The sequence below is a fragment of the Providencia sp. genome, assembly GCF_003533305.1.
Lineage (GTDB): Bacteria > Pseudomonadota > Gammaproteobacteria > Enterobacterales > Enterobacteriaceae > Providencia.
Genome location: NZ_DOEH01000015.1, coordinates 1 through 57,671, shown reverse-complemented (window position 1 = coordinate 57,671; position 57,671 = coordinate 1). Strand labels below are relative to the sequence as shown.

General features: G+C 37.6%; 51 protein-coding genes (1 of these 51 running past the window's edge). 23 read left to right on the top strand and 28 right to left on the bottom strand.

Annotated features, from left to right (window positions below; genetic code table 11):
• The 3 genes in view from DD649_RS07645 to DD649_RS07635 are tightly spaced (at most 2 nt apart) and all read right to left on the bottom strand, a layout consistent with a single transcriptional unit that may run on beyond the window.
• Positions 1 to 750: the 5' portion of a DmsC/YnfH family molybdoenzyme membrane anchor subunit gene (locus DD649_RS07645; protein WP_294105359.1), read on the bottom strand. 72 nt of this gene lie to the left of the window's left edge; 750 of the gene's 822 nt are visible here — the first part of the coding sequence; its start codon is at positions 748 to 750; the stop codon falls past the left edge of the window.
• Positions 750 to 1,298 (bottom strand): 4Fe-4S dicluster domain-containing protein, encoded by a 549-nt coding sequence (locus tag DD649_RS07640; RefSeq protein WP_294105356.1) that lies wholly within the window; start codon positions 1,296 to 1,298, stop codon positions 750 to 752. The genes DD649_RS07645 and DD649_RS07640 overlap by 1 nt, the downstream gene beginning before the upstream one ends.
• 2 nt (positions 1,299 to 1,300) lie before the next feature.
• Positions 1,301 to 3,631 (bottom strand): molybdopterin-dependent oxidoreductase, encoded by a 2,331-nt coding sequence (locus DD649_RS07635; protein ID WP_294105354.1) that lies wholly within the window; start codon positions 3,629 to 3,631, stop codon positions 1,301 to 1,303.
• 206 nt (positions 3,632 to 3,837) lie between these two features.
• On the opposite strand from DD649_RS07635, the gene DD649_RS07630 reads away from it, so the two are divergent.
• Positions 3,838 to 4,527: a helix-turn-helix domain-containing protein gene (locus tag DD649_RS07630; RefSeq protein ID WP_294105351.1), complete on the top strand. Its 690-nt coding sequence runs from the start codon at positions 3,838 to 3,840 to the stop codon at positions 4,525 to 4,527.
• Positions 4,528 to 4,617: 90 nt separating this feature from the next.
• Here DD649_RS07630 and tmaR read toward each other — a convergent pair whose 3' ends face one another.
• Both tmaR and DD649_RS07620 read right to left on the bottom strand, forming a co-directional pair.
• Complete coding sequence (gene tmaR / locus DD649_RS07625) at positions 4,618 to 4,950, bottom strand: PTS system regulator TmaR (protein ID WP_294105349.1); 333 nt, start codon at positions 4,948 to 4,950, stop codon at positions 4,618 to 4,620.
• 179 nt (positions 4,951 to 5,129) lie between these two features.
• Positions 5,130 to 6,407: an MFS transporter gene (locus DD649_RS07620; protein WP_294105346.1), complete on the bottom strand. Its 1,278-nt coding sequence runs from the start codon at positions 6,405 to 6,407 to the stop codon at positions 5,130 to 5,132.
• A gap of 430 nt (positions 6,408 to 6,837) precedes the next feature.
• Here DD649_RS07620 and sbcB point away from each other — a divergent pair, with 430 nt between their 5' ends.
• Positions 6,838 to 8,265: an exodeoxyribonuclease I gene (gene sbcB / locus DD649_RS07615; protein ID WP_294105344.1), complete on the top strand. Its 1,428-nt coding sequence runs from the start codon at positions 6,838 to 6,840 to the stop codon at positions 8,263 to 8,265.
• Positions 8,266 to 8,331: 66 nt separating this feature from the next.
• On the opposite strand, the gene dld is transcribed toward sbcB, so the two are convergent.
• The 10 genes from dld to yieE all read right to left on the bottom strand — a co-directional run bounded on the left by dld (position 8,332) and on the right by yieE (position 23,016).
• Positions 8,332 to 10,074 carry a D-lactate dehydrogenase gene (dld, locus tag DD649_RS07610; RefSeq protein ID WP_294105342.1) on the bottom strand — a complete coding sequence of 581 codons (1,743 nt, stop codon included), beginning with the start codon at positions 10,072 to 10,074 and terminating at the stop codon, positions 8,332 to 8,334.
• 281 nt (positions 10,075 to 10,355) lie between these two features.
• Positions 10,356 to 12,392: a DUF4034 domain-containing protein gene (locus tag DD649_RS07605; protein ID WP_294105340.1), complete on the bottom strand. Its 2,037-nt coding sequence runs from the start codon at positions 12,390 to 12,392 to the stop codon at positions 10,356 to 10,358.
• 447 nt (positions 12,393 to 12,839) lie between these two features.
• Positions 12,840 to 14,222: an APC family permease gene (locus tag DD649_RS07600; RefSeq protein ID WP_294105339.1), complete on the bottom strand. Its 1,383-nt coding sequence runs from the start codon at positions 14,220 to 14,222 to the stop codon at positions 12,840 to 12,842.
• Positions 14,212 to 14,427: a hypothetical protein gene (locus tag DD649_RS07595; protein WP_294105338.1), complete on the bottom strand. Its 216-nt coding sequence runs from the start codon at positions 14,425 to 14,427 to the stop codon at positions 14,212 to 14,214. The genes DD649_RS07600 and DD649_RS07595 overlap by 11 nt, the downstream gene beginning before the upstream one ends.
• 382 nt (positions 14,428 to 14,809) lie before the next feature.
• A complete protein-coding gene (locus tag DD649_RS07590) occupies positions 14,810 to 16,789 on the bottom strand; it encodes a ligand-gated channel protein (RefSeq protein WP_294106177.1) in 1,980 nt (659 codons plus the stop codon).
• A gap of 281 nt (positions 16,790 to 17,070) precedes the next feature.
• Entirely contained in the window at positions 17,071 to 17,859 is a 789-nt protein-coding gene (locus tag DD649_RS07585) for an ABC transporter ATP-binding protein (protein WP_294106174.1), read from the bottom strand.
• Complete coding sequence (locus tag DD649_RS07580) at positions 17,853 to 18,947, bottom strand: iron ABC transporter permease (RefSeq protein WP_336429795.1); 1,095 nt, start codon at positions 18,945 to 18,947, stop codon at positions 17,853 to 17,855. The genes DD649_RS07585 and DD649_RS07580 overlap by 7 nt, the downstream gene beginning before the upstream one ends.
• A gap of 13 nt (positions 18,948 to 18,960) precedes the next feature.
• On the bottom strand, positions 18,961 to 20,103 hold the full coding sequence (locus DD649_RS07575) for an ABC transporter substrate-binding protein (RefSeq protein WP_294106171.1): 1,143 nt from the start codon (positions 20,101 to 20,103) through the stop codon (positions 18,961 to 18,963).
• 275 nt (positions 20,104 to 20,378) lie between these two features.
• Positions 20,379 to 21,869: an amino acid permease gene (locus DD649_RS07570; RefSeq protein WP_294105334.1), complete on the bottom strand. Its 1,491-nt coding sequence runs from the start codon at positions 21,867 to 21,869 to the stop codon at positions 20,379 to 20,381.
• A gap of 283 nt (positions 21,870 to 22,152) precedes the next feature.
• Positions 22,153 to 23,016 carry a DNA-binding transcriptional regulator YeiE gene (gene yieE, locus DD649_RS07565; RefSeq protein WP_294105327.1) on the bottom strand — a complete coding sequence of 288 codons (864 nt, stop codon included), beginning with the start codon at positions 23,014 to 23,016 and terminating at the stop codon, positions 22,153 to 22,155.
• A 192-nt stretch (positions 23,017 to 23,208) separates the two neighbouring features.
• On the opposite strand from yieE, the gene DD649_RS07560 reads away from it, so the two are divergent.
• Both DD649_RS07560 and nfo read left to right on the top strand, forming a co-directional pair.
• Positions 23,209 to 24,288 (top strand): YeiH family protein, encoded by a 1,080-nt coding sequence (locus tag DD649_RS07560; protein ID WP_336429792.1) that lies wholly within the window; start codon positions 23,209 to 23,211, stop codon positions 24,286 to 24,288.
• Positions 24,289 to 24,383: 95 nt separating this feature from the next.
• Positions 24,384 to 25,229 carry a deoxyribonuclease IV gene (gene nfo / locus DD649_RS07555; protein ID WP_294105323.1) on the top strand — a complete coding sequence of 282 codons (846 nt, stop codon included), beginning with the start codon at positions 24,384 to 24,386 and terminating at the stop codon, positions 25,227 to 25,229.
• Positions 25,230 to 25,282: 53 nt separating this feature from the next.
• Here the strand turns inward: nfo and fruK are convergent, their stop codons facing one another.
• Positions 25,283 to 26,218 (bottom strand): 1-phosphofructokinase, encoded by a 936-nt coding sequence (fruK, locus tag DD649_RS07550; protein WP_294105321.1) that lies wholly within the window; start codon positions 26,216 to 26,218, stop codon positions 25,283 to 25,285.
• Between the two features lie 167 nt (positions 26,219 to 26,385).
• Here fruK and DD649_RS07545 point away from each other — a divergent pair, with 167 nt between their 5' ends.
• The 3 genes from DD649_RS07545 to yeiP all read left to right on the top strand — a co-directional run bounded on the left by DD649_RS07545 (position 26,386) and on the right by yeiP (position 28,963).
• Entirely contained in the window at positions 26,386 to 26,823 is a 438-nt protein-coding gene (locus DD649_RS07545) for an NUDIX domain-containing protein (RefSeq protein WP_294105318.1), read from the top strand.
• 181 nt (positions 26,824 to 27,004) lie between these two features.
• Positions 27,005 to 28,249 (top strand): tryptophan permease, encoded by a 1,245-nt coding sequence (mtr, locus tag DD649_RS07540; RefSeq protein WP_294105315.1) that lies wholly within the window; start codon positions 27,005 to 27,007, stop codon positions 28,247 to 28,249.
• 141 nt (positions 28,250 to 28,390) lie between these two features.
• Complete coding sequence (gene yeiP / locus DD649_RS07535; RefSeq protein ID WP_294105312.1) at positions 28,391 to 28,963, top strand: elongation factor P-like protein YeiP; 573 nt, start codon at positions 28,391 to 28,393, stop codon at positions 28,961 to 28,963.
• 121 nt (positions 28,964 to 29,084) lie between these two features.
• On the opposite strand, the gene DD649_RS07530 is transcribed toward yeiP, so the two are convergent.
• On the bottom strand, positions 29,085 to 29,429 hold the full coding sequence (locus tag DD649_RS07530) for a hypothetical protein (RefSeq protein ID WP_294105309.1): 345 nt from the start codon (positions 29,427 to 29,429) through the stop codon (positions 29,085 to 29,087).
• A 1,216-nt stretch (positions 29,430 to 30,645) separates the two neighbouring features.
• On the opposite strand from DD649_RS07530, the gene mepS reads away from it, so the two are divergent.
• Positions 30,646 to 31,230 carry a bifunctional murein DD-endopeptidase/murein LD-carboxypeptidase gene (mepS, locus tag DD649_RS07525; protein ID WP_294105307.1) on the top strand — a complete coding sequence of 195 codons (585 nt, stop codon included), beginning with the start codon at positions 30,646 to 30,648 and terminating at the stop codon, positions 31,228 to 31,230.
• Positions 31,231 to 31,521: 291 nt separating this feature from the next.
• Here the strand turns inward: mepS and DD649_RS07520 are convergent, their stop codons facing one another.
• From DD649_RS07520 to rsuA, 3 genes are all read right to left on the bottom strand, one after another.
• Complete coding sequence (locus DD649_RS07520) at positions 31,522 to 31,863, bottom strand: hypothetical protein (RefSeq protein ID WP_294105305.1); 342 nt, start codon at positions 31,861 to 31,863, stop codon at positions 31,522 to 31,524.
• A gap of 716 nt (positions 31,864 to 32,579) precedes the next feature.
• Positions 32,580 to 33,764, bottom strand: coding sequence for a Bcr/CflA family multidrug efflux MFS transporter (locus tag DD649_RS07515; RefSeq protein ID WP_294105304.1), 1,185 nt, complete (start codon positions 33,762 to 33,764; stop codon positions 32,580 to 32,582).
• 25 nt (positions 33,765 to 33,789) lie between these two features.
• Positions 33,790 to 34,494 carry a 16S rRNA pseudouridine(516) synthase RsuA gene (gene rsuA / locus DD649_RS07510; protein ID WP_294105299.1) on the bottom strand — a complete coding sequence of 235 codons (705 nt, stop codon included), beginning with the start codon at positions 34,492 to 34,494 and terminating at the stop codon, positions 33,790 to 33,792.
• A 223-nt stretch (positions 34,495 to 34,717) separates the two neighbouring features.
• Between rsuA and DD649_RS07505 the strand changes: the two genes are divergently transcribed.
• Positions 34,718 to 36,490: a DEAD/DEAH box helicase gene (locus DD649_RS07505; RefSeq protein WP_294105296.1), complete on the top strand. Its 1,773-nt coding sequence runs from the start codon at positions 34,718 to 34,720 to the stop codon at positions 36,488 to 36,490.
• 248 nt (positions 36,491 to 36,738) lie between these two features.
• Positions 36,739 to 37,020, top strand: a complete 282-nt coding sequence (gene rplY / locus DD649_RS07500; protein WP_294105294.1) for a 50S ribosomal protein L25 — start codon at positions 36,739 to 36,741, stop codon at positions 37,018 to 37,020.
• A gap of 107 nt (positions 37,021 to 37,127) precedes the next feature.
• Here the strand turns inward: rplY and yejK are convergent, their stop codons facing one another.
• Positions 37,128 to 38,129, bottom strand: coding sequence for a nucleoid-associated protein YejK (gene yejK, locus DD649_RS07495; RefSeq protein WP_294105292.1), 1,002 nt, complete (start codon positions 38,127 to 38,129; stop codon positions 37,128 to 37,130).
• 240 nt (positions 38,130 to 38,369) lie between these two features.
• On the opposite strand from yejK, the gene DD649_RS07490 reads away from it, so the two are divergent.
• The 3 genes from DD649_RS07490 (at position 38,370) to DD649_RS07480 (ending at position 40,762) form a co-directional block, all read left to right on the top strand.
• The gene (locus DD649_RS07490; protein WP_294105288.1) at positions 38,370 to 38,597 is read left to right on the top strand and encodes a YejL family protein; all 228 of its coding nucleotides are present in this window, start codon (positions 38,370 to 38,372) and stop codon (positions 38,595 to 38,597) included.
• Positions 38,598 to 38,618: 21 nt separating this feature from the next.
• Positions 38,619 to 40,334, top strand: a complete 1,716-nt coding sequence (yejM, locus tag DD649_RS07485; RefSeq protein WP_294105284.1) for an LPS biosynthesis-modulating metalloenzyme YejM — start codon at positions 38,619 to 38,621, stop codon at positions 40,332 to 40,334.
• Positions 40,335 to 40,633: 299 nt separating this feature from the next.
• Positions 40,634 to 40,762, top strand: coding sequence for a hypothetical protein (locus DD649_RS07480; RefSeq protein ID WP_294105282.1), 129 nt, complete (start codon positions 40,634 to 40,636; stop codon positions 40,760 to 40,762).
• Between the two features lie 84 nt (positions 40,763 to 40,846).
• Here DD649_RS07480 and DD649_RS07475 read toward each other — a convergent pair whose 3' ends face one another.
• Complete coding sequence (locus DD649_RS07475; protein ID WP_294105280.1) at positions 40,847 to 41,584, bottom strand: class I SAM-dependent methyltransferase; 738 nt, start codon at positions 41,582 to 41,584, stop codon at positions 40,847 to 40,849.
• Between the two features lie 442 nt (positions 41,585 to 42,026).
• Between DD649_RS07475 and DD649_RS07470 the strand changes: the two genes are divergently transcribed.
• Positions 42,027 to 42,704 (top strand): DUF1345 domain-containing protein, encoded by a 678-nt coding sequence (locus tag DD649_RS07470; protein ID WP_294105276.1) that lies wholly within the window; start codon positions 42,027 to 42,029, stop codon positions 42,702 to 42,704.
• 101 nt (positions 42,705 to 42,805) lie between these two features.
• Here DD649_RS07470 and DD649_RS07465 read toward each other — a convergent pair whose 3' ends face one another.
• From DD649_RS07465 to DD649_RS07455, 3 genes are all read right to left on the bottom strand, one after another.
• On the bottom strand, positions 42,806 to 43,264 hold the full coding sequence (locus DD649_RS07465) for an Hsp20 family protein (protein WP_294105273.1): 459 nt from the start codon (positions 43,262 to 43,264) through the stop codon (positions 42,806 to 42,808).
• A gap of 369 nt (positions 43,265 to 43,633) precedes the next feature.
• The gene (locus DD649_RS07460; protein WP_294105272.1) at positions 43,634 to 43,846 is read right to left on the bottom strand and encodes a cold-shock protein; all 213 of its coding nucleotides are present in this window, start codon (positions 43,844 to 43,846) and stop codon (positions 43,634 to 43,636) included.
• A 290-nt stretch (positions 43,847 to 44,136) separates the two neighbouring features.
• Entirely contained in the window at positions 44,137 to 44,736 is a 600-nt protein-coding gene (locus DD649_RS07455) for a pentapeptide repeat-containing protein (RefSeq protein WP_294105268.1), read from the bottom strand.
• A gap of 117 nt (positions 44,737 to 44,853) precedes the next feature.
• Between DD649_RS07455 and DD649_RS07450 the strand changes: the two genes are divergently transcribed.
• On the top strand, positions 44,854 to 45,297 hold the full coding sequence (locus tag DD649_RS07450; protein ID WP_294105265.1) for a GNAT family N-acetyltransferase: 444 nt from the start codon (positions 44,854 to 44,856) through the stop codon (positions 45,295 to 45,297).
• A gap of 33 nt (positions 45,298 to 45,330) precedes the next feature.
• Here the strand turns inward: DD649_RS07450 and DD649_RS07445 are convergent, their stop codons facing one another.
• On the bottom strand, positions 45,331 to 45,864 hold the full coding sequence (locus DD649_RS07445; RefSeq protein ID WP_294105263.1) for a GNAT family N-acetyltransferase: 534 nt from the start codon (positions 45,862 to 45,864) through the stop codon (positions 45,331 to 45,333).
• Positions 45,865 to 46,126: 262 nt separating this feature from the next.
• On the opposite strand from DD649_RS07445, the gene DD649_RS07440 reads away from it, so the two are divergent.
• Positions 46,127 to 46,384, top strand: coding sequence for a DinI-like family protein (locus DD649_RS07440; RefSeq protein WP_336429776.1), 258 nt, complete (start codon positions 46,127 to 46,129; stop codon positions 46,382 to 46,384).
• A 112-nt stretch (positions 46,385 to 46,496) separates the two neighbouring features.
• Here DD649_RS07440 and DD649_RS07435 read toward each other — a convergent pair whose 3' ends face one another.
• The gene (locus tag DD649_RS07435; RefSeq protein WP_294105255.1) at positions 46,497 to 47,237 is read right to left on the bottom strand and encodes a MipA/OmpV family protein; all 741 of its coding nucleotides are present in this window, start codon (positions 47,235 to 47,237) and stop codon (positions 46,497 to 46,499) included.
• 506 nt (positions 47,238 to 47,743) lie between these two features.
• Here DD649_RS07435 and DD649_RS07430 point away from each other — a divergent pair.
• The 3 genes from DD649_RS07430 to DD649_RS07420 all read left to right on the top strand — a co-directional run bounded on the left by DD649_RS07430 (position 47,744) and on the right by DD649_RS07420 (position 50,442).
• Positions 47,744 to 48,421: a response regulator gene (locus DD649_RS07430; RefSeq protein WP_294105253.1), complete on the top strand. Its 678-nt coding sequence runs from the start codon at positions 47,744 to 47,746 to the stop codon at positions 48,419 to 48,421.
• Positions 48,411 to 49,772, top strand: coding sequence for a HAMP domain-containing sensor histidine kinase (locus DD649_RS07425; protein ID WP_294105250.1), 1,362 nt, complete (start codon positions 48,411 to 48,413; stop codon positions 49,770 to 49,772). The genes DD649_RS07430 and DD649_RS07425 overlap by 11 nt, the downstream gene beginning before the upstream one ends.
• Before the next feature lie 94 nt (positions 49,773 to 49,866).
• Complete coding sequence (locus tag DD649_RS07420) at positions 49,867 to 50,442, top strand: cysteine hydrolase (RefSeq protein ID WP_294105247.1); 576 nt, start codon at positions 49,867 to 49,869, stop codon at positions 50,440 to 50,442.
• 29 nt (positions 50,443 to 50,471) lie between these two features.
• Here the strand turns inward: DD649_RS07420 and DD649_RS07415 are convergent, their stop codons facing one another.
• Positions 50,472 to 51,338, bottom strand: coding sequence for a D-amino-acid transaminase (locus tag DD649_RS07415; protein WP_294105245.1), 867 nt, complete (start codon positions 51,336 to 51,338; stop codon positions 50,472 to 50,474).
• A gap of 795 nt (positions 51,339 to 52,133) precedes the next feature.
• Between DD649_RS07415 and DD649_RS07410 the strand changes: the two genes are divergently transcribed.
• From DD649_RS07410 to DD649_RS07395, 4 genes are all read left to right on the top strand, one after another.
• Positions 52,134 to 53,378, top strand: coding sequence for a mechanosensitive ion channel domain-containing protein (locus DD649_RS07410; RefSeq protein ID WP_294105243.1), 1,245 nt, complete (start codon positions 52,134 to 52,136; stop codon positions 53,376 to 53,378).
• Positions 53,379 to 53,693: 315 nt separating this feature from the next.
• Positions 53,694 to 56,123, top strand: coding sequence for a DMSO/selenate family reductase complex A subunit (locus tag DD649_RS07405; protein ID WP_294105240.1), 2,430 nt, complete (start codon positions 53,694 to 53,696; stop codon positions 56,121 to 56,123).
• A gap of 11 nt (positions 56,124 to 56,134) precedes the next feature.
• Positions 56,135 to 56,752 carry a DMSO/selenate family reductase complex B subunit gene (locus tag DD649_RS07400; RefSeq protein ID WP_294105237.1) on the top strand — a complete coding sequence of 206 codons (618 nt, stop codon included), beginning with the start codon at positions 56,135 to 56,137 and terminating at the stop codon, positions 56,750 to 56,752.
• A 1-nt stretch (position 56,753) separates the two neighbouring features.
• Positions 56,754 to 57,530 (top strand): DmsC/YnfH family molybdoenzyme membrane anchor subunit, encoded by a 777-nt coding sequence (locus tag DD649_RS07395; protein WP_294105235.1) that lies wholly within the window; start codon positions 56,754 to 56,756, stop codon positions 57,528 to 57,530.
• Positions 57,531 to 57,671 lie beyond the last annotated feature (141 nt).

The following is a 57,671-nucleotide window of genomic DNA, read 5'->3' as shown; positions in this document are numbered from 1 at the left end:
CGCCGCCATCATAATAATCAACACAATTTTATTACTTGCTGTTGGCTTTATCTGTTTATTTGCAATGATACATGGCAGCATCATACTCATAACTACTTGCCACCAAAGAAGATAGCTATCACCAAGGCTGTTTGGAATTTGTATGCGTATTATTTGCGAAACCAATACCAAGCCAACACCAATAAGTAGCCCTAATTTAATCACTTTTGATTGTTGCTTATTTTGTCCATTAACAAATAGGGTCATAAAGCAAAAACCAAGTAGTATTGCACTGCCGATAAAAGCAATTTGAGTCGCAGGTGAGTGCCACAATGGATGCGCTAACATCTGATAATAGACTTGAGCAGTCACGAATATTGCTGCAATACCCGCTATTGCGCTCATCAAACCTAAAATTTGATTACGTGTATTTTTAATTGGCTGTAGCCAACAGCAAAGCGCCCATAAGGTTATCAATCCATTCAATAAAATGAAGGTTATCGCTTCACGGCTTAGCCATGAATGGCTTAGACCTAATACTGAACGATAAGCTTCAAGTGGGACGCCTAAATGCCCCATTGACATTGACGATCCAATAACTTCAATCAGCCAGATAATAATGACTGCACTACGCAATGATTTTCCTGAAAGCGCTTGCTCTGCGGAGACACTGAACTGATATAATGTCAGCGCTAAAATGGCGCCAATTCCCCACTGGCTCATAACCGTAAAAAAGACTAGAGGAAGTTCCATATGTTTGATATCCATCATTAATCCTCCATACCAATAATCACAATATTTGGATTACTAATCGTGTGGTCAGGCATATTGTATTTTTGTTCCAGTACTGCCCAATTAGTCGTATGTTTTTTTCGTAGGACAGATATTTCACCGAACTCAATCGCACCTGTTGGACAAGACTCAACACATCGAGGTAACAAACCTTCATCAAGTCTCTCTGCACACATATTACACTTACTGGTTTTACCTTCAGCAGGGTCAAAAACAGGAGCATGGTATGGGCAAGCCATGATACACATTTGACAACCAATACATTTTTCATGATCTTGCACCACAATACCATCAGCACGCTTTGTATAAGTATCTGCTGGACAAACCTTTAAACACTGAGGATCATCGCAATGGTTACAAGACATAGTAATAAATGCCTGCGTATTCGGTGAATCCTGATTAAACTCTCGTACCCTACGCCATAGTACCCCTGGCGGTGTTACATTCTCAGACTTGCAAGCCATTGAACAAGTTTTACAGCCATAGCAGTCTTTGGTATTAATTAGAAATCCATATTGCTTAACCATGATTACACCTCCCTTCTCACATCAACCAAGGTGCTATTACAACAATGGCCTGTGCCTAAATGCTCCACTTGGTCATTAGTAACGTGGCTACTACTACCTCCTTGTTGTTCCCACCAACCGTTATCCAGTGATACAACCCCTTGTTTAATATGTGTAGTAACAACCGCGATTGCACGATGTTCACCACGGTCATTAAAAGCAACTGCCCATTCACCATTATTAATGTTTCTTTGTTTGGCATCTTCTGGGTGGATTAATACATTTGGTTGATTACGCTGCACTTCTAATATCCATTCATTCATACCATGGCTAGAGTGCACACTGCGTGCAAGCTTGCGTTGCACAGCCATCAATGGATATTTTTTGGCCAACTCCGGAGACCCTTTAATTGACTCTTTGACTTGATAATAAGCCACAATTGGCGAGAACTTTTTCTGCTGCCACTCTTCAATAAAAAAATGCGCTTTTTTAGTCGATGTTCTAAAAACACCCTCGTTGAATGGGATCCAATCGCCTTCAACAGGGCGAACAGGCCCTTTTTCTAACATCTGTCGAGTGATACCGGACCCTGCTAAACAGGCATCAATGTAATGCTCAATTGGCTGATTAAACACCTCACCGAATCCAAAACGCTCAGCTAATCGTGCAAAAATCCAATAATCAGGCTTCGCTTCACCAACCGGTTCAACGGCCTTTTCCATTAATTGAACATATTGGCTACGCACACCTGCCATTAAACTGATATCTTCAAAGATTGTTGTCACAGGGAGCACTAGGTCTGCATATAACGCAGTCGAACTCATCAAGTTATCGGCAACCACGACAAATGGTACCTTTTTCAAGGCTTCACGAACTTTATTCGTATTCGGTAGTTGCGTCATGACCCCCATTGTCATTACCCACCAAAAATTAATGGGATGCGGTTTATCGTTGACAATATAGTCACCGACCTTCGCAACAGGGATAGGCGTTATTTTTTTAGCATTTGGCGCTGGGGGAACAATTGGGCTGAAATTTGCCATTTGCCTCGCACCACCCGCATCACAAACACCTGCGCCACGTTTACCGATGTTTCCGGTTAACAAAGCAAGGTAGAACTGACTCGCCGCCACATATGCACCATGTTCAGTACGTTGTGCGCCAGACATATTTTGTACGATCATAGATGGAGTGATTGATGAATAATCACGTGCTAAGCGTACAATGGTTTCAACGGGGACATCTGTTTCTTGGCTAACTCGTTGCACATCCCAAGGCTTGGATGATTGATATATTTGTTCAAATACAGTTTGATAGCCTAAATTTTCTGGCAATTCATGTTGAAAAAGTGCCGCTTTAATACCCTGAGTATCATGACGTACTAGTTGTTGTTTAATGACATCAAACACCAAATAGCTATCTTTATCTTGAGCATCTTGCCTAACTTGATGTTGTTCTTTATCCACTAAATAAACAGCACCCGTACGTGCGCGTAAAAAATCTTCATCAATACGATTTTCTTCAATAATAATCTTAATCATACCTAGTGCTAATGCTGTGTCAGTACCTGGTATAATCGGTATCCACTCATCTGCTTTAGCCGCAGTTTCATTAAATCTCGGATCAATAACCACTAACCGAGCACCATTTTTTCTAGCTTGATTATAATTTTTAAAATAAGCCTGCATAGTTACCGCTGGGTTATTTCCCCAGCAAAGAATATAACGACTATCCGCTACGGTATCTCGTGTATCTGCATAACGTAAACCAACCATTGGGATCATCGCAGCAGTCACAGCAGAACAACATAAAGACCCCGCTTGTTTAGTTGAACCGCCTAAATAATCAAAAAATGCTTTTCCCATGTCATTCTTGATTGAGTCCATATTGCCAGCGTGTGTAGAGATAAATAACCCTTCATTACCAAACTTAGCAATAGTTTCTCTAATATTTTGTTCTATTAAATCAAGGGCTTCATCCCAACTGATAGGCTTAAAATCACCCACCCCCTTCTCGCCGACACGCAATAACGGTGTGGTAACTCTTTGGTCGTGATAAACCCATTTTGTCCGACTCATGCCTCTTAAACAGCATTTAACATTAAAACCTTCCGTCGCTTGCACCTTCATCAACTTACCTTGATAAGTGTAAGCGGTTAGATTGCAATGCAAACATTCCATCGCACAGGTGGAACGAAATGTTTTGTAGTCAGATAACTTGAGTCTTATTTTTATTAAGGGTTGGTTATTATTTACCTGGGAAAAAGAACATGGTGCGATCGTCGCCAAACCAACCACTCCTAGTCCTTTAAGTAAGGTTCGACGTTTAAGACGAAACTCATTTATTATTTTCATTATAGTAAACCTCGACATTGCTTTAATAAGTTCACCATATATATACTCCATACACAATTAGTAAACTTGAGAGAGATCAAAACAACACACTATTTACGGGTATAAAAGATGATGACCACAGAACTAAAAGCGATTTTTATGGAGATGTTAGCTGACGTTAGCGACTCGTGGTAAAATCAGCGGTCTTGTTAAAGCGAGGTTTATTTATGTCTACACTGCAAGGTGTTAATTCTGTTGATATTGCAATTAACATTTTAAATTTTATTGCTCAAAATGGCGGTATTGCTCGTGCTGCGGATATTTCTAAAGGATGTGAAATATCTAAAAGTCGATTACATAAATATCTCGTCTCTCTTTGTAGAACACAAATGCTCTATCAAGATATCCAGACAAGCCGTTATGGGCTAGGACGAAATATTTTATTATTATCGAGCTTTATTGAGGCTGATAATTCACATATCGATATTATTAATAACAGCTTAATAAACTTTCGTGACGAACAGAATGTTTCGACAGGGGTTGCTTCTCGATTAGGTAAAACTGTGTCACTAGTGAAATATAATCGCAGCTTTAAAAATGTTGATATCGATTATTTACCAAATACACCGTTACCTCTTGAAAAAAGTGCCGCAGGTATCATTTATTGTGCCTTTGATAAACAAATCAAACAGACCTTATTTTCATCCCAAGAGCTTGATACAGTAATACAGCAAGGTTACGCCATTCGCTATACACCAACAGAGGGTATTCCTGGTGCTCAATCAATTGCCTGCCCCGTTTTCAATAATCAAGGGGAATTAATCGCCGCAGCCATCACTATGGGCTTTATTGATAAAACTGATATGGAAGCACTTGCGAGTGCACTCATCAAGCAAGTTAAGACTATTGTTATTTAAGCTAATAATAAATACAAAGAAGAAAAACAAAGAAGCCGAGACTAACTCGGCTTCAAATAAACTAAATTGAAAAAAACGATTACCTATCGACTATTTAACGTCAATACGAGGTAATTCGCCCATCTCTTTTAATTTTTTAGAGATATCACGACGCTCTTTAGAAAGCTCAGCGTTTTTAATGATGTAATCATCAACACGATCGTCGTAGTCACTACGCATATTCGCAATAATAGCTTGAATATCGTCAATAGACATACCTGGTTTAATATACTCACTCAGGTTATCTAATAATAAAACTCGCTTTTGGTTATCGCGAATTTTTTTCTCATTGTCGGTAATTTCACGACGGATCTTATTTTTACGGCGAAACATACGCACAAATTCCAGTACATTTTGGAAAGACGGCTTGTTAGCGTTGTCCATGATTTAAAACCCTCTATTAAAATATTCAAAACGTGTTATCTATTAACACAATACCTTCGAATACCATCATGTTACAAGTCAGTTTCACATTTTTATTGATTTATAGCCATTATACTTCAAGTTACAGCGCTATCTATGTGCATTTACTGCCCAAATAATATGCTTAAAACCTCATTGCTTTATGCTTTGGTGACCAATGGGCTCTCAATATTATTGAGATTGGTTTTCGCACTTTTTTCATTTTCATTGCTATCAATTTTATCACTGCGTAGACAAAATGCGGATAATATTGTGGTTAAAACGACAAAACCACCCATAATTAAGTATGTATCTGCAAATCCAATTTTGTCATATCCCCAACCCGCCAGTGGTGACAAAATACTGGCAACAACAGAAGTAATGCAGCTAAAACCGACTAAATATAAAGTAGATGATAAACGCTTATCAAAATGACGGCTGTTATACTTAAAGATAGCAATTAAGAGAATAGGCAATTCAACGGCGTGTAAGAGTTTCATCGCTGAAATTAAAATTGGTCCTTCCACTAAACCTGAACCAATAACTCTTAATGCCATAATGCTACTAGCAAATAATAATCCATTTTTCGCACCAATTCGGTTTACAATAAACGGGGCTAAAAACATACCACCAGCCTCTAAGAAGACCTGTAATGAATTTAGATATCCGTACATCTCATTACCCATTTTTTCATCAGCAAACTGATGCGCAAAATAGACCATGAATTGCTGATCATAAACACTGTAAATACAAGTACCAAGTACAAACAAGATGAGCGCCCAGAAACGCGGCAATGCGAATAACTGTAAAGCATCTCCAATCGTAATCGCAGAAGGACTGCCATGCTCAAGGCTATTATAAGCATCTGTTTTTGCGGTTTTTAATCTCAATAATATAATTAGAAAGATGACACCCGAAATAGTAGCCATTATAAAATTATAATTTGGATCAATATTGATATTACGCCCAGCAAAGAAAGTGGCGACAGCCCAACCTAAAGATCCCCACATTCTGGCTTTGCCGTATTCAAAATCACGTAATCGGCTGACACGCTCGGTATAAGATTCAAGAACACCAATCCCCGCATGAAAGGTCATGCCAATGAACAACCCCCCCACTAAACTACCTATCACAATATTCCACTTTAATAATGAGCCAAATACCATAAAAAATGGACCAGAGGCAATCAGTAAAATTGCAATAAAAAGTAAAAGGTTTTTACGTAAACCTAATTTATCTTGTAAAAATCCATATAGTGGTTGTGCACATAATGCGATAATTGAGATACACGAAAAAATAACGCCAGTATCCGTTCCCTCTAAGCCAACATATTTACGTAACCAAATTGCAACAACTGAAAATGTTGATGACCAGGTGAAAAAGAAAAAAAACAACAACGCACTTAGTGAGGCATAATATTTTTTTGATTCACTATTCATGTTTTATCCGCCAACTAATAATAATCCTTGGCTTAATGTTAAGGTTAACATTAACTGTAAACTAGATATTTGCCTGCCATTTGCGATGTTACTCACAAATGTTAACGTTAACAATATCTATTTGAGACATTGGTCACACTATAAAATCACTTGATACTCTATTTAATATCGCCTCTGAATATCATCCATAATTAATTTGCTTAAACAAAATTATCAAACTTACTATTTTATAGAGTCTAGCAATAGAAATCCTAAATACATCAATTATTAATGATCCCGATTGCTATTCTTTGTTTGGTTTAGCTTTGTGTGTAGATAGGTTACTATTAAGCAACACTAACATAGAATATTAAAGCAATGCTCCCGAAGAATATGCGGTTACAAGATAGCATTTCATGCAATACAATATAAAACTACACGGTGGTTCACGTTGAAAGACAATAAAAAACAACCCTCATTTTTCATTCATGACTATGAAACTTTCGGTAAACGGCCTGCGCTGGATAGACCGGCTCAATTTGCAGGTGTACGTACTGACCTCGATTTCAATATCATCGATGAACCCGAAGTTTTCTATTGCGCACCATCAGATGACTATTTACCACAACCAGAAGCGGTAATGATCACGGGTATTACGCCACAAATTGCACTGGCACAAGGTGTAAACGAAGCTGAATTTGCGAAACGTGTTCATCAAGCATTCAGTGTGCCTAATACTTGTATCATGGGTTATAACAATATTCGTTTTGATGATGAAGTCACGCGTAATATTTTTTATCGCAATTTCTATGACCCATATGCCTATAGCTGGCAACAAGGTAACTCTCGATGGGATCTACTTGATACGCTTCGTGCCTGCTTTGCACTGCGTCCTGAAGGCATTAACTGGCCTGAAAACGAAGATGGGTTACCTAGTTTACGTCTTGAGCATTTAAGTAAGGCTAATGGCATTTTGCATGAAAATGCTCATGATGCGATGTCCGATGTTTTAGCCACGATCAACATGGCTAAATTACTGAAAGCAGCACAACCACGAATGTTTGATTATTTTTATCAACTACGAAATAAAAATAAAGTCAGTGAATTAATAGATATCGTTAATATGACTCCTCTGGTGCATGTTTCTGGCATGTTTGGCGCTTTACGCTCTTATGTGAGTTTAGTTGCTCCATTAGCATGGCATCCTGATAATCGTAATGCGGTCATCATGTGTGATTTATCCGCGGATTTATCCCCTTTAATTGAATTAAATGCACAAGAATTGCGCACTCGGCTTTATACACCTAAAGCAGAACTTGGGGACAAACTACCCGTTCCCGTTAAATTAGTGCAAATTAATAAATGCCCAATTTTAGCGCCCGAAAAAACATTGCGTCCTGAAGATGCAGAGCGTACAGGTTTAGATCGTGATTTATGTCTACGTAATTTAGAAGTTCTTCGCAAAGATCCAGAAATCCGTAATAAATTAATTGAGTTATTTAGTGTTGCACAAGAATTTGAAGAATCAAATGATGTAGACACACAAATTTATAGCGGCTTCTTTAGTACTTCCGATCGTTCTACGATGGATATTATTCGTGAAACATTACCGCAGAATTTGCCCGCTTTAGATCTTAGTTTTGAAGATAAGCGCATGAAAGAACTTTTCTTTCGCTATAAAGCACGTAACTTTCCAAACATCTTATCTTATGAAGAGCAACAACGCTGGTTACAACATCGTAGAGACTACTTTAACGAAGCTCGTTTAACCGAATATATGAAACAAATACAAATGCTACTTGTGGAACATCAGCAAGATGAAAAACGTTGCCAACAATTAAAGGCATTAGTAAATTACGCGACAGAGTTAGCAAGTTAGCTAAAATACTAAATAAAATGAAAATGGGCAGATAATCTGCCCATTTTTATAAGGAAGATGTTTTAATTAATGTTCACCAGAATGGCTATCACAGCCACAATCCCCTTCCCAATTCTTACGCTTAGTTGTTTTACCGAGACCAGGGTTCATGGTATTCGTCGGGTCAGCGTCTTTATAGAAAGATTTTAGTTGCGGCTGTGCTTTATATAAATGCCCAACGTTATGCTCTGCGGGATATTGCGCTCCACGCTCATCCAGTAGGGCTAACATTTTCTCTTTTAACTCTTTCGGGTTAACCCCTTTCTTTAAAACATAATCTTGATGCATTACATGGCACATAAAATGTCCGCAATAGAGTTTATGTACGAGCAGATCTTCTATTTCAGGTGGAAGTTGTTCAAACCACTGAGTGTCATTACGTCTAAGCGCAATATCCAGAGGCAAAACATCTTCAACATCTTTAGCATGAACAGCATGATAACGCACTGCTGAACCTGCGGCGGCGAAGCGATGTAAAAAGGCTTTAGCACCCTCTTCCGCTGTACATTCAAAATAACCACCATCCGCGCTGGCAAAGAATGCTTTTAGCCATACTTTAGCTTCATCAATACCATCACCTGCCATTTTTAACATTAAATGATGTTCATAGCGGTCACGAAACTCTTTCATACGAGGCGGTAAATGTGATGGCCATAATTTACTCAACAATTGCATTCCTCTATCCACTAAATTTGAGGGCAACAATGGCACTTTATTTAAAATTGCATCCAGACGACCTTTTATAGTGAAAAACATTGGCATTTTATCGGTGCCAAATTTATCAATCATTAAAAAGGTATCTTTACCGTAAATTTCGGCAATATCAAAACAACCGCGATGCATATACTCACCCGCTACAGGTAAGTTTTTAAATTCACTCAATATATGACGACGAATATCCTCTAACACATCAGGATTATTGGAACCAATATAAAAGACTTGTGTGGATTTATCTGCGGGGAATGTATCTAAGCGCACAGCAAAAACAGCCAATTTACCCGCACAACCTGACGCTTCAAATAAACGTCGCTCATCTGCATTAAAACGTGACGGTGTATCCGCATCAACGTCTCGCACTCGCTGCGCATATTCATGGTCAGATGCCAATTTTTCACTTACTTGTACATCTTCACTACCGTAAGCTCGGTTTTGTAAATTATTTAATATTGCTTCCGGTGTTTCACCTAGATCAATCCCTAGATGATTAATCAGCTCAACTTTGCCTTCATCATTTACACGCCCATACAGCGCTAATTCTGTATAAGCAGGCCCACGGCGTACTAACGAGCCACCTGAGCTATTACAGATACCACCAACAACAGAAGCACCAATACAAGATGAACCAATTAAAGAATGAGGCTCTCGGCCTAAAGGTTTTAATATTTTTTCTAAGTCATATAAGGTACTACCGGGCATTGCCACCACCTGATTAAACTCAGGTAGCACTTGAATTTGGTTTAGTCTTAGCGTGCTGATAATCACAATATCGCGATCATAATCATAACCACTTGGCGTTGAGCCCTCTGTTAACCCTGTATTAGCCGCTTGCATCAAAACAATTTTATCTGCCTCAACACAAGCTTTGAATACATACCACTGCTCCAACAATGTGGTCGGAAAAACTACCGCTATCGCATCACCAACCCCAGAACGAAAGCCTTTACGATAACGTTCTGTTTTATGAGGCTCAGTGAGAATATTTTTTTTGCCAACAATGTTCCTGAGTGTGAGTAGTAATCGTTGATTCTCAGGGCTTTTTGTATCTGTCATTTACTCATCTTCCTATACACAAAGTTGTGCTGTCATTAGATATAACAACAATATCACATAATATTAGTGTATTAGTAGGTTATTACGTTTCCTTAAACTTGGCATTAAGGAAAGAGAAAACAGCGATATATTGCTAAACGTTGATTGAGGACGATAAAATATCTATCTAGCGGTTGTTGCCATAACTTTATACAAAGGTAACGCATAATTTCAGTTGGAATGGAAAAATCGTAGCGCTATTTTTGTGGTAATGCCACGTGCAATAACGCTACTGACCTATTTTACTCACCAAAAGTTAAATTATATCCATGTTGATCCATTAACTTTTGATCTTTACTAAAACCCATTTTGGCACGTGTCCCACCCAGCAGTTCTTTATGTCGGAATATCTCTGCTGCTCGGTCAGCCAAATAACTATCTTCTGGTGCTAATTCCAATCCGCGCTCTAACCAAACTTTAGCCAAATAGCTATTTCGGGTACACCCAGCGCCCAAATGAAACGCCAAAGCATAATAGCCGGCAGCAAACACTTGGTTTTCCACACTTTCATCATTCCATAAAGCGGGTAATACGGTATCAAGACACAACAGCATATCATCTTGAATATCACCAAATATCAATAAGGTCGCGAGCCTATGTGCTGAACGTTCCCAAACATCTCGCCGTACATTGGATGTATTCATTGCATTGAGTAATAATTTTTTCGTTTGCTGATACTGCTCTGGACTCAACTCTTCATTATCTTCAAGAATCCCATAAGCTAAATTATATTGGCTAGTCGCATCACCACCGTTTGCAGCGCGTTCCATCCAATACGTTCGCAACGCATTATCTTTATAGGTATTGATATCACGATCGTTCTGACGTGATAATACCCCTGCATATACGTCTGATAACGTTGCCATTGCTGAAATATCGCCCCATTCACAGGCTTGCTGCAATAGGTAAATTGCCGCGTCTTCAGATTGAGAGCCAAATAAATTAGCGGCGGCTTGCCCCACATCAAGATCTTCCGCATCTAAAAATTTAGCTTGAGCCATTAGTGCCTGATGATCGAATTGTCCCTTCGAAATACCATATAGTCCAAACTTACTGGCTACTGCGGCCAGAATGACAGCATATTTATCATCACCCAACAGCTGTAATCGCTCCAACCATTGAGGTAATAAATTATAACTATCATTAATATGCGCGAAATTAATGCAGCTCATCAATGTATCTAATCCCATTTGAGGGTTAGCCATGGCTGGACTTATTTGCCATGCTTTTACTAATAGTTCATAACAAAGCTGCATTTTTTCTACTTGCCAAACGCCATCTTGTTTTCCGTAATGTGCACGGAAATTGGCATATTGATACAGTACACGAGCACGCTGTTCCTCGGCTAAATCCAACGCTAATAACTGTTCAAATGCATCACAACAATATTCAATTTCATCATGGTCTTCTTGTTCGGGAAAATAGATAGAATAACCAAGGAAATCCCAAGCTTTAGTGATCCACAAAATATTACGCTCTTGCTCACTCAATGTTTCACATACAGCCCCTTCGATAAACTCTGCCATTTGTTCATGGCTACCACCCCAGCGCGGGTAAAGGAAGTAAAGGTACTCATTGCGAATGCCAACATCTTGAGAGCGAATAGCTAAAGTCGCATTCAACCAATATGTTTTAACTTCATCTGTTTCACGAACAGGAAGGTTACTAGGTAACTCTTGAGGAATAAACGCTAAGTCGCCACCTTCATCGAGTAAACGACGCAAACCAGCACGCCATATTTCGGGGTCAATATCATTTTGCAATTGCACATAAGTATATGGCTCACGACCATAAGCTAAGTCGTATAGCCATTGTGGTTCTCCGAGATAAGCAGTTAAGCGCATCATTCGGCGCAATGCATAAGCAGGACGCTCATGTAATGATATTGCGCGCAAATAGGATACTAACCCTAAATCTCGAGCAAGTTGAGCTCCAATCCAGCGGTCATCACTTACATATTCTCCCCCATTAGAGGTTCGAATACGTGCCGCTGCAGCTTCCCAATAACAACCCTGAAGTAAATACCCATGATAGGACGTTGGATTACTTTTGATCCAAGTATCTAAATGAGAAAGTATATCAGCCGCAATCTTTGTTGGGTCAAGTAAATCACTAATAAACCATTCATAATCAAATGGTTCAGATGATTTTTCTAGCCATTGCTGCTGCATATTATTCAGCAATAGATCAAGCTGTTCAAATTGATGGGAAGCCAGTAATGAACGCAAATAGTTACGTTTTTCGATGTATGACTCTATAGAGCTGATTGCAGATGACATTTTATGCCAATTTCCTTATTCCTTTAACTCAAATAGCACTATCAGTGCATCAATAAGGTAATATTAATTTTGTATAACAATAACATAGCGTTTAAAAATTAAAATAAGAATTAAGGAATAGATCTTATATAAATTTGAAGGATTGAAGGATTGAAGGGTTGAAGGATTGAAGGGTTGGGCAGTTATAAATTAGAAGTAAAAAACCCTAAAGATTTAAGTTTAATATATAAATATTTCCTCTAAATAATTCATGTTGTAGCAAGGCGGCAAAGCGAGCTAGACCCTAGGAGCATACACAAGTATGTGACTAGGGATAGCAAGCGAAGTCAACGCCGATACAACGTGAAGTATGACGAGGAAATTGCGGCAAAGCGAGCTAGACCCTAGAAGCACTAGGGCTAGCAAGCGAAGCTAACGCCGATACAACGTGAAGTATAACGAGAAAATTTAGACGTCACTCATCTGAGGCATAGGCCTTTTAAACATCCGGGTCAAAATAGCCATATAAATAAGGCCGACCGCTGTCCAAATTAAACCATATACCATCGAATCTTCTTCGATATTAAGCCATAGCACACAAACAGTGAGTGTGCCTATTATTGGTAAAATCAAATAGTTGAAGATATTTTTAAAACCTTGAGTACGTCGTTCTCGGATAAAAAACTGACTGATAACAGAGATATTTACAAAGGTAAACGCAATCAATGCACCAAAGTTAATCAATGCGGTTGCAAAATCCATCTCAAACCAGATAGCACCGAGCGCTAATACACCAACTAACAAAACATTATAAGCCGGTGTACGCCATTTAGGACTTACATAGCCAAATATTTTCTCTGGGAATACGCCATCACGACCCATAACATACATCAAGCGTGCACTACCTGCATGCGCTGCCATGCCTGATGCCAACACAGTAACACATGAGAATACTAAGATGATTGACTGGAAGAATGTACCCGCCACAAATCGCATAATATCAGGCTGTGTCTCATTAATATTCTTGAAACGTGATACATCAGGGAAATACTGCTGCAAGAAAAACGAAACAGTAATAAAGATAACACCACCAATAAGCGCCGTTAAGAAAATAGCGCGTGGGATCACTTTACCTGCATTCGGCGTTTCTTCTGAGAGCGAGCTTAATCCATCAAAACCTAAGAATGAAAAACATAAAATAGTTGCACCAGCAATCAGCGGGATCATTTCTGTTTTTTCATTACCGAATGGATTGAAAGTCCATATTTCTCCCGTACCCTCGCCACTACTTACACCGTGGATCACAAGGCCAGTAAAGACGACCATTACCCCAACTTGTATAATTGCAATAATAGTACTGAGATTTGCAATCACATTAATACCGCGTAAGTTTGCTGCTGTCATGATAATGACCAGACCGACCACAAATATCGCAGGTTCAACTGTTGGGAAAATGTCTTGTAAATAAATCTTCGCCAATAAGATGTTTATCATTGGCATAAATATATAGGACAGCAAAGATGTCCAGCCCACTAAAAAGCCTATATGAGGGCTCATTGATTTTTGGGCATAAGTATAGGCTGAACCCGCAGATGGGAAACGTTTCACCAATTTGCCGTAGCTCAGTGCTGTAAACAGTATCGCAGCAAGTGCAATAATGTATGAAGTTGGGACGTGTCCACCCGTTTTATCCGATACCATACCGAAAGTATCAAATATTGTCATCGGCTGGATATAGGCGATACCAATCATCACGACTTGCAGCAAAGTCAGTGTTTTTGCAAGCTGTACGCGGTTATTCGCACCCGTTTGGTTAGGGCCGATAGATAAAGGTATTGAGCTATTTGGCATGTCTAAGCCCTCCCATAACTGTCGATTGAGTCTTAAATATTTGACTCAATCGATAGCTACTGGGAAGACTTTGCATCTGCCTATAGGCAGAAAAGAATGAAGGAAGATAAAACGGCAGGCGAGCGAAGGCGCTAATAGCCCCATAGTCATCAATACGGCAGCGACGACCAGTAGGTCCTGCTGCTAATGCGAAAAAGTAACCCATAAAAGCATTCCTCAAATCGGTAGCATTACATTTTAGCTACACAAAAATATAAAAATTATCTATCCGGTCTATTAACCGGCCCCATAAAAATGGATGAACTCTAAATAAAAAAAACCGATGCTATTTTAATTAGGCATCAGTCTTTTTTTGTTGGCGCATTTTGCACGCCATACCATCAAATAGCAAGTCATATTGTTACTAATCCCTTTCTTTTCGATGAGTATTTCTGATGATTTCATTCATTTTACTCTTATAACTAATAACCCTCATTTTTCTATCAATTTTGAAGGTGAAAATTGTTTCATTCCCTTTATTATAGATAAAAAAAAACCCTTTGGTTTATTGCCAAAGGGCTCATATTAATTGTGATTAACAACTCTAATTAGAAATTGTAGTTAACACCGATATTGTAGCGACGGCCTTCTAGCTCGGCACCATAGTTTGCAGAATCAACACGACGATCAAGCAAATTGTATACACCACCCACTATATTGGCATTTTTACTTAATTTATAACTTGCACCTAAATCAAACAGCGCATAGGAAGGTGTGCCGTTACTCATTTTTTGACCACGCCCTTGGAAATCAGATGTCTTACCACGGAAGTTCATGCGTGTCCAAGTTTCCAATTCTTCGGTAGTTTGCCAAGTCAAAGTGGTGTTAACCATATGCTTTGGTTGTTTATTTAACGGTTTACCTTTGTTAATACCACTTTTCTGTTCAGTATCCGTATATGTGTAGTTTGTGGCGAAATCTAAATTCTCAAGCATACCCCAATCGAATGTAACTTCGACACCACGCATATTTGCTTCATCAACGTTTTGCCTATCGCTAACAAAATCATAGGCACGATTTTCTGGATTAGTTGATGTACTGCACTTATTAGCAGTCGTATTACTACAACGAGTAACTTCTGTTATTTTATCTTTAAAGTCAGTATTATAGATAGTAACACCAGCAGTAATATTGCTTTGATTATTCCAAATCACACCAATTTCTTCGGTAATACTTTTTTCTGGCTTCAGATTAGGATTACCGAAAATAATACCATTTGAGCTTCCGCCCCCTGTTGCTTGACCCCAATTTGCAGAAGATTGGCGTAAATCAGGTGCCTTATAACCCGTAGAAACCCCTCCTTTTATTGTCCATTGTTCATCAGCATGCCAAACACCGTATAAACGAGGAGTCCAATGAGTTCCGTAGTTTTCGTCTTTATCCATACGAAGGCCTCCAGTTAAAGCAAAGTCATTGGTCATCAACCACTCATCTTCTGCAAATAAAGCCCAGCTATATCTATCTCGCTTATTAGATGCCCCCGTAAGTGCTGATAATTTATTATCACTACCCTCAAGTTTTTCTTTACGATATTGCCCACCAAGACTCAAACTATGATCACCTAACAAGAATACACTTTGATTACGTAAAGTTGTATCTTCTGCTTTCATTTTACGAGTAAGATTTTTAGACTCATCATGTTGAATATAAGTATCAGTAGAAACTCCATCATAGACCCCATAATGCGTCAGTGCTGCATGGGTATTTTCAAATTTCTCGAGGTTTGCATCTTTTGACGTGCTTGGTCTAGAATAACCAAATCTAGAATCACGATGCTGATTATCTTTTTTAAAATCTAAATCAAAAGTATTTTTATCGTCTGGTGTTAATGATAGTGTACCACCACCACTCGTCATAATTTGACGATTAAAACCACCTTCATATTTATCTTCACCACGATGCGAATATTGGCCTTGCAGTTTTACACCCAGTAAACCATCAATAAGTGGACCTGATGTATATAAACTTCCTTGCCCTGTATTACCTGAATTTTTACGCTCAGTTAGCGTAGTATCGGCTCGTAAACTAGTTGTCCACTCTTGCTGTACGCGACGAGTAATAATATTAATAACCCCCCCTATCGCATCGGAGCCATAAAGTGAAGACATTGGTCCACGCACTACTTCAATACGTTCAATCGCAGGTAATGGTGGCAACCAACCTTGTTCAATGCCTGAATTATCACTATTTGGGCGGGTACTACGAGTATCTAGACGTTTGCCATCAATTAAAATCATCGTATATTTAGCATCCATACCCCGGATACTAATATCAGAACTACTACCACCGCCAGTAACTAAAACACCGGGGACATCTTTCAGCGCATCAGTGACATCGCGATAGGCTTTGTTTTCTAATTGTTCACGCGTCACAACTGAAATTGAGGCCGGAGCATCTTCAATTTTTTGTTGATAACCTGACGCCGTAGTAACATAAATTGTATCTTTACTATCATCCGCTAATGCAGGTATAGCAGTGATAGCCGCAATTACGCTAATTGCTATTTTTCTTTTATTAAAAACAACCATTCCCAACTCTCCAAGAAATATATTTTTCAACATGAACTGATATATGCTCGACATTAGATTCAGTGAACCATGAAAATCTATTATTTTTATTATTGAGTATTTAAATACCCATAGAAAATTCATGCTATATTAACTAGCAAATAAAGAGATTAAATTTTCTGTGGGTAATTATTATTTTCTATCTTTTATTTTTATATGAAATTAAATCTATAAATACTCCTAAAGTGCTTATTCAATTAATAAGCACTGTATTACCATTAATATTAGTAATTTCAAATAATCTAACTTGCCAGTTTTTCAACTAACCCGTCGATAAGTACCTGAGGCACACCTTGTGAACAGCGCTCTATGCGCCCTCTCACACCGTAAACTTCTGCTAAACTTTCAGGGGTAATCACCTCTTCAGGTTTCCCTTGCGCAATCAAATTACCTTGCTTCAGCATTAATACATGTTCTGCGTGACGTAATGCAATATTAATATCGTGAACAACAACCACTGTGATTATATTTCGCCGCTTCGTTTCTTTTGCAACCAAATCCATCACATGATATTGATAATTTAAATCTAATGCGCTCAGTGGCTCATCTAACAATAATAAATTGGGTTGACGAATTAAAGATTGAGCCAAACCAACAAGCTGTTTTTGACCGCCAGATAATTGGTCTAAATAACTTAATGCTAAATGTTCAATACCTAATTGACGCAATAAATGCATCACTTCATCTTTATTGCTTTTATTATTCAATCCACCTGACGCTCTTTGAGCAACAATAACTGACTCTAAAACATAAAGATGAACACCTGCGGGCAAACTCTGTGGTAAATACACCACATTCTGTGCGCGCTGGGCAAAGTTTTGCTGCATTAAATCGAGCCCATCTAATAATATTTGACCCGTTGATTTATTCAAACCCGCTAAAGAACGCAATAACGTTGATTTACCGCTGCCATTTGGTCCAAGTAATACCGTTATTTTCCCCCTTGGTAATACTTGCGTAGAGAGATTCTCTATCACTGCGCGCTTAGGATAACCTGCATTAAACCGATTAATTATCAATCCGCTCATGATACGTTTCCTCTGTGACGCAAAATAATACTAAGAAAGAACGGTACCCCTACCAACGAAGTCACGATGCCCACAGGAATAATGACACCCGGTATAATGTTTTTAGAAGCTATCGATGCCATTGATAATATCAATGCGCCAATTAATGCACTTGCTGGCAAGTAAAAACGGTGGTCTTCACCAAAAATTAAACGTGCAATATGCGGTGCAACTAAACCAATAAACGCAATAGGTCCCACGAATGCCACAGCCAATGCTGACAAAATACTAATACGCAATAATGTCGTCAAACGTAGGCGACGCACATCAATACCGAAACTAATCGCTCTATCTTCACCAAGACGTAATGCCGTCAGTTTCCATGAACTCATCATGGCAATTGGGAAAATTAATGCGAAAACCAATGCCATCACGCCTAGTTTTATCCAAGTCGCTTTCGACAAGCTACCCATAGTCCAAAAAACCAAACCTTGTAGCGTATCTTCAGTAGCAATGAATTGCATCATCGAAACCAATGCGTTAAAGGTAAAGACTAAAGCGATACCAAATAAAACAACGCCTGAAGTCGCAACGCGAGTCCAGCGAGTGACTGCATCTAGCATTAGAGCCGCCAAAAGTGCAAAAATAAATGCATTTGCAGAAATAACCCATTGGTCAGGCACGCCGGGGATCGCAATTCCAGAAACAATTGCTAACGCAGCACCAAAAGCAGCGGCACTAGATACCCCTAATGTGAACGGGCTCGCTAACGGGTTATTCAAAATAGTTTGCATTTCTGCACCCGCTAAACCTAATGACATCCCAATGACGACAGCCATTAATGCATATGGCAAACGAATATCCCACACAATTACACGCGTACCCGCATCAACGGCTTCTGGTGTGATCAGGGTTTGCCAAAGCTTTTCAAGCGCTAAACCTGAAGGCCCTAAAGTAAAATCGATAACTAAAGATAATAAAATAGCCGCGACAATAACGCCTATCCATACTAATCGACGACGCAGCATTTGCTGATAATGCAGCTTAACACCATCGTCTGTATTTTTTGCCGCTTGCTCAGTGACAACTATCGGCTCGCTCGTGATACTCATTGATTCTTACCCACTATAATGATTTTTTGCTGACCCAATATACGCCAGTTGGCTCGACTGTAAGAAACTCATTATGAAGTTCCTCGAGTGTTTTTTGAGGGTCAAGGTCGGCAAATTGCTCCGGGTAAAACCATTTAGCAAAGACTTGCGTCGCAATAACGTTATATGGCGAGTTATAATAATTATGCCAAATAGCATGATCATTCCCATCTTTGATGGCAGATAAGGCATTAATTCCTTTGCGATCAACAATTTTTTGCAAACTGCTTTTAGCGTCTTCGTTAGTGCTTTGCGCACCCAATTGAATACCTACATCTTGACTGCCGGGGGCTTTAGCACCACTAGCAATGTAAATATTCGGATCAGATGCAATAATTTTTTCTAAGTTCATCGTGCCTAGCGCACCGGGCAAAACACCTTTCGCGATATTTTTACCGCCAGCAAGATCGATAAAATTACCCATGCTTCCATCACCAGCGGTGCCACAACAGTCTTCAAATGCTCCTGCGCGTAACTCAATAAATACCGTTGGTTTTTTATCTTCAGGTATTTTTGCCGTAACGTCAGTCACCAATTTCTGATTTCTTTCATAAAAATCGATATATTTATTAGCGACTTGTTCACGATTTAACGCTTTGCCGAGCAAACGTATACTTGGCAACGTATTCTTAAGTGGATTATCTCTAAAATCAACAAATACAACCGGAATGCCCGCTTTTTCAAGCTGATTGACTAATTCACTATTTTTACCCGGACCATGCCCAGAGATACCGAAGATGGCAATATCAGGATTAAGTGTTAATACCTTCTCAGAACTAACGCTATCAGCGCTAGTATTACCGATTAATGGGATATTATCGATTGCGGGGAATTTTGCTTTATATACTGCGTAGGTTTGCGGGTCTAGCTTACGTAAATCCCCTTGCCATCCAACGATTCGCTCTATCGGTTTATCACCTTCAAGTAACGCAACTGCGCTGAATAAACGACCTTCACCAAGTAAGATACGGTTAACATCATCAGGCACTTCAACGGTACGACCTGCAATATCGGTCACAGTTACCGCCCATGAACCAAAACTTGCACCCGCTAATAATGTTAAACTTATCCCCTTTACTACCGACCTAGCTATCGACTTCTTGGCTATCGACGACATAGTATTAAGCTTCACAATCAACCCCATTCATTCACACTTATTTCTATGCGGTAACAATAAAGCAAATAAGAATACTTATCAATGCGATTATTAGTTTTATCATAAGCTATATATATGCAATATTGTGAGCTATATCGAAAAGTTATACTTTTTGTTCGTTTTATCGACTATTTGAATATTTATAAGCGTTATATAGTAAAAAAACAGCACCTCGTTACAAGATACTGTTTTTTATCATTCTATTATTTAAAAAAAATAATTAGTTAACTAAGGGTCTACTTATTCAAATTTTCATGATAAGTAGGAAAATCCATCTCTTTATAGCGGATAATCGTTGTTTTCTTCACAATTTTATAGCCAAACCAAATAGCTAAGAAAAGAGGAATACCAATATAAGTCGCTGTAACACCCACCCAATCAATTCTATCTGCTAAAAATGCTTGGTAGTTTTGTCCAAGGGTGATAATTAAACAGAGCCCAAAAGCAAAAATTGGACCGATTGGGAAGAACCCTGACACATAAGGTAAGTCATTAAGATTTCTGCCTTGAGCCATATAGCCTTTACGGAAACGATAATGGCTAACTGCAATACCTAACCACGCAATGAAGCCTGTCATGCCTGAGGTGTTCAATAACCATAAATAAACTGATTGGTTACCAAACATTGAGCTCAAAAAGCATAAACCAGCAATAACGGTCGTTGCCACTAAAGCATAACGAGGCACACCACCTTTAGATAAACGCGCAAATATACGAGGGGCTTTACCTTCACGAGCAAGGGTATATAGCATACGTGTCGAGGCATACATGCCAGAGTTACCCGCAGATAACACCGCTGTTAAAATTACAGCATTCATGACAGCAGCGGCAGAAAGCAGACCTGCATTTTCAAATACTAAGGTGAATGGACTCACGCTGATATCTTTCACATCATTACGCAATAGACTTGGGTCAGTATAAGGAATGATTAAGCTAATAATTAAGATTGCGAAGATATAGAATAAAAGTATACGCCAAAAGACTTTACGTACTGCTTTGGGGATATTCTTAGCTGGATCTTTTGATTCACCGGCTGCGATACCAATTAATTCAGTGCCTTGGAACGAGAACCCTACGATCATCGCCACACCAATCATTGCTGAAAAGCCACCAGCGAAAGGCGCATCGGCGATTTCCCAGTTATGCCATCCTGCATTTGGCGCACCATTCATAATACCGATAATCATTAATACACCTACCGTTATAAACACAACGACAGTAACTACTTTAATTAATGAGAACCAATATTCAGCCTCACCGAAACCTTTTACTGAGATAAAGTTAAGGAGAAAAATAACGGCAAGGAAAATAGCGCTCCAGATCCAGCCTGGGGTATCAGGAAACCAATAGGCCATCACTAATTGTGCAGCCACAAGGTCAACTGCAATGGTTACAGCCCAGTTGTACCAGTAATTCCAACCGAGTGCGAAACCAAAACCTTCATCAACGTATTTAGCACCGTAAGTAGCAAATGAGCCAGATACTGGCATATAAGCCGCTAATTCACCTAAACTGGTCATTAAAAAATAGACCATTAAGCCAATGATAGCGTAAGAAAGTAGTGCACCACCGGGGCCTGCTTGAGCAACTGTTGCACCTGATGCAACAAATAGACCTGTGCCTATAGAGCCGCCAATAGCAATCATAGCAAGATGGCGAGATTTTAATTCACGACGTAGTCTTTGAGGTCCGCCTTGCGAGACAGTCTTGGTATGTTGTTCTGACATCTGTTCCCTGTTTTTTATTATTCAGCCAATATCGCCGGAATTCTAGCAAAACATCCCGCCAGAACTAAGCAACTCTTTGCTGTTATAAGATACCTTCATAATCCATCAATAATTATAAGCAAAACACATTATCTCACTGACATTTTGAAGCTCTCAGTCATTACTCACATCAACCAATTGATTTATTTAAATAATTCGCGTTATCGGTAGGCAACAAACGAGGATAGCTCGAGACAAGAGCAGTCAACAACCCGACAGCGCGAAGTATGACGGGTAAAGGAACCTAGTTACAATAATCAAGCAAATTAGTAATAGCCTTGGAAAGATGTTTCTGTCGATGATAAATCAAATATAGTGTTCTTTCTAAATGCTGTTTTTCAACTTTTAATTCAACTAATGAGCCATTTTCTAGCTGTTCGGCTATGACACGTCTTGATAAACAACTCACTCCCATGCCAAAACGAACAGCATGTTTAATCGCCTCTGAATTACCTAACTCCATTAAAATATGAAAGCTTGGCAAATGGGCAAATAATAATTGGTCTAATACATCCCGAGTACCTGAGCCTCTTTCACGCAAAATCCAAGGTGCGTCTCGGAGCTCTTTTAATGTCACCGTTCTACCCGCTAATGGATTATTTGGTGCGACAAAAATCACAAGCTCATCTTTTAACCACGATTTAGAAACAAGGTCAGAACTGTGACACACACCTTCAATTAACCCTACATCAGCGCGAAATTCCATCACCGCTTTAATCACTTCATCGGTATTACCAATAAATAATTCGAGAGGAATGTCTGGGTTGTCATGACGATAACCTGCTAAAATTTGAGGCAATATATAGTTACCTATCGTGGTACTTGCCGCGAGTCGTACTGCTCCCATCTCTTTTTTAAACAATTGCTCAACTTCATATCCCTGATCTAGCAACGCTAAAGCTTTAGGATAGAGGAGTCGCCCGTGTTCATTTGTCACTAATCGTTTACCGACACGGTCAAATAACTGAACGCCCAATTGCCCTTCTAAATCAGTCAAAGACGCACTCACCGCAGACTGAGATAGCGCTAATGAGAGAGATGCTTGCGTGGTGGAGCCACTTTTTAATACTTCAGTAAAAACCTCTAGTTGCCTAAGTGTTATTCGCATAAAGATAGCCCCAAGATGCCTTATAGTATTTGTAATAATATTGTTAATATTAATGATTTGTTAGCAATATACCAGAAAAAATTATTAACCTGTTTTACAGATTGATTATATGAATATAATCAATTTAAATTATTATAAATTTTGTTATATGCTTATTACAAATTCATCTAAGCAGTAATGAAGAGCATTAAAATGAATAAAACTGAAACTAATGAGATTGCACAACATAATATGCATCCTATATTCAAACTCTTGCCTGGGATCATTCTCGCTGGGATATTAACCGCTATTTCTATTTATTTAGGTGAACAATCTTGGTTTATCGATATCGGCCTTGGAGCTTTAACCTTGGCTATTTTATTAGGTATATTTGTTGGTAATACAGTTTATCCCGTTGCTAGCCAATCTTGTGATGCGGGTATTAAATTTGCTAAGCATTATTTTTTACGTGCTGGGATAATTTTGTATGGCTTTCGTCTTACTTTCCAACAAATTACTGATGTTGGCGCAACAGGCATATTAATCGATGCTCTAACTCTAACATCAACCTTCTTACTGGCTTATTGGTTAGGAAAAAAGGTTTTTGGTTTAGATGATGAAACCACTATCTTAATCGGTGCAGGCAGTAGTATTTGTGGTGCCGCCGCGGTAATGGCGACCGAACCTGTGATCAATGCGCCTGCGAGTAAAGTTGCTGTTGCAGTTTCTACCGTTGTGATTTTCGGTACCATTTGTATCTTTGTTTATCCATGGATATACCAACTAAACATGCATTACGGCTGGTTTCCTGCCACCCAAGAAACTTTTGGTATTTTTATTGGCTCTACCGTACATGAAGTTGCACAGGTTGTTGCCGCAGGCCACACGATTGGACCCGAAGCTGAAAATGCATCCGTAATAGCCAAAATGATCCGTGTGATGATGCTAGCGCCATTTCTAATCATACTGTCGGCTTTTTTAAGTCGTAAAATCGCCAAAAAAAATGGTACCAGTGCGCAGAAAAATAAAATCACCATTCCATGGTTTGCGGTTATTTTTATCTTGGTTGCGGCATTTAATTCATTTAATTTATTGCCACAAGCGTTGGTACACCACATTATCACGTTAGATACTATCTTGCTGGCAATGGCCATGGTTGCTCTTGGATTGACCACCCATGTTAGTGCTATTCGTCAAGCAGGGATCAAACCTCTACTCATGGCTTTGATTTTATTTATTTGGTTAATTGTTGGTGGACTATTTATAAACTTAGTTATTCAAACTATTTTTTGATTCATTCGTTTCTATAGCCGCTTTTTAAAGCGGCTTTTTGTTGAGTTCATTTTTTTGTTGATTAATGTCATACTCCTAAAAAATAGGAGTCAATAATGAAATATGTTGGAGCACACGTCAGCGCCTCTGGTGGTGTTGATCAAGCCGTTATTCGCGCCCATGAAATTAATGCGACAGCCTTTGCGTTATTCACCAAAAACCAACGCCAATGGAAAGCCGCCCCACTTTCAGAAGAAGTGATTAAAAAATTTAAAGATAACTGCGCTAAATATGGCTATGGCAAGCATCAAATATTGCCTCATGACAGTTATTTAATCAATTTAGGCCACCCTGAAATTGAAGCACTAGAAAAATCACGTGCTGCATTTATCGATGAATTACAACGCTGTGAACAATTAGGTATCGACTTATTAAACTTCCACCCAGGTAGTCATTTAAAACAAATTGATGTAGATGACTGCCTAGCACGCATCGCGGAATCCATTAACATTGCGTTAAATGAAACGGAAGGCGTGACCGCGGTGATTGAAAATACCGCAGGACAAGGCACTAATCTTGGTTTTGATTTTGTTCATCTGGCAAAAATCATCGAAGGTGTCAAAGACAAAAGTCGAGTAGGTGTATGTATTGATACTTGCCATGCATTTGCCGCAGGTTATGACTTACGGACAGAAGAAACCTGTGAAAATACCTTTAAGCAATTTTCAGATATCGTAGGGTTTGAGTTTCTAAAAGGTATGCATCTCAATGATGCGAAAAGTGAATTTGCTAGCCGAGTTGACCGCCACCATAGCCTTGGTGAAGGTAATATTGGTTATGCACCATTTAGCTATATCATGAAAGACTCACGTTTTGATGGCATTCCATTAATATTAGAAACCGTCAATCCGGATATTTGGCCACAAGAAATTGCTTGGCTTAAATCTCAACAGAATAGTTAAATTAAATCGTTAAAGGGGTGACATTCACCACCCCTTCTCATGCTAATCTCAGATTACAAAGACTTCATTTCAATTTTAGCCATCATATCCGCTAACTTATTGCGATTTTTAAGACCAACGTCAGCCTGTGATACCGATAACGCTGAAATAGCCGTTGCCATACGCAACGTATGCTCACTGGATTCACCATTCAATAAACCATAGGCAAGTCCTGCAACCATAGAATCGCCGGCACCCACTGTGCTAATGACCTCACAATGAGGTGGTTTTGCCAACCAAGAACCGGAAGCATTTACCCACAACGCCCCTTCCTCTCCGAGCGAAATAACAACATGAGAAATACCTTTATCACGCAACTCATGCGCTGCAGCAATAACGTCATTTAAATCAGGTAATTTGCGACCAGCCCAAACTTCGAGCTCATGCCGATTTGGCTTTACAAGCCATGGTGATGCTTTAAGCCCTGCTTTAAGCGCTTCACGGCTACTATCAAAAATAATACAAGGACATAACTGACGTAAACGAGTCATCCAGCGTGTAAATTCTTGAGGATCGACGCCATTGGGTAAACTGCCACTGACGACCACCATATCAAAGTGGCCGAGCCAGTTTAACGATTCCGTTGAAAATCGATTCCAATCGTCTTGGCTCACATCGAAGCCTGAAAAATTAAAATCAGTCGATTCACCATTATTTTCAGTCAATTTAACATTAATACGGGTACGTCCTGGCACCATACTAAAACGGTTTGCCATCCCATTTTCACTGAAAAAATGTTGAAACTCCTCTTGGTTTTCTTTTCCCATAAAACCACTAACCGTGATATCAACACCAAGATCACGTAATACTTTAGCAACGTTAACCCCTTTGCCTCCAGCATTCAGGCTGGCAGTTTTAACAAGGTTAACTTCACCGACTTCAATTGATGGACAAAGCCCGACAAGATCATAGGCAGGATTTAATGTAATTGTAGCAACCCGGCGAGTCATAACCACTAATCTCCCTTATCATTATTGTCATATAACAAGATTTTCTATTCACAGTTATAACATTAAAGCGTACTGCTTTCAGTGATATTTATATTTTTCCTAATTGTATTTCTACGCTAACGTGGCAAAATTTACACACAGATAAAATACAAAAATAGGAATAATTCATGTCCAGTTCTGTCAATGTCGTTGTTGGGGTGGGAGTCATCATTACTAACAAACAAGGGCAAATTTTAATCGGCAAACGCAGTAGTAAACACGCTCCTTACTGGTCAATTTTTGGTGGGCATGTAGATCCAGGTGAATCCTTTGAAGCTTGTGCCATACGTGAAATTAAAGAAGAAATAGGCATTGATATCAATACACCAACAATATTCGGTATCAGTAATAATTTACAAACTTATCAACAAGAAGGTAAACATACGGTTTCTATCTGTATGCATGTTGAATACGATGGCGGTATTGCACCTTGTAATATGGAAAAAGATAAATGTGAAAGTATTATCTGGGTTCTCCCCAATGAGCTACCTGAACCACATTTCGAAGCAAGCCGTAATGCCATTAATCTCTGGCTAACTAAGCGTTTTTATCATCCTGTACCCTAATTAAATAACGAACTTAGGCGAATAAATAGGACCACCACAGAGTTCTATTTGTTCGTTTCTTACACAACCCTCTAAAATTATTCCTTTTTTTCAAATTATATTGAGTCTTTTTTATTTACATTATCACATTCGCTATGTATCATTTAGCTAGTACATTGAAACGGTAAATTTAGAGGTCACCATGTCAGTTGATGCTGTAAAACAACAAAAACGCCCGTCCATATTAGGCGGCTCGATGATTATTGCAGGCACCGCCGTCGGTGCTGGTATGTTTTCAATTCCAATGGTGACTTCCGGTATTTGGTTTTCAGGCTCAGTTGCCCTACTCCTTTACACCTTTGTTTGTATGCTTCTTTCAGGTTTGATGATTTTAGAAGCTAATATGAATTATCCGGCGGGTGCTAGTTTTCATACCGTTGTAAAAGATTTACTCGGTTCTACATGGAACTCAATTAATAGCCTATCGATTACTTTCGTACTTTATATTTTAACTTACGCTTATATTTCTGCTGGTAGCTCGATAATTACGGGCAATTTATCGCAATACATACAAATTCCACAAGCGCTTGCAGGATTAATATTTGCCGTCATCGTGGCTTTTTTTGTCTGGAGATCAACTCGTGCAGTTGACCGACTAAGCACCATTTTAATTGGCGGAATGGTGATTACTTTTATTATGTCTATTGGTGGCATGGTAACAACGGCATCACCCTCTATTTTATTTAACCAAATAGAACAGAACGATACTCAATACTTACCTTATGCATTAGCGGCCCTACCTTACTTATTAACTTCATTTGGTTACCATGGCAACGTGCCAGGACTGGTTAAATATTATAATAAAGACAGTCGTAGCGTCGTTTTAAGCTTAGTTTATGGCTCGATAATCACTGTCACTATTTATATTCTATGGCAGTATGCTATCCAAGGAAATATCCCTCGCTCAGCCTTTATTGAGATAAGAGAAAGTGGTAATAATATTGATTCATTGCTAACTCAAATGAATATTTCCACTCAAAATAGTTTTATTTCTCAATTTTTAAACCTGTTTTCTTATATGGCATTAGCCAGTTCATTTTTAGGTGTTTCCCTTGGCTTGTTTGATTTTATTGCTGATTTCTTTAAATTTGATGATAACAAGCCCGGCCGTTTCAAGTCAGTGTTAATGACATTTTTGCCACCAACTGTACTGGCTTTAATTTTTCCAAATGGCTTTATTTATGCGATTGGTTTTGCAGGTCTTGCTGCAACAATATGGGCAGTCATCGTGCCCGCCTTAATGGCAAGAGCAAGTCGTAAACGTTTTCCAAATAACAGTTATAAAGCACCCGGTGGCGCATTTATTATCGGCTTTGTGATCCTTTTCGGTGTCATCAATGCGGTCGCACATATATTGTCTTTGTTTGGTCTACTTCCTATTTATTAATCTCATTCAGCTAAAACACCATCCCTAGTTCATTAACTAGGGATTTTTTTACATAAAATTGATATCAACATCTTGCCTAATCGCTTATCTACGAGTAATTTTGTCGCACTCTTTTGACAATGACTAAAATGAAGGTTATTTATGGCCAAGGCCAATGAAATCAAACGCGGTTTAGCAATTAACTACAATGGTAAATTATTACTTGTAAAAGATATCGATATTCAAGCACCAAGCGCTCGTGGTGCAAGTACTCTGTATAAAATGCGCTTTACTGATATCAAAACTGGCCAAAAAGTTGAAGAACGTTTCAAAGGCGATGATAATCTTGATTTGATTTCGTTAACTCGCCGTGCGGTCAGCTTTTCTTACATAGATGGTGATGAGTATGTTTTCATGGATAATGAAGATTACACGCCTTATCTATTTAAAAAAGCGGATATTGAAGATGAATTACTTTTCATCCCTGAAGAAGGCCTACCAGGAATGCAAGTTCTAACTATGGAAGGACAAGTTCTCGCATTAGAATTACCACAGACTGTCGATATGGTTATTATCGAAACAGCTCCAGGTATTAAAGGCGCGTCGGCAAGTGCTCGTAATAAACCGGCCACCTTACCTACGGGTTTAACTGTACTGGTACCTGAATACCTCTCTACAGGTGATAAAATTCGTATTCATATTGCTGAGCGTCGTTATATGGGACGCAGCGATTAAGAACACTCACGTCGGTATGCCTAGGGAGTTATATCCGTAGGCATACAATATCGTCACACATTCAACTCCCCTCATAGACCTTTTTGATATTTCTTTTCATTCATTTGCTATCAATCATTTATTAATCATAAACAACAGTATAAAGACCTAATTTGTTATCTTTATTTATCCAATTAAATTTTTGTGTTCCTTTATTATTTGGTAATTGAACATCCTTTCCTTTTAACTTAGTCACATCAACAGAAATCGTTTTCGTATTGCCGTTATCATGCCAACACTGAGTCTCAACTTTATGACCACTCGTTTCGATAACACAAGGTGGCGCGACAATTGAACCTGTAAAATGAATAACACCTGTATGTGCTTGCTTCATGCCACTAGACTGTGATGCAAACGCTGTCACGCTAGCCGTTAGGGCTGTTAATGCAAGAACTACTTTTGCCATCTTCTTTACTGAGTGAGTCATTGAGATTTTCCTATTAAAATTATGTTATCGTCATTTACAAAGATTTGTTTACAGTTAAAATATTTATTTATATTTCTCTGTTCGATGATGAGATATTAAATTAAAAGGAAAAGTGTGGATTTCAATAATAGCCGTAGTTTTTTATATTACTTTTAGTTGGATAAATAAAATTATATTAGATAGGTTCATCACATTATTATGTTTAGCTCTACAATTTATACTTCATTTCTTTTTTAATCTATTAAGTGTGGTCGCAATTTTATCAATTTATGAAACAATGACAAAAATCAAATTAAACCAAATAAAAACAATGAGTTAAAAAATAATGTTGTTTTCAAAAATAATATGAGTGACAGTTATCAAATTGAAATTGGAATTTAAATAATAAATTCCATCAGTAATAACTAACTAATAACCGTATTTTAATCTAGATCATAATTCCACTTAGAAACAATATGGTTAATATGATTATTATAATCAATCGCTGCCATATCTTAAATGTCGAGTTTTAATTGACCTAGCCACGCCCTATAGAATAGATAAAAGTATCGGGTATATTACAAAACATCAGATTAAAATCGCTATCATTTAGGCTTATATTAATAAAATGAATTGTCACTGTATTGCTTATATTCAAGATAATAGGCATCACAAAATTGATAATATTTTGTACAATTTTTTCATTATGATGAACCCTAATTTAGGGATTAATCGTGATAAATTTAACTTTCTTTACATTCATATTTATTCATCCCACCCAAATAGTGTGTAAATAAGCAATAACATTAAATAAACGTGAATTAGATCATGTTTTTCTCCCTATAAAGGGTAACTCGATGTAAAAAAATACAGTATTATTACTTTTAGGCGATAAATTGATGACTAATATCACTTTATGTTTAAGGTTTTGTAAATTACCCCCCGATAACTCGCCATTTTAGCTTTGTTTATGTATGCTCTTAGTGTTTGGTTTAAGGGTTGTATCTACGCCAAATTCAAGGAATGAATATTTTAGTGAGTTTTGTTAGTAACGGGCGATTAGAGCGCCTAGAAAATCAGCTAATTTAGATAAAGAATTATGAAGTTTTTCATAAACACTTTCTGCGAAAAATACACTGTTGTCGTTCTAAATGCGTTTTTCACAGGGATAAGTTTAACTTTGTTGTGTCTATTTACACAATGATGAAACATAGAATGGCAAGGGATATATATAATAATGTTAACCTCTGAAAAATTTAAGCGCTATGCTTGGCGCATTGTTCCGGCAATCGCAATAGCCGTAACACTTACAGCATGTACTAACCCCAAATCAAGTCAGAACGCTAATAACACCACTAAATCTGATGTTCGTATGTTAAATGCAACATCTAATGATTCCCTCGCAATGGCCTCACAGGACGAGTTTGAAGAATTAGTTCAAAGCGTCGATACTAAATCAAAAATCATGAGCCAGTATGCAAATTGGAAAGGCGTAAGCTACCGCCTCGGTGGAACAACTAAAAATGGCATCGATTGTTCAAGTTTTGTTCAGCGTACTTTCTTTGAACAATTTGGCGTACAGCTCCCCCGAACAACTTCCGAACAAGAATCATCAGGTAAAGGCGTTAAACGTAATAGCTTAAAAGCAGGTGATATCGTTTTATTTAAAACGGGTCGCACAATGAAACATGTTGGTATTTATATTGGTGATGATAAATTTGTTCATGCATCAACAAGCAGTGGAGTTATTGTGTCAGAAATGAGCAATAACTATTGGAGTAAAAGATATTATGCAGGCCGACGTATTGTGAATGGCTCATAATATTCAATAACATTATTTCTTTGTAGTAAATATAATCCCTTGCAACAAAGAATTTACCAATAAAAAAGCTTCCAGGCTCTAAACCGGAAGCTTTTTTATTGTTCAAAATTCGTTAATACACAAAGTGATAGAAGATTGATTCATTTAGCTTAAATCAACATAGCTTACCTAAATATAGTTCACGTTAATAAACACTCTGCACAGCCCACAAAGTATGAGCAAAAATAAGCAGGTTAGATAAGTAAACTTTAAAAACGTCAAGATCGCAGTTAACCAAGCATCATGCTTGAGCTAAGCGCAATAAAAACCCGAAGATAACTCAGCAATAGCAACACCTGATGCTTTTAAACGACACATAGCAGGTAGCTCATCATTTGCATGAATAAATAGGCAAATTTCTTTTTGCCATTCTAAAATAGCATTTTCAATTTGCATGTCAGACAACGATTCAGCCAGTTGCTGCATTGCAATACAATCTGTCGCACAGTCATGACTAAGTAATTTTAGCCCCACAAGTTTATCGCTATCGACATCATTCATAGGAACAACTTCAACATCAGTTCCTATTTTTCCTGATAACCAGCGGTAGCTTTGCGGTAGCCTGTGCACCACCGAAAGACCTAATTTTTCCACGAAAATATCCTATTAAAACATTTTATAAATTTGCCGAGTAAAACTAACTCTCATGCAGTTATATCGACTTCAAATATCACTAAAAAATCGCTTTTATTTTAAGCACTAAAACAATATAAGCTATTTTTAGGCCGCTATGCAGTTCATAGTTTTAGTCCACATAAAGCCACGTACTCTCTAAACAATCCTCGTTCAAACCGAACTTTAGCAAATCAAATAAGTAACACGATTGTTAAATTTTAGAACTTAAATATAACATTAAAAATATAGCCTGTCGTTAAATTTTTGTGACACAAATCATTGTATAAATATATTTTTGATAAAAATGTTAATTTTTAAAATATTTTTTAGAAAAAAAATCAACACTATTCATGACTAACAAAACTAATTTTTACATTATTAAACCAACAATTATAATAATAGAACATTTTTTGAATAATAAATGTTCTATACGCCTCTTTTTATGATAATTAAAACTGGCTCAATCAAAACATAAATTTAACAAATTACCCAAATCTGATAATTGATTTAGATCATTTTTAATCATGAAATTTAATAACAATCTGTCATTAATCGTTTTTTCCGAAGATTAATAGAGCAAAAAGCATGTATATGATGAGTAATGCGTTTAAGTAATAAATAACAAAGAGAAGTATCAAGAAAGGAAATAGGCGAGATCTTCAGCTTCATCCATGAAACTGAATAAAAAAGTGATTTTACTTAGCTTTCTTTGCGAGAAGCACAAATAACATCGATAAAGCAACGCAAGCAACCATCGAACCGACCATTGGCCACGCGCTTTTTGCAGGGATCAACGATAATAACGTACCAACTAATGCACCTATTGAAAAACGGATAGTTCCAGCTAGGGATGATACTGTACCAGCAATATGCGGATAGTTATCCAATATCACCGCCATTGCATTGGAGGTAATCATTGCAATACCACTCACATAAATCGCCACGCCAATAACTAAAGTCCAAAACTCTAAATCAAGTGCAGTGGTCGTCAATAGCCATAAGCCCATAATAAATTGAATGATAATACCAAAATAGAGCATACGTTCTGCACCAAAGTGCCTCACATAACGCCCATTAATCGTGGTCATTATAAACAAGAAAATAATATTAATACCAAAATAGTAACCAAAATGCTGCGGTGAAACACCATTCAAATCAATATAAACAAAGGCTCCCGCATTTAAGAATGAGAACATCCCAGCAAAAGAAAATGAGCTGGCTAGAATGTAAAACAAAACTTGTTTTGCTCTAAATAGAGTCGCAAATTGCCTTAACGTTGTACCCACATGAAATTTTTGCCGTTTTTCGGCTGGTAGTGTTTCACGAATAAAACAACTGACTAGCACTACAGCAATAACGGCTGCAATAGCAATACTCCAAAAAATTGCATGCCAAGAGAACCAACGCATCATTTCTCCCCCTAAAATCGGGGCAAGTAATGGCGCAATAGTCATAACAAGTACAACAAACGACATACTGCGAGAAAATTCATCTCTCGTGAACATATCTCGCATCAATGCGTTAATTACAACACTCGCGGCAGCAGCGGCAAAACCATGTAAAAATCTCAACCAAATAAAGACATCGATAGATTCTGCAACTGCACAAGCTGCGGAAGCTAATGCAAAAACAATAACGCCACCTAAAATGACAGGCTTTCGACCAATGCTATCTGCCATCGGGCCATAAAATAGCTGCCCAATCGCAAAACCTAAAATGTAGCTATTAAGGGTCATCTGAATACGCCCTTGATCTACATTAAAATATTCTGTCATTATCGGAAAGCTAGGTAGGTACATATCAATAGCTAATGGCATTAGCATTGATAATAATCCTAAAATTAATATCAGCCCCAAATAGGATGAACGCTGCTGTTGCACTCTTTAAACTCCTGCTTTTTAATATTTAGCGTGGCACAGTAATACTGTTAATTTCTGCTTCAGTCAGTGGACGGTATTCACCTGGTGCAAGCTCTTCATCAAGCCATATCTCACCCACACGCTCTCTATGTAAACCACACACATGATTACCCACTGCTGCAAACATGCGTTTCACTTGATGATAGCGTCCTTCACTAATTGTCAGTAACACTTCTCTAGCAGAGATAATCTCAAGCTTTGCGGCTTTCGTTGGATATTTCTCACCATTTAACATCACGCCTTGCTCAAACTTTGCAGTCACATCATCAGTAATGTCTTCACTGAGCTGGACTCGATACGTTTTTTCACAATGATGCTTTGGTGAACTAATGCGGTGTGACCATTGACCATCATCCGTTAGCAAAACTAATCCTGTCGTATCAATATCTAAGCGCCCCGCAGAATGTAATTTCTGACTCAAAGGCTCTTCAATAAAAAAAAGTATTGTTGGATGTGTTGGGTCATCAGTTGAGCAAATATAACCTTGAGGCTTATGCAACATAAAGTAGCGAGGTCCGGTGACTTGAGTCAGAACATTGCCGTCATAAGCGACCTGTTTATCAGTGGTTACTTGGAATGAACCTGATTTTACGATTTCATCGTCAACGGTGATATTACCTGCCCGTAGCTCACGCGCTACCAAACTCCGGCTTATCCCTAATTGTTGGGACAGAAATTTATCCAGTCGCATAGATTCTCTTAACTTGATGGAATGTCAGCGAGGCGTACAATAGCACTCAACTGTCAGAATATAGAATGAAAGGTTGCTGTGATTAATATCACATATTTTATTATATCAATAACTCGTCACAAGTGATAGCTTCGCCAAGGGAACTCGCATTTTTAGACCTAGTCATTGCCTTAGCTCAAATTTAACCTGTATCCTCTAACTTTTTGAAATAATACTGAATAATATGCCTCTTTCATCAGCTAGACCTTTTGTACTGCGCCCTTATCAACAAGAAGCCGTTGATGCGACTATTCAATACTTTCGCCAGCACACTCAACCTGCCGTCATTGTATTACCCACAGGTGCAGGTAAAAGTTTAGTTATTGCTGAACTTGCACGTCTTGCCCGTGGACGAGTACTTGTCCTTGCCCATGTAAAAGAGCTTGTTGAACAAAATCATGCGAAATATCTATCATATGGACTAGACGCTGACATTTTTGCCGCAGGACTTAATCGCAAAGAATCACAAAGTAAGGTTGTTTTTGGCAGTGTACAGTCAATCGCTCGTAATTTGAGTCACTTTGACGACCATTTTTCTTTGGTAATTATTGATGAGTGCCATCGTATTAGCTTAAATGATAAAAGCCAATATCAACAAATTATTCATAACTTACAAAAACATAATAATTCACTACGCATCTTAGGTCTAACCGCTACACCTTATCGTTTAGGTAGCGGATGGATTTATCGCTATCATTATCACGGTATGGTTCGCGGTGATGAGAAATGTTTTTTTCATGAATGCATCTATGAACTACCATTGCATTATATGATAAAAAATAAATTCCTTGTTGCTCCTGAACGATTGGACATGCCTGTTTTACAATATGATTTCAGTCAGGTTTCAATAAATCAGTCCGGTATTTTTAATGAACAAGAACTTAACCTGTCATTAAAAAAGCAGCAGCGCATTACCCCCAAAATCGTTGCTCAAATAGTCGAATACGCCCTCCCCCTTCAAGGCTGTATGATATTTGCAGCAACCGTTGAGCATGCTAAAGAAATACTCAGCTATCTACCCGAAAAAGCAGCAGCCCTAGTGACAGCAGAAACACCTGCAATTGAACGTCAATCAATCATAAAAAAATTCAAAAACAAACAACTACATTTTCTCGTCAACGTTTCTGTACTTACTACAGGTTTCGATGCCCCACATGTCGATGTCATTGCGATATTACGCCCCACCGAGTCAGTCAGCTTATATCAACAAATCGTGGGTCGCGGCTTGCGCCTTTGTGAAGGCAAAACAAAATGCTTAATCCTTGATTATGCAGGAAATCCACATGACTTATTTCGTCCTGAAGTCGGTAATACAAAACCGCACTCAAGTAGCGTCCCTGTGCAAGTATTCTGCCCTTTATGCCAATTTGCTAATACATTTTGGGGAAAATGTACATCAGATGGGCAAATTATTGAACACTATGGTCGTCGCTGCCAAGGTTGGGAAGAAAATGAGCAAGGCAAACAACAATGTGAATTTCGCTTTCGTTTTAAGCAATGTCCTCACTGTGGTGCTGAAAATGATATTGCCGCCCGTCGATGCATTAAATGCCAAGAAGTACTCTCTGACCCTGATGATATGCTAAAAGCCGCCTTGAAATTAAAGGATGCTTTAATATTGCGCTGCGGAGGAATGCAATTATCTACCGATTCAGATGCCAAAGGTGAATGGCTTAAAATCACCTATTATGATGAAGATGGCACCTCTGTATCCGAGCATTTTAGATTGACAACCCCCGCTCAGAAACGCGTATTTGAATATCGTTTCTTACGTAACCATCACCGAGCACCGGGTGTTCCTTTTGTATGGCATAATGCAAATGATATTATTTCACAGCAAGTATTATTACGTTACCCTCAATTTATTGTGGCACGTAAAAAAGATAATTTTTGGGAAATACGTGAGAAAATTTTTGATTATCAAGGTCGCTTTCGCTTAGCAGCCCAACTTTATTAAGTTTCTATCGGCACTTGAATCAATAACATCACATTACTTGCGCTTTTAAGTGCCATAAAAATCATCGCAATTGATTCTTTTTAGAAGAAAAAATCTTAATCATTGCCCAAAGCATGTTTTTTGGTTAAAATACTGCCGCCTCCATATATCTCATTATTTATAATGTTTGACCTCGGGGCCAAATATCGAACCTGCTGCTGGGTCGCCTGTAGCAGGATTTTATTTTTTCTTTTTAAAGAGAAATAGTAATGTTAACTATCAATGCAATTGAACGTAAAGAGCAGGGTAAGGGTGCGAGCCGCCGCCTGCGCAGAGCTAATCAGTTTCCCGCTATCGTTTACGGTGGCAATCAGGAACCTATCTCTGTGACTCTGAACCATGATGAAGTCATTAACCAAGAAAGCAAAGCAGAGTTCTATGAAGTTCTGACTCTGGTTATCGATGGTAAAGAGACTAAAGTAAAAGTTCAGGCTGTTCAACGTCACCCGTTTAAACCTAAAGTGACGCATATTGACTTCCTGCGCGCTTAATTAAAAGCCCACAGCCGAGCTTTGAAATTTTCGGGACGCCGAGTAAATAACGCCGCAATTGCGGCGTTATTTATTTCTAGGCTTAAATAACTTTAAGCCACAAATGACTACTTACCACTACGACGTTGCAGTTGGTCACGTAAATTAGGTGGCGTGCCTCTAATCGTTAACGTATCCGTTATCGGATCCCAAAAAATCCGCTCGCCCAATAGCATCGCATCAAAACTAATTGTTATCCCACCGCCACTTCCTGAAAATTTAGTGAGCTGTTTAAGCGTACCTCTATCAGCAGGAAAACTATCTTCTAATTGATAATCATTTTGCCGGGCAAAATCATCAAAGCTTTGCTCTTCAACCATTGGCAGTTCTTTTGCCAATACTTGAAGTTCAATTTCTTCGCCTGACTGCATCTGTTCAGTACAGTAACTATGAACTTGTTGGCGATATGCTTGACGTGTATTTTTATCCATTTGGGCATTGTCACAAAAATCATCTAATGCTTGAACAAGTCCTTTATTTTGAACTTTAGCATTTAACCCTTCTGATGCGGCAAGAAAATCCATAAAAAAATCAGAAACTTTACGCCCTACTCGACCTTTTAAAAAGGTTAAATAACGTTTTGATTCCGGATTAGTTTCCCACTCAGTTAAATCAATACGCGCAACAATATCTGCATGAGGTATATCTAAATAATGTGTAGTGCTTAAATCCAATGTATCCGTTACAAACGTACTGTCACAACTGTTAAGAACAGAAATCAACAGATACTCAACGGCAAGGTAGCGATACTGACAAAATAATACAATGCCACCTTCAGCAAAAGGGTATTTAGCTAACTCATCTTTTAGACGCACAGTCATAGCACGGCTAAAGCCTAAAAATTCTTCTTCACCTTTGCGCAGCAGCTTCAATGCATCAGCCAATTCACTTTCTTCATTAAACTCACCAAAAGCCTTACTTTTAGCGCTGTATACACGATGTAATTCAGCCATCATGTCTTGTACAACATCATTTGTTGTCAATAAAGAATCACGTAACATCACTTCTAGTGTTTGCTCATCTCGTTTAATCAACTGATGTAACGCTATCTGGGTAATTTCCAGACTCATTGTTGGCTCCTTGTTCTTACAAAAATATTGTTGCGCGTATTCAAACATTGATATTATCTGTCTGCAACCGAAACTATCAGTTGTCGTTTTTATAGCCTATTTATTGGCGCGAATGTGCGCTTCCTGAGTTTGAATAATCATTATTATCACTTAATCGAAAATTTGTTACGAAGAAAGAAGAAAAACATCCCACTATGGGCTATTATATGGAGCTTTCATTAATTTAGGATGTCACAATTTATGCCACAATCATCTCGCTATAGTGATGAAAAAGTTGAAGGTTTACTCTCTGACCTTGTTACCGTGTTAGAAAAAAACCATACCCCTGTTGATCTTTCACTTATGGTGTTAGGTAATATGGTTACGAATCTGCTCAATACTTCTGTTGCGCCTGCGCAACGTAAAATGATTGCAGAATCATTTGCAAATGCCTTACTTTCTTCTGTTAAAGAAGATAAATCACACTAATCGACTAATGAAATAAACAGAATGGTCAACCGTCAGCGCTACCGAGATAAAGTCTCCAACATGATTGGTTGGGGGCACTGGTTTGCACTCTTTAATATACTACTTAGCCTCGCGTTAAGTAGCAGCTATCTGTTTATTTTTGATTGGCCAGAAACCTTAACTGGCCGCATTTATGCATTCGTCAGTTGGTTAGGCCATTTTAGCTTTGTGGTATTTGCCGCTTATCTTCTTATCATTTTCCCACTGACCTTTATCGTGATGTCTCAGCGATTGCTGAGGCTAATTTGTGTCGCACTTGCCACCGCGGGTATTACCCTTTTAATTTTTGATATCCGCGTCTTTAGTCAATTTGGGCTGCACCTTACTCCCCAAGTTTGGGATTTGGTCATTAACCCAACTAAAGGTGAGATGGCGCGTGAATGGCAACTGATGTTTATTAGTATCCCAATCATTTTTCTAGTTGAAATGTTATTCGCAACTTGGAGCTGGCAAAAATTACGGAGTTTAAGCCGACAAACTTTTGGCAAACCGCTAGCTGGGATCTTTATCATTACGTTTATTATGACCCACCTAATGTACGCTTTAGCGGATGCTAATTTCTATCGCCCAATTACAATGCAGCGCTATAATTACCCGTTATCTCAGCCATTGACGGCGCGTAAATTACTCGATAAATATGGCTTATTAGACCTCACTGAACATCAAAATAGAGTGTTCCAACAAGGCAGCCCTACCGCATTAAAACTTCAGTACCCACTAAAGCCTTTGAGCTATCAAGACCAAGGCATAGGGTATAATTTATTACTCTTAGTCGTTGATGACCTTGGTGATAAATCACAACAAGATCAAATGACTGCGTTAAACGATTTTAAACAGATCAGCACTCAGTTTACTAATCACTATACAACTGGCCTACGCAATGACACCGCCCTATTTGGTTTGTTCTATGGTATTTCATCGACCTATTATGATAACATTCTAAATGAACGCCACCCATCGGTGTTGATTGAAGCATTACAGCACCAAGGCTACCAGTTCGGTTTATTCTCAACCGATGGCTTTAATTCACCTTTATTCCATCAAGCTATTTTGTCTGACTATTCATTACCTGCAACCAAAGCAGATAACGATAAGCAGACTATTTTACAATGGGATGCCTGGCTTAAAAATATTAAGAATGATACCCCATGGTTCTCATTCTTAAACATCAAAGGTGTGCCAGGTAGTTCGCAAACCAACGAGCAAATCAATAAAATTATTGACACATTAAAACACGAAGATCGTCTGAAAAATACGATTGTAGTTATCACTGCCAACTATAATAATAATGGTCAACAAGATAATGATTGGGTTGATAAAAATCGTTTTAATCGTGAAAAGATGCAAGTACCGCTATTTATTTATTGGCCGAATACGCCTACTCAGCAAATTAAAAAGTTAACAAGCCATCAAGATATTATGACCACACTCATGCAGCGTATGCTACATGTAAGCAACCAACCTGATGATTATAGCCAAGGTGAAGATTTATTCCGTAGTAATCGTGTACTACCATGGGTTATTACAGGTGATGATAATGATGTCGTTATCACAACAGATAAAGCGACTTTGTATATGGATGCTAATGGCCAGTTTAATATCTATAGCTTAAATGGTGAAATTGAAAAAAATGAAAAACCAGACCTTGCAGAACTGCTGAAAATTTTCACTGAACTTAAGCGCTTTAATGAAAATTAGCCTTTAGATTTAAAAAATATAAAAAACTTAAAAAATCCCTCATCTAATCCATTTTAAAGCTAACCTTAAAGGTTAGCTTTTTTACATATACCAGACTTTAACTTAAAGATATCAAAGGGCAATTTAAGGCATTCATATTTAACACATGACCTTAAATGTTAAAATAAATGACTGAATGTAAATTTAATGATGTAAAATATTTCTATAGCCTATTTTCAAAACTAAAAAAATAACCTATTATGAAATTGAGTTAACTAACTCGAAGATAATAGAACTTTTACTCATTACGGGAGGTTTGTATGTTTCTCGTATACACAATTATTGTTATCGCGTTTTTTATATCCCTTGATACTATGGAGTCACCCAATAGTGAACAAGTTAAAATTAGCGTTGACGATAAACAAATAGGCTATATGTATGTTATGTAACTATCTCTAAAAGCCCTTTCTGCTTATGCCTGAAAAGGGCTTTTACTTTTTGATTAACCCAAGCATTAAATTTTTAAAGTCTATCTAGTTTAATGGTTTACGAGCACTAACAATGAATATCATTGGCCGCTCTTTTTCCTCATCTAATAACGCATTTTCTGCAATTTGTATTATTGATGGTCCCCATTCATCCAAAGCTGTAATTTCAAATCCAGCATTAATTAACATATTAATCCACGTCGATAGCTTCCTATGTTGTTTTTTTACGCCATCTGCAAACCAATTACTGAATCGCTCGCCTTCTTTTTGATATTGATTTACAGGCCAAGCTTTATTGCCTTCACTATCTGTACACCAAGCTTGCACTAAAGGCGCTGTATAAATAGGATGTTCTGCAGAAAAAACTAACATCCCGCCAGGTTTCAGTGCCTGATAGAGTGATGAAAAAAGAGAAGGTATCTGCTCCACATAATGTAAAGCCAATGAACTATAAATTAAGTCTGTTTGTTCAGGTGGCAATACTAATGTTTCCAGATCGCCTTGGTAATAAACTATATGATCATCTTGAGTCATTTCAGCCGCTTTTTCTAACATTTTGTCTGAAATATCAAAACCTATCACGCTTTCGGCGTGTTGTTCTCGTGCCCAACGACAAAACCAACCATAACCGCAACCTAAATCAATAACGTGCTTTCCATCCACAGAGGGAAGCATTTCCTGTATCTTAATCCACTCAGGCGCACCATTTAAACCATTAACAGAGCGAGGTAGCGTGGCGTAACCTGCAAAAAACTGAGGATTGTCATAAATATTTTGAGTCATTATTTGCTCCATTTCTAAGATGGATAAATTATATTAAAATATCGATATATATCACAAGCTGAGTTAATCACAAATTCGACTAGAAACACTCACCTATCAACTCGAATCAATATATTCATCAATAAAGATTAAATCCGTAAACTAAACGGCTCTCATCATTATAAATATATTTTCGCTATTAACTTATAATTACTAACGCTAAGAAATCTAACGAATACAATATATTTAACTTTTAATAATTAAAATTTTCTACCTATTGCTATAGCATAAGCGTAATCAATGATCTTAAACTCTATCTCCCATGTAATACCCAGCCATAAATTCAATTTTTATAACTATATTCTCACCCAAGATGCTAGTAGTGTTATAACAAAAGACGAAGTTTTCATGTAAGATGACTGTAGGTTTTAGGATTAATTGCGACTTATGAAAGGTATATGACATGTTACGTTACGCCACTCGTATCACCCATATTATCCAACATGCTTTTCATTCACGGCCACGGTTTGTGGTTTCATTACTGGTTGCAATCGTGACATTTCTAGCACTTTTTCGTTATCAAAATACAATAATAAATTTAATTATCAGTTGGAATGCATTTGCATGGGTTTATTTACTATTTTTATTTCAACGAATTATCAAACGGAATGTAAAAGATATTAGAAAGCTGACTAAAATAGAAGATGAAAGTGCAAAAATGGTTATCTTCTTTCTAATATCAGGCTGTTGTGTAAGCTTACTAGCCTTATTTTTTGGTTTAGGCGGACATAGTGACCTGACTAAAACTGAGAAAATCTTTCCTTATCTCTTAACCGCATCTACCTTAATTTCTTCATGGTTATTGTTGCCGACAGGCTTTACCATGCATTATGCTCATTTATATTACAATAATCCTGAACAAGATAAGCCTTGGTTATTATTTCCCGATAAAATAACAGAGCCGAGTTATTCTGACTTCATGTATTTTTCTTTCACTATCGCGGTTGCATCACAAACAGCTGATATTGAAGTTGCATCAACAGCAATGCGTCGAGCAGTATTACTACAATCTATTATTTCATTTATTTTTAATATGGCTATATTAGGCCTATGTATTAATATTTCAGCTAGTTTATTTTAATTAAAGCAAAGAGCCACATAGCATCGATATCATGCTTATGTGGCTCTTTCATCTAACTATTAACTATGTACGCTTTTAAAACGACCATAAACTAAAATGAATTATTTTTTATCTTTATTTTCAATCGCGATCATTACCGGTTTTTCTTCTTCAGGTACTTCATATTCAATACTTACAGTCAAAAGCCCACTTGATAGACTAGCTTTTTCGATTTTAACATTCTTACCTAGGTCAAACTGCAAAGTAAATTGACCTTGAGTTATCCCACGATGGATCCATTTTTCGTTTTCGTCTTTCGTTTTTTCTTCTTTTCTTCCTTCAACAAATAAACGACCTTCTTTTAATGAAACAGCTAAATCACTTTCTTGATATCCTGGGACACTGACAATTAATTCATAATGATTGTCATCCACCTGCTTCAAATTATAAGTCTGAATAGGAGATGAAATAGGTTTACTTCCTGTTAACTGACTAAACAAACGTTCAATTTGATCAACACGATTTGACAACACATTATCTGAAATTACTGGAAATAATGAAAAAGGTTTAATATGAGCCATAACTCCTCCTTCAGTATTAATTGAATAGTAGGTTAAATATTAATGAGTTATACAGATAAATACTTTATACCAATAGCTTCGTTATACAGATAAGGCTTTATTACTATTTTTCAACCCTCAATAATTATTTTTTATAAAAAATTGTCAGAATAAATTATCTACACCTAGCAAATGAAATTACTAATGTCCTACTCAGGACAGTCATAAATATAATGATCGTATTTAAAATTTCAAGGGGAAATTAACTCGAAAATTTTTACTCTTTATATTCAGTATTCTCGAAATATTTCACGTTATAGTTAAATAATAAGTAAAAAAAAACCTCACCGAAGTGAGGTCTTTAAATTCTGATCTATAGTTAGAAAACTATTAGATAGCTACAACGTTAGCTGCAGCTGGGCCTTTTGCGCCATTCTCGATTGAGAATGAAACTGATTGGCCTTCAGCTAAAGATTTGAAGCTTTCGCTTTGGATTGCTGAGAAGTGAACGAACACATCTTTGCTGCCATCTTTAGGAGTGATAAAACCAAAACCTTTATCATCGTTAAACCATTTTACTGTACCAGTCATTGTATTAGACATAGGATTTCCTTTAAATTTTAATTGATTGCCATAGGCATATTTGGTTTGAGTTCGATTTATTACTTATGGTACTAATTAGAAGGAATTCGCACTTGATAGGTATCATGGATAACTAAATGGTGAACTTCTTTAAACTCGACTATCATAAATAGGTCTGTACTTCCAAACCGATGACGCTATTTACTCATATTACTCATCTTCTGGCAACCCTATTTTCAGTTTAATTTGTATTTTCCATTAAAAACCTCAAAATAATGCATATTATGCCTAAAAAAACATCGGCTTGGTTATTAGTCCACCAGCAAAATATCTAAACTTCGTAATAAAGCCAAAGCTTCGAGTTGTGAAAACTTTGCTTTTGAGAGTTTGTTTTGGCGAATATCAATGTTAAACGAGTACGAATCAGTAAAATCAACAGACTCTAGGTTTGTCTGCATAAATAAGCTATTTGATAAATCAGACCCTGTTATGACGGATTTATTTAGCTCCGTATTTCTAAAATCAACATCATGTAAACGGCAATCCTCAAAAGTGGACTCGTGGAGTTTTAATGCAAAAAAGCTCCCACCACTTAAAATACAATCTTTAAAATTGAGCTGAGAATAAAAATCAAAGCGTGGCCAATAAGCTTTAGTCCAATCAATACCAACCAGTTTACAACCTAAAAATTCAATATTAGACAAACGAGTATTTGCAAGCGCGACCAGACTCAGATTACATCTATCAAATAAGCAATCAATAAACTTACAGCTAGTGAAACTTGCTGATGAAAAATCACATTGAATAAATTCACACTTTTCAAATACGGTTTCAACTAAGCGACTTTCACCCATTTCAAGTTTTTTAAAACTTTCTTCAAAATACTCTTTACTTTCAATTAAATCGGGCATTTTTATCTATCTCACTTTGAGTTTTAATTAGCTATTAACACGACTGTCACTCTTTAGTTTTTCAATTTATACTACTTTATAGTGATAACTAAATATTTATAACTGACTACTCATATAATGATGAATCAAAATTCAAACAAAGGATATAGTCCTATTTTTAGACTTGCGAATCAAAACGATATCCTAGCTTTATGCCGTATTGATAGTGTCAATTCAAGTGAACGCTATCAAGAAATTATACAATGGGTGACTCAAGATAACGCTTACCTGATCGAAATAAGTGACACCATTGTCGCTTATGGCATTTTTCATTCCCACTTTTTTGGTCAGAATTTTATTGAACTATTAATGGTAGACCAACAATATCGCCGCCAAGGTTTGGCGTTAACATTGATTGAAAATTTCAAGCAATTACGTAAAACACCAAAACTATTTACGTCTACTAATCAATCAAACGTCGCCACCCAAAAATTACTTACTCAAACGGGATTTATTACCAGTGGAGTCATTGAAAATCTCGATAAAAATGACCCTGAACTTATCTACTGCTATAATCCCTAAAATAAATTTGCTGATAAATCAACCTCATAAAAATTAAAGCAATGAAGGGCTCATTACCACAGTTTTTAATTTTTCACTAAATAGATGATAGCTTTCTCGATCGATTTCAGTTGGAAATGTTAACACTTCAAGTTTATGGGGTTCATTTTCAGGATAATAGCTTGGATGAGTATGTTGATAGCTATTTTGCTTAAAGCCACAATGCTGGTAAAACGATAGTCTTTTTTGACTCACCTCATCAATAACTGGATCAATCTCTAAAATTACATTATTTACTTCAGTACAAAACTGTTTTAGCACTACTTGACCGTAACCCTGCCCCCGCAATGTTGGCGATATTGCTAAATGCTCAACATAAAAATAATCATTTATTTTCCAACTGCCAATAAATCCAACAAAAATCTCATTATCAGTGAAATAATAGAGATGATAATCATCATGCCCTAAGATGCTTACTCTTCCTTGATAGCTTCTTTGCTCATAACGTGGAAATGCACTGTCATAAAGCTTATTAACATCGTTAATTTTTCCAAAATCATCTCGAGTTATGCGTTTTACTATTAGCATTAGATTTTAAATCTCATCATTATTTGAATAAAAACAGACTCCTTAGCATACTTATTTTCAGCCTATAGGCAATGAGTTATATTTCATCTTAGCCCTCATAAAAAAAGCTAATTCATTGTTTTTATTAATATATAAGACTTATGTTTTTTGCATTTTGTTTTATTCTGTTAGCAATAACAAAAATATTTTCTTTCTGATATTGACTTTATTCTTCATCCATTTAAATATACTGTATATTAATACAGTCTTAAGCGAGGCTACTATGTTACGCATTGAAGTATTATTTGATAAAAATTCAAAACAAAAACCAGATAACAATGTTCTACATGCACTTGAATCTGAGATTTTACGCAAACTACAAACACAGTATCCTGATATGGTCACTCGAGTTGGTTTAAGTACGCAACAGAGTATTAATATCTCAGGAACTAAGATTGCGGAAGACAAAATTAGAATAGAAGAAATACTTGAAGAAATTTGGATGGACGATGGCTGGTTACCTGAAGAATCTGTAGAGTGATAAAAATTAAAGGAATGGCTGATAGGCTATTTTACTGAAAAATAGTGTACAGCATTCCTTTTCTCTATTATTTTTCTTTCATTTATCATTGTTCGAAAATAAAAATTACAAACTAAAACGTGTATCTAATTCCCGCTAAACCAACAAAACCTGAACGTTGCTCAGTAAGCGTACTTTTACTGGCATCCCCCACTAAATAGTAAGCCCCTATACCTGAATATAAAGAAAGGTTTTTATCTACTTTATAGTTTAAAATTGCTGAACCATGCACATCTTTAAAGCTACTTCCCGCATCATATTCTGCAAACTTTGATTTACTCGCTTGTTGTTTAGAAACACCAAAATAGGCTTGATTGTGGGCTTTATTTCCCCAAACTGTAGCTAGATTATATTCTATGTTCCAATCTTGATTAATCTCATATTGCGTATTTGCGCCTAATTCAACAGTAACAGCTCTACCTATCTGACGCCCACCATATTTGCGATCTTTAGTGGCAATATCTGTCATTATGTATAATTGATAATCACTCAATGTATAATAGAGATCAAATCCAACAAGAACAGAACCGTCTAATTTCCCCATACCTTTTAAGTCTTTATTTTTATGACCTAAAACGCCTATATCTTCATCACGACCATCATCATAGCCAACAGAGGTCGCAAATGTAAAATTATCAGTGAGCCCAACAGCCCATGCAGCACCATCTACGCTTAAACTAAAAACACCGTAATTATCAGTTGCATATGCATAACTCGCTTCAAGACTTGGCTCAACTTGATACTTTTTAGAGCCTTCATAAACAGGGGCAATATTCATACCCGTGCCAATAATAAATATATTTTCATTAGCCACAGTATAGCTACACGGCAATGCACAAAGGCACAAAGCACTAATGTGAATACGCGTTTCATTTCGCTCATGTTAAAGTTTACGCTCTTTTTATTAATAAATTTTTTGCCTAATAAAAACTTTAATTTTCTTTATTGGACTGAATGTGTTTTTTCTATCTAAAGATATGTGAACATTTGGAATGCATTTATCTATTCCAATGCAAGTTCTAACTTCACTTACCTTCACATTATAAAAATTGGTGTGGTGAGTTTTACTAAAATTTTTTCCTATAAACATCAGAGCAATAAAAATAACAATTGCGTATATAGGCACTTCTATGAAAGTGTATTTCATCGCCAATGCTCTTATTTTTAGAGATATACGAGGATAGTAATCTGATTAATTTTTTGTACCTTAATAAATGGTTAACCCAATATTAAGAAATACTTAAAATTACTTCAAAATAAGTCATTGCCTTATTGTCGAGTATTGGTTGACTGCTTATACTGCGAAGCAGAGGTGATAAAATGAATATCCTATTAGTCGAAGACGATCTCCAATTAGGGAAAGCGTTGTGTCGAGGACTTGAATTAGCCGGTTTTAATCCATGTTGGGTTCGTTTGCTTACAGATGCAAAACTTCAATTAAAAAACCGTAATTTTGATTTAATGTTATTAGACTTGGGCTTACCTGATGGCGATGGTCATGATGAATTAGTGGCTTGGCGGCATGCAGGTGAAGCGATCCCTATCATTATTTTAACTGCACGTAATCAAATGGACAACCTTGTCTCAAGCCTCGATTCTGGTGCAGATGATTTTCTCACTAAGCCTTTTGCCATGCCTGAGCTTATTTCAAGAGTCAAAGCTGTCAGTCGTCGCATCGCCGGTTTTTCCTCTGAAATATGGCAACTAGATAACCTACAGTTAAATCCTATTAATCATCAGGTCACACTAAATGAACAGCTTTTATTATTATCAGGTAAAGAATATTTACTACTTTTTGAGTTAATTAAAAATGCAGATAATGTTGTCCGTAAAGCTGATTTAGAGCAACGCCTGTTTGGTCTAGATGATAAAATAGAGAGCAATTCTCTTGAAGTACACATTCATAATTTACGCCGCAAAATTGGTAAAGACAGAATAATTACTATACGTGGCATAGGTTACTTATTAAAAAAAGATGCGCAGCCTAGTGAAAATTAAATCTCTTTTTATTTACACCTTTGGTTTACAAATTTGCTCTGTCCTTTTTCTATGGATATTACTCCTTATTTGGCTTCAGTATTCCTACTGGCCGTCCATATATAATGAATTCAATAAACAACAACAAGTAATCACTCAAGGTTTTGCTAGAACCCTTGGGGTCGTTTCAGATAACCCAAAATATTTCAATGAAGTAGCAGATTCCCTGCAAAAAATGTATACCGATGCAATAGAAAGTGAAGAAGGTATTAGTTATCGCCCCTTCGTTGTTGTTAGAGATAAACTAGGAAATGTTTTATATCGAAATAGTGAAAAATTAAAGGTTCCTTCGCTAAAAACTATAGAAGAATTAACAGACTTACATAAAGATTGGCATTTTACCTCAGCGTGGAATGAAGCAAATACATTTGAGGTTTTAATTGCAGAGTCACAAGCTGAACGTACCACACTATTAGGTAGTCCTGCTGGGGGAACGGCGATCCCACTAGCCCTGGTTTTAGGCGGAATGCTTATCGCGATACTGTTCGCAGCTTACTTTAGCTCGCAACCATTGCGACAATCTGCAAGAATAATTTCGACTCGCCAACCTGGTAACTTAACGCCTATTGAAATCAAAGAACAATATAAAGAAATACGCCCAATTATCGAAGCCATTAATAATTTAATGGCTAGAGTGAATGCAACTAATCAACGAGAAAAACGCTTTATGGCTGATGCGGCTCATGAATTACGCACCCCGATTGCGGCAGTGATTGCTCAATTGCACTTACTCATACAAATTAATAATCCCAAAGAAAAAGAAGAAATCATTGATGATATGCAACAAACGCTTAATCGAGCTGCATCGTTATCACATCAGCTCATAGATTTAGCACGCTTAGAGGCAGAGGACTTTCCCTTACACACGGAACAAATTGACCTTCCGATGCTAATCAGCCATATCATTTCTTCTCATATCCCTCATGCCATCAATAAAAATATTGATGTTGAGTTACAAAGCCCTGATTCTTTTTATATTGTTTCAGATAAACTCGCACTAACTAATATCTTCACTAATTTACTCGAAAATGCCATTAAATATAATCATGAGAATGCAAAAATAAAAATAACACTAAAAGATCTTTCACCCTTTGGTGCGATTATTAGTGTTCAAGATAATGGCCGCGGTATTCCTCTCGATAATCGTCAGCATATTTTTTCTCGTTTCTATCGTGTTCCCGGTACGACAGAAATAGGTAGCGGATTAGGTTTATCAATCGCACAAAACTTAGCGGGTAAAATTGGGGCTGTTATTCGAGTATCTGATGGAATAGAAAATAAAGGTATTGGTTTTATTATTGACTTACCTTAAATGTGATTATGTTATTCACTTAACAGTGCTACTGGATATTTTAAGTATAATAGGTGCTTCTACTTAAAATATTTATGCATTGAAAGAGGTACTAATGTCACAAGCGTTAATAATCATTGATCTGATTGAAGAGATTATTGGAAAAAACGGCTTATCTAATTCCAGTTATCAACAAGTACTAGCACGTAATATTGTTGAAAAAACCAACCAAGCCGCCAATTTTGCACGAAGTCATAATATCCCTGTTATCTGGGTAAAAGTTGGCTTTGCTGATGATTATCAAGATATTCCAACAGGTTCACCTATGTTTCAGCGTGCAAAACAAATTGGAGCACTAAAACTCAGTGGAAATGGCTGTAACTGGGTGCATGATCTTGAAGTTCACTTTCGTGATCCTGTTATGATTAAAAAAGGTGTCTCTGCTTTTACGGGCAATAAATTAAATAAATGGCTTATTGATAATCAAATTTCCCATTTATATTTAGCAGGTGTAAGTTCATTAATGGCAATTCAAAGTAGCGCAAGACAAGCCCATGATTTAGGTTACTATGTTAGCGTACTCGATGACTTATGTGCTGCTGCAACGCTTGAGCTTCATGAACAAAGCATGCAAGCGTTGCAAGGAATGGCGACTATTTCATCACTTAAAGAATTTATGCAAATTAAATAAGTTAAATAACCAATAAACTTATTTATTGGTTATTTCTGACTCTTAGCCTTTTGCAAATAGATTTCTCGTAGCCGGACTGCAATATTTCCCGGCTTACCATCACTAATATTTTGCCCATTAATTTTAATAACAGGCCATATAAGTGTTGTTGCAGATGTAATGAAAACTTCTTTTGCATTTAATGCATCTTCAAGCCGAAAGGCTTTCTCAATAACTTCTAACCCTTTTTCTTGCGCTAACGTAAGAATAGCTCGACGCGTGATCCCTGGTAATATTTTGTTATTTAGCTCGCGGGTTTGTAATTTATCGTCCTGAGTAACAATAAAGCAGTTACTTGAACTTCCTTCGTTTATATAACCATCTTTTGTGAATAAAGCATCATCAGCACCATGCTTATGTGCATATTCTTTCGCCATTGATGCGGCAAGTAACGCGACAGTTTTAATATCACACCGCTGCCAACGAATATCGTCAAAAGTCACAACCTCAATACCAAACTTAGCTTTCGGATGATCAACAATGCTAGATTCTTGGCTAAATAAGACTAATGTCGGTTTTACATCTTTATCTGGATATAAAAAATTCCGCGTCATAGCATTACCACGGGTTAGCTGCAAATAAATCAATCCTTCATGAAGGTTATTTTTTTCAATTAATTGATGATGAATTTGCTTTAATTCAGCTTCACCATAAGGTAATGTCAGCTCTAGTTCATGACATGAACGTTGTAACCGAGCAATATGATGTTCAAAATCAATAAGCTGCCCATTGATAACGGCAGTTACCTCATACACACCATCTGCAAATAAAAAACCACGATCAAAAATAGAGACTGTTGCTTGATTTTCAGGTAAAAACTCACCATTAACATAGGCAATCATAGATTTACGTTCCATTTTGTGGATTAAATTTCATTCAAGGCCAACATTCATACACGACTAACACTATAACAATACAACTAATAACGAAACAATTCACTGCACCACTTCTAATTTATATACCTATTTTTCACCTTAAAGATGCTCAATAAGCTTTATTATATAAGTGCTATAAAGCACACTAAAAATAAGTTTAATCATTCAAATATTTTTGAATATTAACTTGACTTTAACAAGCTAGTAGCTAAAATGTACTTACGTGATCAAGATCACACTTTAATGATTGGAGCCGACATGAACAGCATCAAAGAATTTATCAGCAGCGTACAAGAAGTTGTTGAATCACTTTCAAAACGTTTTATGTAATTTGTAGAATTTCCTAGTCAATTGACCTTTGATTTACCTCATCATTAGCGTTAGTTTGCAAAATATTTTGCATAGCGGCCTTAGTCTATAAGGCCGCTTTTTTATTATAATATTTCATCGTGTTGACTTCCCAATTTACGCTATTTTCTCTCTCGATACTGTTACGTATTTCTTTTTTTATCGCCCTGCTCAATACCATCTACCTCAATAAATGTTATAGACATGTATTTAAAAATATAAAGTTTGTCGATTTACATATTATGCTTTGTATTATCACTATTGCCTGTTTACATTTATTATGCATTTTAGATTAACATCTTAATATTTATCACTATTTAAGCAGTACTGACGGCGTTTTTTATCGTTCCATTAATGAAATTTGGTTTTGTTTATGTTAGGGTTTAATCTCAATAAAAGATTTAATCATGTTCCAAAGAAGGAGAACACATGCAGCAGCAACTGCTAGACTGGGTACGCCAGTTTAATCAAGACTACGCCAACCTTGCCTCACTCATAATGGTTCTTGGGTTAATCCTAATTGTCGCCCTAATACTGCACCTGTTTTTACATAAAATACTTCTCCCTCGTATTGAAAAAAATGGCCAAAAACAAGGGATAGGCTGGCAGCATCAATTAACTCAACATAATCTTTTCAATCGTATTGCTTTTGTTATTCAAGGTATTGTGGTGAATATCCAAGCAACACTTTGGTTACACTCAGATTCTACTGCACAAATTATTCTTAAAGTTGGCTCTCAAGCTTGGTGCTTGTTATTTGGGTTGCTCACTATTTATTCCATTCTAGATATTATATTAGGCATGTTGCAACGTGCTGCAAAAACAGCTCACCTGCCATTACGTGGAATTTTTCAAAGCATAAAACTCATTGCTTCAATTCTTATCGCCATAATGATCATCGCATTGCTTATTGGTAAGTCGCCTTTAATTATATTAAGTGGCTTGGGCGCAATGACGGCAGTAATGATGTTAGTGTTTAAAGACCCAATTATGGGATTAGTAGCAGGAATTCAATTATCTGCCAATAACATGGTCAATATTGGCGACTGGCTTGAAATGCCCAAATATGGTGCTGATGGTGCAGTTGTTGATATCGGATTAACAACGGTTAAAGTCCGTAATTGGGATAATACCGTCACTACAATCCCAACTTATGCGCTTATTTCTGATTCTTTTAAAAATTGGAAAGGCATGACCGACTCGGGTGGTCGACGTATTAAACGCAGCATTCGCCTAGATGCTAATAGCATTCATTTTCTAGAGCCTGATGAAATAGCTAACCTTGAAAAAGCGAATTTACTTGAGCCTTATATAGATAAAAAAGTCACTGAAATTCAAGTATTCAATTCATCGCTACCCGAAGATAAAGCCATTCCACTCAATCAACGACGTTTGACGAATATCGGTACATTTCGTGCCTATATAGAAGCCTATCTTAAATCACACCCCAATATTCATAAAAGTATGACAATTATGGTCAGACAACTTGAATCTGACTCGAATGGAATACCAATAGAAATATATGCTTTTACCAATACAACAGTATGGGTGGACTACGAGAGAATACAATCTGATATTTTTGACCATATATTCTCAATTCTACCGCAATTCAATTTGTTAGTTCACCAATCACCTACCGGAAATGACGTTAGAATGATAGGTAAAGCACAGTAAAATAGTTAACACTTAGTGATTAGTAAGTATATCTTATTTATCTACAACTTAAGTAGTAAATAAAAGAGGGGTAAATCCCTCTTTTTTTCTGCCTTCTCTACCACTCATTATATAAAAAAGAATATAACGATAGTTAATTAAAATAGTATTATTCTATTCTTTAGGCACAATAACTCATTAAAAATCAAATAAATAAAAACCAATGCCTTTGAATTATTCTGCCTATTGTTGATGTAAATCATGTTACTTAGAACAGACTTTTTTAAACATACAAAAGAAGAAAGTTATAACGTTATTTACATATAGGCAATGTCGATGCATAAAATTAAAAAAAATACTCAATTTGGAGCACTGAGCAGGAGGGAGTTTATACAGACCTCTGCAACTATCGCGGGCGCAACCGCAGTTGCCAGCTCAATAGCTCTACCATTTTCCGCACAAGCCAAAACACCAGCAATAATGCCCGATGAAGCCAGCGAAAAGATCAGTTACAGCGCATGCTTAGTTAACTGCGGTAGCCGTTGTCCTCTAAAAGTTCACGTCAAGGATGGCGTCATTAGTCGTATATCCAATGAAACTATGTTTGATGACTCAACACTCGGTGAACATCAAATTCGTCCTTGCTTGCGTGGTCGGTCTGTTCGTTGGAAAACTTACAATCCAGATCGCTTAAAATACCCAATGGTGCGTGTTGGTAAACGTGGTGAAGGTAAATTTAAAAAAATTAGCTGGGATGAAGCCACTACCATCATTGCTGAAAAACTCAAATATACGATAGATAAATACGGTAGCGATTCAATTTATTATCAATATGGTTCAGGCTCTACTGGTGCAAATTTACATGGTCGTGCAGCCTGTAAACGCCTTTTAAGCCTAACAGGTGGATTTCTTGGCGACTATGGGACTTATTCCTATGCTCAACTAATGGAAATCACCCCTTATGTTTATGGTGGTATTGAAGAGTCTTATTTATCTGAAATCCAAAATTCTGATCTTGTGGTGATGTTTGGTCATAACCTTGCCGAAACACGTATGTCCGGTGGCGGCCAGTTTTATGAAACACTTAACGCATTAGACAAAAGCAAAGCCAAAGTCATTATTATTGACCCTCGTCGTACCGACAGCGTCACCACACTCGGTGCTGAGTGGATCCCTATCTATCCAGGAACTGATGCTGCATTAGTAGCAGCGCTTGGCTATGTCATGATCCAAGAAGGCCTAACCGATGAGCAGTTTTTACAAAGCCATTGTGTCGGCTGGGATGAGTCAACATTACCTGAATCAGCGCCACGCAATGCTTCTTATAAAGATTATATTCTCGGCAATGGTCCTGATGGCATCGTAAAAACGCCTGAATGGGCAAGTAAACTTACAGGTATTTCAGTTGCCCGCATTACGCAATTAGCACGTGAAATCGGTAACTCTAATCGTGCATGGATCTCACAAGGCTGGGGATTACAACGCACCGAAAATGGTGAACAAGCTTGCCGCTCAATCATGATGTTGCCAATTATGTCTGGCAATATTGGCCGTGCCGGAACTAACACAGGCTTATGGGGTAATAGCTTCGCTTATCCTGTCACTGGGTTTGGCCTGCCAAATCCAGTTAAAGCGTTGATCCCAACTTATATGTGGACTGATGCGATTACTCATGGCAAGCAATTAACCGCTGAAAATGGTGGTATTAAAGGCGTTGAAAAACTTGATAATGACATTAAATTCATGTGGTGCTATTCCAGTAACGTAATTGGCAATCAGCACGGCGACTTGAATAAAACACATGAAATTTTATCTGATGAATCTAAGTGTGAATTTATCCTTGTTTGGGATAACCATGACACCCCATCAGCAAAATATGCGGACTTGTTATTACCGGATGTCACGCCAGTCGAAACCAATGACTTAATCAACAACTCTTATGCAAGTGGTGCTTATCACTATTTAGTTCGCCTACAAAATGCCATTGAGCCATTGTGGGAAAATCGACCTAACTATGATGTATTAGCTGAAGTTGCTGAAAAAATGGGCGTTAAAGATGAGTTCACCGAAGGCCGTACTTATGCCGATTGGATTGAATTTTGTTATAACAAAACACGTGAAAAAATGCCTCATTTACCTGAATTTAGTGAAACTAATGGTGCCGGTATTATTGACCGTCAATTTATTGATAGCTCAAAAAATATTGCGCTCAAAAACTTCCGTGATAATCCTGTCGATAATCCACTAAAAACCCCTTCGGGCAAAATTGAAATTTACTCAGAAAAACTGGCGGATAGAGTCAAAAACTGGGAGTTACCAGCTGGTCAACGTATCCCTGCAGTTCCTGAGTATTGCATCAATAAAGAAGGTGTTGAAGCGGCGGCAACGCAGCAAAAACATCCATTACTCATGACCGGTTTCCATGATAAAGGCCACGTACACTCAACCTACTATAATGTAGCCATGTTACGTGAAGCTATCCCGCACCAATTTTGGCTCAACCCAATTGATGCCCAAGAACGTGGACTAAATAATGGCGATATTGCTGAGATTTTCAATGATCGCGGCCGTATCAAAATTACTGTAAAAGTTACCGAGCGTGTATTACCAGGTGTTATCGCTGTTCCTCAGGGTGCATGGCGTACCCTCGATAGTGAAGGTTTAGATATTGGTGGCTGTATTAATACACTAACCTCACAAGTTCCTTCGCCACTCGCGAAAGGGACATCACAGCATACCAACCTTGTTGAAGTGAAACGCGCTTAAGGAGTTAATTTATGAAACAGTATGGCTTTTATTTTGACTCCACTAAATGCACTGGCTGTAAAACCTGTCAAGTCAGTTGTAAGGATGAAAAAGATTTAGATTTAGGTCCAAAATTCCGTCGTGTATATGAGTTCGGCGGCGGAAGTTGGCAAAAACAAGATGGCATTTGGCAACAAAATGTTTTTAGCTACTATTTGTCCATTTCTTGTAACCATTGTTCTAACCCAACGTGTGTTGAAGGCTGCCCGACAGGCGCAATGCACAAGCGAGCGGAAGATGGCTTAGTCGTTGTTGACCAGTCAATCTGTGTCGGTTGTCGTTACTGTGAGCTACGTTGCCCATATGGCGCGCCTCAGTATGATGAAAAGAAAAAGCTCATGAGCAAATGCGATGGCTGTTATGAACGTGTCGCTAAAGGAATGAAACCCGTCTGTGTTGAATCTTGCCCGCAGCGCGCTTTAGACTTTGATGATATTACGGTTCTACGCGAGTTACATGGTACTGAGTGTGGTATTGCACCTATGCCAGACCCAAGCCTGACCAACCCTAACATCGTCATCAAGCCACACAAAGACGCCAAACCATCTGGTGATAAAAGTGGCGAACTAAAAAACCCTGCGGAGGTGTAAAATGCATGAATTACCACTCGTTTTTTTCACTGTCTTAGGACAATCCGCAGTAGGCCTATTTCTGCTCGCTTATTTAAGTCGAAAAATGGGCTCGATTGATGACAAGCAGCTAAAAACAGCCAATATTGTCGCTTTTATTATCATGGTGATAGGACTTGGTATTGGTGGCCTGCACGTTGGACAACCACTACGCTTCTTCAATATGTTATTAGGTGTCGGTCGTTCACCAATGAGTAACGAAGCATTCCTCAGTGGTGTATTTGTCGGTTGCGCTGCTGCAACATTATTTTTTACGCATTTTTATAAACAAACTGTATTGCGCGAATTAGCTAATATTGCAGCTGTAATTACAGGTCTTGCCTTTGTTTGGTCAATACCCCAAGTTTACAATATTGCGTCTATCGCTAACTGGAACACGGGTTACACGACACTGCAAATGTGGATGACCATGTTAGTCGGTGGTGGAGCGCTGGCTATTGTTATTGGCGCTCGTGGCTTAGGACTTGCTTCTTTCCTCATCGGTACATTGGCTATTTTTGCCAGCCGAGCCGGATACCAAGCATTTTTAACTGATACGGGCCCGACTCTTAGCAGTGAACAAACTGGCTTTTGGGGATTCCAAGTTGTTGTGTTAGTTATTGCCCTCGCGGCTTTTGTAGGCATGGCATTAAAACAACGTACCTCAAAAACCATTTTAGCCACCAGCGCTGCTGCGGTTCTGTTAGCTGAACTTGCTGGCCGAATTGCATTTTATAACCTCTGGCAGATCACTATGTAAGGCATTGTTCTTACTGTGATATGATAGTTCATCAAAGAGCCCAAATAGTGGGTTCTTTGTTTAAAACTAATACGCCAAAATATGTAATTCGAATAACTGAATGCAACCAATAACGCTGTAAATAGTTCGAGTTACAGCTAG

What these genes read in the sequence shown, in the direction of transcription:
- DD649_RS07640 (WP_294105356.1), bottom strand. Translation starts at nt 1,298, where the DNA reads ATGGTTAAGCAATATGGATTTCTAATTAATACCAAAGACTGCTATGGC.
- DD649_RS07635 (WP_294105354.1), bottom strand. Translation starts at nt 3,631, where the DNA reads ATGAAAATAATAAATGAGTTTCGTCTTAAACGTCGAACCTTACTTAAA.
- DD649_RS07630 (WP_294105351.1), top strand. Translation starts at nt 3,838, where the DNA reads ATGTCTACACTGCAAGGTGTTAATTCTGTTGATATTGCAATTAACATT.
- tmaR (WP_294105349.1), bottom strand. Translation starts at nt 4,950, where the DNA reads ATGGACAACGCTAACAAGCCGTCTTTCCAAAATGTACTGGAATTTGTG.
- DD649_RS07620 (WP_294105346.1), bottom strand. Translation starts at nt 6,407, where the DNA reads ATGAATAGTGAATCAAAAAAATATTATGCCTCACTAAGTGCGTTGTTG.
- dld (WP_294105342.1), bottom strand. Translation starts at nt 10,074, where the DNA reads ATGACAGATACAAAAAGCCCTGAGAATCAACGATTACTACTCACACTC.
- DD649_RS07605 (WP_294105340.1), bottom strand. Translation starts at nt 12,392, where the DNA reads ATGTCATCTGCAATCAGCTCTATAGAGTCATACATCGAAAAACGTAAC.
- DD649_RS07600 (WP_294105339.1), bottom strand. Translation starts at nt 14,222, where the DNA reads ATGCCAAATAGCTCAATACCTTTATCTATCGGCCCTAACCAAACGGGT.
- DD649_RS07595 (WP_294105338.1), bottom strand. Translation starts at nt 14,427, where the DNA reads ATGGGTTACTTTTTCGCATTAGCAGCAGGACCTACTGGTCGTCGCTGC.
- DD649_RS07590 (WP_294106177.1), bottom strand. Translation starts at nt 16,789, where the DNA reads ATGGTTGTTTTTAATAAAAGAAAAATAGCAATTAGCGTAATTGCGGCT.
- DD649_RS07580 (WP_336429795.1), bottom strand. Translation starts at nt 18,947, where the DNA reads ATGAGTATCACGAGCGAGCCGATAGTTGTCACTGAGCAAGCGGCAAAA.
- DD649_RS07575 (WP_294106171.1), bottom strand. Translation starts at nt 20,103, where the DNA reads ATGTCGTCGATAGCCAAGAAGTCGATAGCTAGGTCGGTAGTAAAGGGG.
- DD649_RS07570 (WP_294105334.1), bottom strand. Translation starts at nt 21,869, where the DNA reads ATGTCAGAACAACATACCAAGACTGTCTCGCAAGGCGGACCTCAAAGA.
- yieE (WP_294105327.1), bottom strand. Translation starts at nt 23,016, where the DNA reads ATGCGAATAACACTTAGGCAACTAGAGGTTTTTACTGAAGTATTAAAA.
- DD649_RS07560 (WP_336429792.1), top strand. Translation starts at nt 23,209, where the DNA reads ATGAATAAAACTGAAACTAATGAGATTGCACAACATAATATGCATCCT.
- nfo (WP_294105323.1), top strand. Translation starts at nt 24,384, where the DNA reads ATGAAATATGTTGGAGCACACGTCAGCGCCTCTGGTGGTGTTGATCAA.
- fruK (WP_294105321.1), bottom strand. Translation starts at nt 26,218, where the DNA reads ATGACTCGCCGGGTTGCTACAATTACATTAAATCCTGCCTATGATCTT.
- DD649_RS07545 (WP_294105318.1), top strand. Translation starts at nt 26,386, where the DNA reads ATGTCCAGTTCTGTCAATGTCGTTGTTGGGGTGGGAGTCATCATTACT.
- mtr (WP_294105315.1), top strand. Translation starts at nt 27,005, where the DNA reads ATGTCAGTTGATGCTGTAAAACAACAAAAACGCCCGTCCATATTAGGC.
- yeiP (WP_294105312.1), top strand. Translation starts at nt 28,391, where the DNA reads ATGGCCAAGGCCAATGAAATCAAACGCGGTTTAGCAATTAACTACAAT.
- DD649_RS07530 (WP_294105309.1), bottom strand. Translation starts at nt 29,429, where the DNA reads ATGACTCACTCAGTAAAGAAGATGGCAAAAGTAGTTCTTGCATTAACA.
- mepS (WP_294105307.1), top strand. Translation starts at nt 30,646, where the DNA reads ATGTTAACCTCTGAAAAATTTAAGCGCTATGCTTGGCGCATTGTTCCG.
- rsuA (WP_294105299.1), bottom strand. Translation starts at nt 34,494, where the DNA reads ATGCGACTGGATAAATTTCTGTCCCAACAATTAGGGATAAGCCGGAGT.
- DD649_RS07505 (WP_294105296.1), top strand. Translation starts at nt 34,718, where the DNA reads ATGCCTCTTTCATCAGCTAGACCTTTTGTACTGCGCCCTTATCAACAA.
- rplY (WP_294105294.1), top strand. Translation starts at nt 36,739, where the DNA reads ATGTTAACTATCAATGCAATTGAACGTAAAGAGCAGGGTAAGGGTGCG.
- yejK (WP_294105292.1), bottom strand. Translation starts at nt 38,129, where the DNA reads ATGAGTCTGGAAATTACCCAGATAGCGTTACATCAGTTGATTAAACGA.
- DD649_RS07490 (WP_294105288.1), top strand. Translation starts at nt 38,370, where the DNA reads ATGCCACAATCATCTCGCTATAGTGATGAAAAAGTTGAAGGTTTACTC.
- yejM (WP_294105284.1), top strand. Translation starts at nt 38,619, where the DNA reads ATGGTCAACCGTCAGCGCTACCGAGATAAAGTCTCCAACATGATTGGT.
- DD649_RS07480 (WP_294105282.1), top strand. Translation starts at nt 40,634, where the DNA reads ATGTTTCTCGTATACACAATTATTGTTATCGCGTTTTTTATATCCCTT.
- DD649_RS07475 (WP_294105280.1), bottom strand. Translation starts at nt 41,584, where the DNA reads ATGACTCAAAATATTTATGACAATCCTCAGTTTTTTGCAGGTTACGCC.
- DD649_RS07470 (WP_294105276.1), top strand. Translation starts at nt 42,027, where the DNA reads ATGTTACGTTACGCCACTCGTATCACCCATATTATCCAACATGCTTTT.
- DD649_RS07465 (WP_294105273.1), bottom strand. Translation starts at nt 43,264, where the DNA reads ATGGCTCATATTAAACCTTTTTCATTATTTCCAGTAATTTCAGATAAT.
- DD649_RS07460 (WP_294105272.1), bottom strand. Translation starts at nt 43,846, where the DNA reads ATGTCTAATACAATGACTGGTACAGTAAAATGGTTTAACGATGATAAA.
- DD649_RS07455 (WP_294105268.1), bottom strand. Translation starts at nt 44,736, where the DNA reads ATGCCCGATTTAATTGAAAGTAAAGAGTATTTTGAAGAAAGTTTTAAA.
- DD649_RS07450 (WP_294105265.1), top strand. Translation starts at nt 44,854, where the DNA reads ATGATGAATCAAAATTCAAACAAAGGATATAGTCCTATTTTTAGACTT.
- DD649_RS07445 (WP_294105263.1), bottom strand. Translation starts at nt 45,864, where the DNA reads ATGCTAATAGTAAAACGCATAACTCGAGATGATTTTGGAAAAATTAAC.
- DD649_RS07440 (WP_336429776.1), top strand. Translation starts at nt 46,127, where the DNA reads ATGTTACGCATTGAAGTATTATTTGATAAAAATTCAAAACAAAAACCA.
- DD649_RS07430 (WP_294105253.1), top strand. Translation starts at nt 47,744, where the DNA reads ATGAATATCCTATTAGTCGAAGACGATCTCCAATTAGGGAAAGCGTTG.
- DD649_RS07420 (WP_294105247.1), top strand. Translation starts at nt 49,867, where the DNA reads ATGTCACAAGCGTTAATAATCATTGATCTGATTGAAGAGATTATTGGA.
- DD649_RS07415 (WP_294105245.1), bottom strand. Translation starts at nt 51,338, where the DNA reads ATGGAACGTAAATCTATGATTGCCTATGTTAATGGTGAGTTTTTACCT.
- DD649_RS07410 (WP_294105243.1), top strand. Translation starts at nt 52,134, where the DNA reads ATGCAGCAGCAACTGCTAGACTGGGTACGCCAGTTTAATCAAGACTAC.
- DD649_RS07405 (WP_294105240.1), top strand. Translation starts at nt 53,694, where the DNA reads ATGCATAAAATTAAAAAAAATACTCAATTTGGAGCACTGAGCAGGAGG.
- DD649_RS07400 (WP_294105237.1), top strand. Translation starts at nt 56,135, where the DNA reads ATGAAACAGTATGGCTTTTATTTTGACTCCACTAAATGCACTGGCTGT.
- DD649_RS07395 (WP_294105235.1), top strand. Translation starts at nt 56,754, where the DNA reads ATGCATGAATTACCACTCGTTTTTTTCACTGTCTTAGGACAATCCGCA.